50 protein-coding genes (2 of these 50 running past the window's edge) are annotated in these 55,181 nt (G+C 66.0%); 26 read left to right on the forward strand and 24 right to left on the reverse strand.

What is annotated here, in order from left to right:
• Positions 1–271 carry the 5' portion of a DUF5684 domain-containing protein gene (locus HNP98_RS02915; protein WP_246274930.1) on the reverse strand. The gene continues 146 nt to the left of window position 1, outside the view, so only the first 271 of its 417 coding nucleotides appear in the window; its start codon is at positions 269–271; its stop codon lies off the left edge, out of view.
• A 100-nt stretch (positions 272–371) separates the two neighbouring features.
• Here HNP98_RS02915 and HNP98_RS02920 point away from each other — a divergent pair, with 100 nt between their 5' ends.
• From HNP98_RS02920 to HNP98_RS02940, 5 genes are all read left to right on the forward strand, one after another.
• Entirely contained in the window at positions 372–1,289 is a 918-nt protein-coding gene (locus HNP98_RS02920; protein ID WP_173808550.1) for a bifunctional 5,10-methylenetetrahydrofolate dehydrogenase/5,10-methenyltetrahydrofolate cyclohydrolase, read from the forward strand.
• Positions 1,290–1,524: 235 nt separating this feature from the next.
• Positions 1,525–2,106: a 7-carboxy-7-deazaguanine synthase QueE gene (locus HNP98_RS02925; RefSeq protein WP_217425638.1), complete on the forward strand. Its 582-nt coding sequence runs from the start codon at positions 1,525–1,527 to the stop codon at positions 2,104–2,106.
• A 79-nt stretch (positions 2,107–2,185) separates the two neighbouring features.
• Positions 2,186–4,111 (forward strand): OmpA family protein, encoded by a 1,926-nt coding sequence (locus HNP98_RS02930; protein ID WP_173808552.1) that lies wholly within the window; start codon positions 2,186–2,188, stop codon positions 4,109–4,111.
• Between the two features lie 323 nt (positions 4,112–4,434).
• The gene (locus HNP98_RS02935) at positions 4,435–4,812 is read left to right on the forward strand and encodes a hypothetical protein (protein ID WP_173808553.1); all 378 of its coding nucleotides are present in this window, start codon (positions 4,435–4,437) and stop codon (positions 4,810–4,812) included.
• Positions 4,813–4,882: 70 nt separating this feature from the next.
• Entirely contained in the window at positions 4,883–5,074 is a 192-nt protein-coding gene (locus tag HNP98_RS02940; RefSeq protein WP_173808554.1) for a DUF4177 domain-containing protein, read from the forward strand.
• Between the two features lie 164 nt (positions 5,075–5,238).
• On the opposite strand, the gene HNP98_RS02945 is transcribed toward HNP98_RS02940, so the two are convergent.
• The 5 genes from HNP98_RS02945 to HNP98_RS02965 all read right to left on the reverse strand — a co-directional run bounded on the left by HNP98_RS02945 (position 5,239) and on the right by HNP98_RS02965 (position 11,118).
• Positions 5,239–6,531, reverse strand: coding sequence for a citrate synthase (locus HNP98_RS02945; protein WP_173808555.1), 1,293 nt, complete (start codon positions 6,529–6,531; stop codon positions 5,239–5,241).
• Positions 6,532–6,719: 188 nt separating this feature from the next.
• Positions 6,720–8,123, reverse strand: coding sequence for a tRNA uridine-5-carboxymethylaminomethyl(34) synthesis GTPase MnmE (mnmE, locus tag HNP98_RS02950; RefSeq protein WP_173808556.1), 1,404 nt, complete (start codon positions 8,121–8,123; stop codon positions 6,720–6,722).
• Positions 8,120–8,776, reverse strand: a complete 657-nt coding sequence (locus HNP98_RS02955) for a metal-dependent transcriptional regulator (RefSeq protein ID WP_173808557.1) — start codon at positions 8,774–8,776, stop codon at positions 8,120–8,122. The genes mnmE and HNP98_RS02955 overlap by 4 nt, the downstream gene beginning before the upstream one ends.
• 85 nt (positions 8,777–8,861) lie before the next feature.
• Entirely contained in the window at positions 8,862–9,872 is a 1,011-nt protein-coding gene (locus tag HNP98_RS02960) for a 3-oxoacyl-ACP synthase III family protein (protein WP_217425626.1), read from the reverse strand.
• An 82-nt stretch (positions 9,873–9,954) separates the two neighbouring features.
• The gene (locus HNP98_RS02965) at positions 9,955–11,118 is read right to left on the reverse strand and encodes a glycosyltransferase (protein ID WP_173808558.1); all 1,164 of its coding nucleotides are present in this window, start codon (positions 11,116–11,118) and stop codon (positions 9,955–9,957) included.
• 91 nt (positions 11,119–11,209) lie between these two features.
• On the opposite strand from HNP98_RS02965, the gene HNP98_RS02970 reads away from it, so the two are divergent.
• A complete protein-coding gene (locus HNP98_RS02970) occupies positions 11,210–12,046 on the forward strand; it encodes a 2,3,4,5-tetrahydropyridine-2,6-dicarboxylate N-succinyltransferase (protein WP_173808559.1) in 837 nt (278 codons plus the stop codon).
• Between the two features lie 9 nt (positions 12,047–12,055).
• Positions 12,056–12,487, forward strand: a complete 432-nt coding sequence (locus HNP98_RS02975; protein ID WP_173808560.1) for a hypothetical protein — start codon at positions 12,056–12,058, stop codon at positions 12,485–12,487.
• 53 nt (positions 12,488–12,540) lie between these two features.
• Here HNP98_RS02975 and msrA read toward each other — a convergent pair whose 3' ends face one another.
• Positions 12,541–13,083 carry a peptide-methionine (S)-S-oxide reductase MsrA gene (gene msrA, locus HNP98_RS02980; RefSeq protein ID WP_317171029.1) on the reverse strand — a complete coding sequence of 181 codons (543 nt, stop codon included), beginning with the start codon at positions 13,081–13,083 and terminating at the stop codon, positions 12,541–12,543.
• Positions 13,084–13,196: 113 nt separating this feature from the next.
• Positions 13,197–14,084, reverse strand: coding sequence for a 3-hydroxyacyl-CoA dehydrogenase family protein (locus HNP98_RS02985; protein ID WP_173808561.1), 888 nt, complete (start codon positions 14,082–14,084; stop codon positions 13,197–13,199).
• A gap of 159 nt (positions 14,085–14,243) precedes the next feature.
• Between HNP98_RS02985 and HNP98_RS02990 the strand changes: the two genes are divergently transcribed.
• Complete coding sequence (locus HNP98_RS02990; protein ID WP_173808562.1) at positions 14,244–14,414, forward strand: lmo0937 family membrane protein; 171 nt, start codon at positions 14,244–14,246, stop codon at positions 14,412–14,414.
• An 83-nt stretch (positions 14,415–14,497) separates the two neighbouring features.
• Here HNP98_RS02990 and HNP98_RS02995 read toward each other — a convergent pair whose 3' ends face one another.
• Together HNP98_RS02995 and HNP98_RS03000 are read right to left on the reverse strand one after the other, a co-directional pair.
• The gene (locus HNP98_RS02995; protein ID WP_173808563.1) at positions 14,498–15,337 is read right to left on the reverse strand and encodes a hypothetical protein; all 840 of its coding nucleotides are present in this window, start codon (positions 15,335–15,337) and stop codon (positions 14,498–14,500) included.
• A gap of 96 nt (positions 15,338–15,433) precedes the next feature.
• Entirely contained in the window at positions 15,434–17,056 is a 1,623-nt protein-coding gene (locus HNP98_RS03000; protein WP_173808564.1) for an ABC-F family ATP-binding cassette domain-containing protein, read from the reverse strand.
• Between the two features lie 269 nt (positions 17,057–17,325).
• On the opposite strand from HNP98_RS03000, the gene HNP98_RS03005 reads away from it, so the two are divergent.
• Together HNP98_RS03005 and HNP98_RS03010 are read left to right on the forward strand one after the other, a co-directional pair.
• Positions 17,326–17,754, forward strand: a complete 429-nt coding sequence (locus tag HNP98_RS03005) for a cell division FtsX domain-containing protein (RefSeq protein ID WP_173808565.1) — start codon at positions 17,326–17,328, stop codon at positions 17,752–17,754.
• Positions 17,755–18,003: 249 nt separating this feature from the next.
• Positions 18,004–18,408, forward strand: a complete 405-nt coding sequence (locus HNP98_RS03010) for a hypothetical protein (protein WP_173808566.1) — start codon at positions 18,004–18,006, stop codon at positions 18,406–18,408.
• A 136-nt stretch (positions 18,409–18,544) separates the two neighbouring features.
• Here HNP98_RS03010 and HNP98_RS03015 read toward each other — a convergent pair whose 3' ends face one another.
• Positions 18,545–18,967 carry a hypothetical protein gene (locus HNP98_RS03015; RefSeq protein ID WP_173808567.1) on the reverse strand — a complete coding sequence of 141 codons (423 nt, stop codon included), beginning with the start codon at positions 18,965–18,967 and terminating at the stop codon, positions 18,545–18,547.
• Positions 18,968–19,138: 171 nt separating this feature from the next.
• Here HNP98_RS03015 and HNP98_RS03020 point away from each other — a divergent pair, with 171 nt between their 5' ends.
• Complete coding sequence (locus tag HNP98_RS03020; protein WP_173808568.1) at positions 19,139–19,954, forward strand: M48 family metallopeptidase; 816 nt, start codon at positions 19,139–19,141, stop codon at positions 19,952–19,954.
• Positions 19,955–20,163: 209 nt separating this feature from the next.
• Here HNP98_RS03020 and HNP98_RS03025 read toward each other — a convergent pair whose 3' ends face one another.
• The 4 genes from HNP98_RS03025 to hppD all read right to left on the reverse strand — a co-directional run bounded on the left by HNP98_RS03025 (position 20,164) and on the right by hppD (position 24,713).
• Positions 20,164–20,796, reverse strand: coding sequence for an LON peptidase substrate-binding domain-containing protein (locus HNP98_RS03025; RefSeq protein WP_173808569.1), 633 nt, complete (start codon positions 20,794–20,796; stop codon positions 20,164–20,166).
• Between the two features lie 96 nt (positions 20,797–20,892).
• Positions 20,893–22,122 (reverse strand): Glu/Leu/Phe/Val dehydrogenase dimerization domain-containing protein, encoded by a 1,230-nt coding sequence (locus tag HNP98_RS03030; protein ID WP_173808570.1) that lies wholly within the window; start codon positions 22,120–22,122, stop codon positions 20,893–20,895.
• A 116-nt stretch (positions 22,123–22,238) separates the two neighbouring features.
• The gene (locus HNP98_RS03035) at positions 22,239–23,405 is read right to left on the reverse strand and encodes a homogentisate 1,2-dioxygenase (protein ID WP_173808571.1); all 1,167 of its coding nucleotides are present in this window, start codon (positions 23,403–23,405) and stop codon (positions 22,239–22,241) included.
• A gap of 177 nt (positions 23,406–23,582) precedes the next feature.
• Positions 23,583–24,713, reverse strand: coding sequence for a 4-hydroxyphenylpyruvate dioxygenase (gene hppD, locus HNP98_RS03040; RefSeq protein WP_173808572.1), 1,131 nt, complete (start codon positions 24,711–24,713; stop codon positions 23,583–23,585).
• A 322-nt stretch (positions 24,714–25,035) separates the two neighbouring features.
• Here hppD and HNP98_RS03045 point away from each other — a divergent pair, with 322 nt between their 5' ends.
• Positions 25,036–25,929 carry a LysR substrate-binding domain-containing protein gene (locus HNP98_RS03045; RefSeq protein ID WP_173808573.1) on the forward strand — a complete coding sequence of 298 codons (894 nt, stop codon included), beginning with the start codon at positions 25,036–25,038 and terminating at the stop codon, positions 25,927–25,929.
• A gap of 178 nt (positions 25,930–26,107) precedes the next feature.
• Here HNP98_RS03045 and HNP98_RS03050 read toward each other — a convergent pair whose 3' ends face one another.
• Entirely contained in the window at positions 26,108–28,672 is a 2,565-nt protein-coding gene (locus HNP98_RS03050) for a M1 family metallopeptidase (protein WP_173808574.1), read from the reverse strand.
• A 274-nt stretch (positions 28,673–28,946) separates the two neighbouring features.
• Here HNP98_RS03050 and mtgA point away from each other — a divergent pair, with 274 nt between their 5' ends.
• The 3 genes from mtgA to HNP98_RS03065 all read left to right on the forward strand — a co-directional run bounded on the left by mtgA (position 28,947) and on the right by HNP98_RS03065 (position 31,528).
• Positions 28,947–29,717 carry a monofunctional biosynthetic peptidoglycan transglycosylase gene (gene mtgA, locus HNP98_RS03055; RefSeq protein WP_173808575.1) on the forward strand — a complete coding sequence of 257 codons (771 nt, stop codon included), beginning with the start codon at positions 28,947–28,949 and terminating at the stop codon, positions 29,715–29,717.
• Between the two features lie 101 nt (positions 29,718–29,818).
• Entirely contained in the window at positions 29,819–30,262 is a 444-nt protein-coding gene (locus HNP98_RS03060; RefSeq protein ID WP_173808576.1) for a hypothetical protein, read from the forward strand.
• Positions 30,263–30,403: 141 nt separating this feature from the next.
• Complete coding sequence (locus tag HNP98_RS03065) at positions 30,404–31,528, forward strand: flavin monoamine oxidase family protein (RefSeq protein WP_317171031.1); 1,125 nt, start codon at positions 30,404–30,406, stop codon at positions 31,526–31,528.
• A 375-nt stretch (positions 31,529–31,903) separates the two neighbouring features.
• On the opposite strand, the gene HNP98_RS03070 is transcribed toward HNP98_RS03065, so the two are convergent.
• Positions 31,904–32,353 carry an RlpA-like double-psi beta-barrel domain-containing protein gene (locus tag HNP98_RS03070; RefSeq protein ID WP_173808578.1) on the reverse strand — a complete coding sequence of 150 codons (450 nt, stop codon included), beginning with the start codon at positions 32,351–32,353 and terminating at the stop codon, positions 31,904–31,906.
• A gap of 425 nt (positions 32,354–32,778) precedes the next feature.
• On the opposite strand from HNP98_RS03070, the gene rlmF reads away from it, so the two are divergent.
• Positions 32,779–33,741, forward strand: a complete 963-nt coding sequence (gene rlmF / locus HNP98_RS03075; protein ID WP_173808579.1) for a 23S rRNA (adenine(1618)-N(6))-methyltransferase RlmF — start codon at positions 32,779–32,781, stop codon at positions 33,739–33,741.
• Between the two features lie 265 nt (positions 33,742–34,006).
• Here rlmF and lepB read toward each other — a convergent pair whose 3' ends face one another.
• On the reverse strand, positions 34,007–35,176 hold the full coding sequence (gene lepB / locus HNP98_RS03080) for a signal peptidase I (RefSeq protein ID WP_173808580.1): 1,170 nt from the start codon (positions 35,174–35,176) through the stop codon (positions 34,007–34,009).
• Positions 35,177–35,322: 146 nt separating this feature from the next.
• Here lepB and HNP98_RS03085 point away from each other — a divergent pair, with 146 nt between their 5' ends.
• Complete coding sequence (locus HNP98_RS03085; protein WP_173808581.1) at positions 35,323–38,070, forward strand: hypothetical protein; 2,748 nt, start codon at positions 35,323–35,325, stop codon at positions 38,068–38,070.
• Between the two features lie 120 nt (positions 38,071–38,190).
• Positions 38,191–38,742, forward strand: coding sequence for an AAA family ATPase (locus HNP98_RS03090; RefSeq protein WP_173808582.1), 552 nt, complete (start codon positions 38,191–38,193; stop codon positions 38,740–38,742).
• A 79-nt stretch (positions 38,743–38,821) separates the two neighbouring features.
• Here the strand turns inward: HNP98_RS03090 and corA are convergent, their stop codons facing one another.
• Positions 38,822–40,003 (reverse strand): magnesium/cobalt transporter CorA, encoded by a 1,182-nt coding sequence (gene corA, locus HNP98_RS03095; RefSeq protein WP_173808583.1) that lies wholly within the window; start codon positions 40,001–40,003, stop codon positions 38,822–38,824.
• 117 nt (positions 40,004–40,120) lie between these two features.
• Here corA and HNP98_RS03100 point away from each other — a divergent pair, with 117 nt between their 5' ends.
• The 5 genes from HNP98_RS03100 to HNP98_RS03120 all read left to right on the forward strand — a co-directional run bounded on the left by HNP98_RS03100 (position 40,121) and on the right by HNP98_RS03120 (position 46,485).
• On the forward strand, positions 40,121–41,122 hold the full coding sequence (locus tag HNP98_RS03100; RefSeq protein WP_173808584.1) for a hypothetical protein: 1,002 nt from the start codon (positions 40,121–40,123) through the stop codon (positions 41,120–41,122).
• A gap of 245 nt (positions 41,123–41,367) precedes the next feature.
• Positions 41,368–42,696, forward strand: a complete 1,329-nt coding sequence (locus HNP98_RS03105; protein WP_173808585.1) for an MATE family efflux transporter — start codon at positions 41,368–41,370, stop codon at positions 42,694–42,696.
• 84 nt (positions 42,697–42,780) lie between these two features.
• Positions 42,781–43,680, forward strand: a complete 900-nt coding sequence (locus HNP98_RS22170; RefSeq protein WP_173808586.1) for a glycosyltransferase — start codon at positions 42,781–42,783, stop codon at positions 43,678–43,680.
• A 36-nt stretch (positions 43,681–43,716) separates the two neighbouring features.
• Positions 43,717–45,366 (forward strand): hypothetical protein, encoded by a 1,650-nt coding sequence (locus HNP98_RS03115; protein WP_173808587.1) that lies wholly within the window; start codon positions 43,717–43,719, stop codon positions 45,364–45,366.
• A 138-nt stretch (positions 45,367–45,504) separates the two neighbouring features.
• Entirely contained in the window at positions 45,505–46,485 is a 981-nt protein-coding gene (locus tag HNP98_RS03120) for an acyl-ACP desaturase (RefSeq protein WP_173808588.1), read from the forward strand.
• Between the two features lie 197 nt (positions 46,486–46,682).
• Here the strand turns inward: HNP98_RS03120 and HNP98_RS03125 are convergent, their stop codons facing one another.
• Positions 46,683–46,961 (reverse strand): DUF427 domain-containing protein, encoded by a 279-nt coding sequence (locus tag HNP98_RS03125; RefSeq protein ID WP_173808589.1) that lies wholly within the window; start codon positions 46,959–46,961, stop codon positions 46,683–46,685.
• Between the two features lie 197 nt (positions 46,962–47,158).
• Here HNP98_RS03125 and HNP98_RS03130 point away from each other — a divergent pair, with 197 nt between their 5' ends.
• The gene (locus tag HNP98_RS03130) at positions 47,159–48,265 is read left to right on the forward strand and encodes a vWA domain-containing protein (protein ID WP_173808590.1); all 1,107 of its coding nucleotides are present in this window, start codon (positions 47,159–47,161) and stop codon (positions 48,263–48,265) included.
• Positions 48,266–48,334: 69 nt separating this feature from the next.
• Here the strand turns inward: HNP98_RS03130 and HNP98_RS03135 are convergent, their stop codons facing one another.
• Together HNP98_RS03135 and HNP98_RS03140 are read right to left on the reverse strand one after the other, a co-directional pair.
• Positions 48,335–50,023 (reverse strand): S8 family peptidase, encoded by a 1,689-nt coding sequence (locus HNP98_RS03135; protein WP_173808591.1) that lies wholly within the window; start codon positions 50,021–50,023, stop codon positions 48,335–48,337.
• A 242-nt stretch (positions 50,024–50,265) separates the two neighbouring features.
• Positions 50,266–51,243, reverse strand: a complete 978-nt coding sequence (locus HNP98_RS03140) for a c-type cytochrome (protein ID WP_173808592.1) — start codon at positions 51,241–51,243, stop codon at positions 50,266–50,268.
• Positions 51,244–51,581: 338 nt separating this feature from the next.
• Between HNP98_RS03140 and HNP98_RS03145 the strand changes: the two genes are divergently transcribed.
• Positions 51,582–53,105: a sigma 54-interacting transcriptional regulator gene (locus HNP98_RS03145; RefSeq protein ID WP_173808593.1), complete on the forward strand. Its 1,524-nt coding sequence runs from the start codon at positions 51,582–51,584 to the stop codon at positions 53,103–53,105.
• A gap of 205 nt (positions 53,106–53,310) precedes the next feature.
• Here HNP98_RS03145 and HNP98_RS03150 read toward each other — a convergent pair whose 3' ends face one another.
• On the reverse strand, positions 53,311–53,775 hold the full coding sequence (locus HNP98_RS03150; protein WP_173808594.1) for a peptidylprolyl isomerase: 465 nt from the start codon (positions 53,773–53,775) through the stop codon (positions 53,311–53,313).
• Positions 53,776–53,935: 160 nt separating this feature from the next.
• Here HNP98_RS03150 and HNP98_RS03155 point away from each other — a divergent pair, with 160 nt between their 5' ends.
• The gene (locus HNP98_RS03155) at positions 53,936–54,571 is read left to right on the forward strand and encodes a fasciclin domain-containing protein (RefSeq protein ID WP_173808595.1); all 636 of its coding nucleotides are present in this window, start codon (positions 53,936–53,938) and stop codon (positions 54,569–54,571) included.
• A gap of 318 nt (positions 54,572–54,889) precedes the next feature.
• Here HNP98_RS03155 and HNP98_RS03160 read toward each other — a convergent pair whose 3' ends face one another.
• Positions 54,890–55,181 carry the final stretch of an NAD(P)-dependent oxidoreductase gene (locus HNP98_RS03160; RefSeq protein WP_173808596.1) on the reverse strand. 596 nt of this gene lie beyond the right edge of the window, so only the last 292 of its 888 coding nucleotides appear in the window; its start codon lies beyond the right edge, outside the window; it ends in the stop codon at positions 54,890–54,892.

Raw genomic sequence — 55,181 nt, forward strand, 5'->3', positions numbered from 1 at the left:
AGGATTTGGCCAGACTCACGTAGAGCGTGATGATGAAGTACAGGTTGACGAACGGAATGAACAGAAACAGCAGCTTTACCGTCTCCCGGCCCACTATTTCGTGCAATATCACGAGGTTGTAAATGGGAATCAGGCAGGCCCAGCCGGGCTTGCCCGCTTTCTCATACGTCTTCCACATGCCGTAAACCACGGCCCCGATGAAAGCCAAGTACAGCAGGCCGAAAACCAACCCGAACAGCGCCCCGAAGAAGCTGCCGAAAAGTACAAGCAATTGACTGTGCATAATAAAAGGTGGTTTAGGGTTGGGGTTACACTTTCGTGCGCCAATATATACCTTTTTATAAATTGATACCCCCGTTCCCGTTTCCAACATGACCCCGACTGCCCCCGCGCCCACTGCTCCCCACCTCATCGACGGCAAGCAAACCGCCGAGGACATCAAAGTTGAGATTGCCGCGGCCGTGGCCCAACTCACCGCCACCGGCCAGCGGGCCCCGCACCTCGCCGCCATCCTGGTGGGGCACGACGGCGGCTCCGAAACCTACGTGCGCAACAAAGTGCTGGCCTGCGAGCGGGTTGGCTACGACAGCACCCTGTTGCGCTTCGAAGACGACATTACCGAGGCCGACCTGCTGGCCCAGGTGGCGGCCCTGAACGAGGACCCGGCCATCGACGGCTTTATCGTGCAGCTGCCGCTGCCCAAGCACATCGACGCCGAAAAGGTCATCGAAGCCGTCCGGCCCGACAAGGACGTGGACGGCTTCCACCCCATGAACCTGGGCCGCATGGTGGCCGGGCTGCCCGCGCTGCTGCCCGCCACGCCCTCCGGCATCGTGGAGCTAATGGCCCGCCAGGGCATCAAAACCAGCGGCCAGCACTGCGTAGTCATCGGGCGTAGCAACATTGTGGGAACGCCAGTTAGTATCTTGTTAGCCAAGAATTTGGATACGGCCAACTGCACCGTTACTTTATGCCATTCGCGCACCAAAAACCTGCGCGAAATCTGCCGGCAGGCCGACATCATCGTGGCCGCCATCGGCCGGCCCGAGTTCGTGACGGGCGACATGGTGAAGCCCGGCGCGGTGGTGATTGACGTGGGCACGACCCGCGTGACCGACGCCAACAAGAAGTCCGGTTTTACCCTGAAAGGCGACGTGAATTTCGCCGAGGTGGCCCCGTTGGCTTCGCGCATCACGCCCGTGCCCGGCGGCGTGGGGCCCATGACCATCGCCATGCTGCTGCTGAACACGCTGCGGGCCGCCACCGGGGCCGTTTATCCTAAAAAGTAGCAATGAGTGAATGGGTGAGTTAGTGAATGGGTGAATGAATGATACAGGGGAAAATCATTCACCCATTCATTCACCAACTCACTGCTCGTAAATTTGGGTGACCGGAACCCCCGGCCGCGCCCCGGGCGTTGACGCAAGTCGCGCCCCTTTTTGTTTGCTTATGTCTGCCGTTACCGATTTGCTCGCCGTCTTGCCCATCATCTCCCAGCCCACCGCCGGGGCCGTGCTGCCCGTGATGGAGCAGTTTTACACCATTCAGGGCGAAGGGTTTAACACCGGGCGGGCGGCCTACTTCATCCGCCTGGGCGGTTGCGACGTGGGCTGCGTGTGGTGCGACGTGAAAGAATCGTGGGACGCCGACGCCCACCCCCGGCAGGCCGTGGCCGACCTGGTGGCCGCCGTGCTGGCGCACCCCGGCCGCAACGTGGTCGTGACGGGCGGCGAGCCGCTGATGCACGACTGCGGGCCCCTGACGGCCGCCCTGCGCGCCGCCGGCTGCCAAACCTGGATCGAAACTTCCGGGGCCCATCCGCTGTCGGGTACTTGGGACTGGGTGTGCGTGTCGCCGAAGAAGTTCAAGGCCCCCCGGCCCGAGGTGCTGGCCGCTGCCCACGAGCTAAAGGTGGTGGTGTTCAACGCGTCGGACTTCGCCTGGGCCGAGGCGCACGCGGCCCAGGTGCCGCCCACCGCCCGCCTGTACCTGCAACCCGAGTGGAGCCGGGCCGCCGGCGTCACGCCGGCCATCATCGAGTACGTCAAAGCAAATCCGCGCTGGCAAGTATCGTTGCAGACGCATAAATACCTCGACATTCCGTAGTTTGCGGGCTATGCTGAAAATGGTCGCTTTCTGGGGTGGGTGTCGGCGCTATGCGCGGACCGGAGGGTTGGCTTTTTTGATGGTCCTGGGCGGGGCGGTAGGGGTACAGGCTCAGGGCGTTGCGCCGCCGGTCATCAGCAACAACAAGGCCCGGGGCCTCTACGAAAAGGCCCAGGAGCAAACCAAAAACCGCGAATTCGGCAAGGCCTTGGAAACGCTGGGCGTGTTAACCCAAAAGTTTCCGTCGCTCGGCGAAGGCTGGCTCCTGAAAGGTTCGCTGCTCAAAGCCGAGGGCGACACGCGGGGGGCCCTGGCTGCCTACCGCGAGGGCCTGGCCAAGGTGCCGCCCGAGGCCGCCCGGGCCCCCCAGTACCTGCTGCTCGGCGACCTGGGCCTGCAATACGGCGACTACGCCACGGCCGCCGTGGCCTACCGCCAGCTGCTGAAAGTAGGCACCAAAGTGGCCCGCGCCCGCACCGTGGCCGAGCGCGGCCTGCGCACCTGCGAGTTTGCCGAGGAGGCCCTGAAGCACCCCGTGGGCGCGGCCCCCGCGCCCCTGGCCGCGCCCCTCAATGCGTTCAAGTTTCAGTACTTCCCGACCCTAACGGCCGACAACCGGTTCCTGCTGTTCACGGGGCGGCCCATGGCGGCCAGCGGCGAAGACCTGTTCGTGAGCCGGCGGGCGGCCGACGGCACGTTCAGCCCGCCCATGGGCATCGCGCCCGCCATTAATTCGAGCTACAACGAAGGGGCCGGCACGATTTCGGGCGACGGCAAAACGCTGGTGTTTGCCTCCTGCGACCGGCCCAAGAGCATCGGCAACTGCGACTTGTACATATCGCGGCGCACCGGCAACACCTGGAGCCCGCCCCTGAACCTGGGCGTGGCCGTGAACTCGCCGGAGTGGGACTCGCAGCCTTCGCTGTCGGCCGACGGCCGCACGCTCTACTTCACCTCGACCCGCAGGGGCGGCCAGGGCCAGGAAGACATCTACGTGACCACCTTGCAGGCCGACGGGGCCTGGGCCCCCGCCCAAAACCTGGGCACCCCCGTGAACACGCCCGGCAAGGACATGGCCCCGTTCATCCACGCCAGCGGCACTACGCTGTACTACGTCACCGACGGACTCGTGGGCATGGGTGGGCTCGACGTGTTTCGGAGCGAAAAAACTGCCCCTGGGGCCTGGGGCGTGCCCCGCAACCTGGGCTACCCGCTCAACACATTCGAGGACGAAGCTTCGCTCTTTATTTCCTCCGACAACCAGCGCGGCTTTTATTCGCGCACCCAGCTGACCGACGAGCGGCCGGCCACGCCCGGTGGGCCCCCGCGCGAGCGGGGCGTGCAGCTCTACGGCTTCGACGTGCCGGCCGAGGCCAAGGCGCGGGAAACGAGCACCTACGCCCAAGGCCGGGTGTTCGACGCCGCCACGAAAAAGCCGCTGGGGGCCGAGGTGAAAATCTACGACGTAGACACCGATGCCCTCACGCAGTTCGTGGTGTCGGACCCCGAGACCGGCGAGTACACCGCCGTGCTCAACGACGGCCACCGCTACGCCATGTACGCCGCCGCCGACAAGTACCTGCTCAAAAGCCTGAGCTTCGACTACGCCGGCAAGCAGCAGTTCAACCCGTCCGCGCTCGACATTTACCTCGACCCCGTGCGGGCGGGCCGCAGCGTGGTGCTCAACAACCTGTTCTTCGACACCAGCAAGTACGAGCTGGAGCCCCGCTCGCGCACCGAGTTGAACCGCCTCATCGAGTTCATGCGCCAGTACCAGGACGTGCAAATCGAAGTGTCGGGCCACACCGACAACGTGGGCACCGACGCGGCCAACCTGCAGCTGTCCGAGCGCCGGGCCCAGGCGGTGGTCGCCTACCTCACGGCGCACGGCGTGCCAGCCGCGCGCCTGCGGGCCAAAGGCTACGGGGCCACCCGCCCGCTGGGGGCCAACGACAACGACGCCAACCGCCGCCTGAACCGCCGCATCGAGCTGCGCATCCTGTAGCCGCCCCGCTCGTGTACTTTCACTTCAAGCAAGGCTTGAGGTAAGTAAAAATAGTTTGGCATTCCGGGAAGAATCGTTTGGCTAAGCCGGCCGGAGCGACGCGGTGCGAGCGTAAACGCCAAGTTTTCCGATTAAAAATAAAAATGTGATAATCAGCAGATTATTGTGAATGTGCGGAATGGGCGGGTGAGAAAATGGCCCAAAACGGCGCTTCTTGGCCGGACGAAAAACAGGATTACGTTTGGAGAAGCCAAGCCGCTGGCCCACTGGGTTGGGCGGTGGCGCTAGCCAGAATTTTCTCCACCACCTTTTTCTCTCGCCCCATGTACAACTTCTTCGCTACGTTCTGCTTGGTTGCCGGCCTCGGTGCCCAACCGGTCGCCCCGGCCGCCGGCCCCGACGACCCCACCGCGTACGCCCCCGCCACCGTGGCGCGGGCCAACGGCCTCACCCGGGCCCTGGCCGGCCGCGTGCCCCTCGACGAAGCCCAGTACATCAAGGTGCGGGCCCTGCACCTGCGCATGCTGGCCGAGCGCCAGGCCCTGGAAATCAGCCTAAGCGGGGCCGCCCCCGCCACCCGCGACCAGGCCCTGGCTGCGGCCCAGCAGCGCTACGAGGCCGCGCTGGCCGGCCTGCTGCGCCCCGCCCAGGTGGTGGCCTACCAAAACCTGCGCAACAGCTTTACTGCGCACCGCCTGTAGCGCGCGCCCGGGGCCCCGCTGGCCCCGGGGATTGCCGGCCGCGCCGTTAAAAACCGCCGTTCTTTGAGCCATGCGAAAATTTGAATACCGCCTGCTGGACGTCAACGGTGGCTTCTTCGGCGGCCTCGATTACCAAGGCCTGAACGACCACCTCAACGCCCTGGGCCGCGAGGGTTGGGAGGTAGTGGCAGTGGTCGAAACGGATTTCACCCGCAGCCAGGCCCGCGGCCTGCTCGTCACGCTCAAACGCGAAATTGCTTGAACCGCTCCGGGCGTTGAATATTTGGCCGGCGAAACGGTGCAGGGACATCCGGATGCGCCTTTACGCCGCGCCACGGTTGGCCCAGGCCGCGGCCGAGGGGCAAAAAAAAGCCAGCCCTACCGAAGCGGACTGGCAATTTCTGAGCAGGCGCGGAGCCCTGAAACCTAGGCCCGCTCGCCAATGGCGGCGTAGTCGCGCTCCAGCTCGCCCACGTAAATCTGGCGGGGACGGCCAATAGGCTCCTTGTTTTCGCGCATCTCCTTCCACTGGGCAATCCAGCCGGGGAGGCGGCCCACGGCGAACATCACCGTGAACATCTCGGTGGGGATGCCCAGGGCCTTGTAGATGATGCCCGAGTAGAAGTCCACGTTCGGGTAGAGCTTGCGCTCGATGAAGTAGGGGTCGGTGAGGGCGGCTTGCTCCAGCTCCTGCGCAATTTTCAGCAGCGGGCTGTCCTGCATGCCCAGGGCTTGCAGCACCTCGTCGGCAGCCTTTTTGATGATTTTGGCACGCGGGTCGAAGTTTTTGTACACCCGGTGGCCGAAGCCCATCAGGCGGAACGAGTCGTTCTTGTCCTTGGCCTTGTTGATGAACTTGCTGGTGTCGCCGCCGTCTTTCTCGATGGCTTCCAGCATCTCAATTACCTCCTGGTTGGCCCCGCCGTGCAAGGGGCCCCACAGCGCGTTGATGCCCGCCGACACCGAGCCGTAGAGGCTGGCGTTGGCCGAGCCCACGAGGCGCACCGTGCTGGTCGAGCAGTTCTGCTCGTGGTCGGCGTGCAGGATGAGCAGCTTGTTCAACGCACTCACCACCAACGGGTTGATTTCGTACTTCTCCGTGGGGAAGCTGAACATCATGTACAGGAAGTTGGAGGTGTAGTCGAGGTCGTTGCGGGGGTAGTTGAGCGGGTGGCCCACCGAGTTCTTGTAGGTCCAGGCGGCGATGGTGGAGATTTTGGCCAGCAGGCGCACGATGTTCAGGTCGAACTCCTCGGCGGTCTGGTTGGGGTTGAGGCTCTCGGGGTAGAAGCCGGTGAGGGCGCAGGTGAGGCTGCTCAGGATGGCCATCGGGTGCGTGCTGCTCGGGAAGCCGTCGAAAATCTTGCGCATGTCCTCGTGCACCAGCGTGTGCTTGGTGATGCGGCCGCCAAAGTCGGCCAGCTGGGCCGCCGTGGGCAGGGCCCCGTAAATCAGCAGGTACGCCACTTCGATAAACGACGACTTTTCGGCCAGCTGCTCAATCGGGTAGCCGCGGTAGCGCAATATGCCCTCCTCGCCGTCGAGGAACGTGATGGCGCTTTTGGTGGCCCCGGTGTTCTTGTAGCCCGAGTCGAGGGTGACGTAGCCGGTCTGGTCGCGCAGCTTGCCGATGTCAAAAGCTTTTTCGTGCTCGGTGCCCTCGATGACGGGGAGGCTAATGGATTTACCGTCGAGGATGAGTTCAGCAGATTCTGCCATGTGCGATAAGGAAAATATAAGGGTGGGTACCGGGGGCGAAGCTACGGCCTGGGCGGCAAGCCTTGTACTTCCCGCGCCGGCTTTATGATACAATTCGTACAAAAATAGTCACGGCCGGTTCGCGCTGGCCGGTCCCATTGGGGTGCCTAACCATACGGCCACGGGGCCCCAAACGGGGCCGACCTTCCTTATTTGCCGATGCAGAACTGGGTGAAGATGCTGGTCAGCAAATCGTCCGACGAAATCTCGCCCGTGATTTCGCCCAGGGCCCCCAGCGCGTGGCGCAGGTCGGCGGCCAGCAGCTCCGTGCCCTGGCCCGCGTCGAGGCCCGCTTGCACGGCCGCCAGGTGCCCGGCGGCCACGGCCAGGGCCCGGGCGTGGCGCACGTTCGTCACAATAGTAGCCCCGGCGTGGCCGGCCAGGCCCGCGCCGCGCACGCGGGCCAGCAGGGCAGCTTGCAGCGCCTCCAGGCCCTGGCCCCGCGCGGCGGCCAGCCGCACGGCAGCGGTGCCGTCCACTACCAAATCTTCAAAGCGGGCCAACTGCTCAGCGCCGGCCAGGTCCAGCTTGTTGCCCACGGCCAGCACCGGCAGGGCGGGGTGCGCGGCCGTCAGGGCCCCAATCTCGGCCTGTACCTGGGCGGGCGTCAGCTCCGTCAGGTCGAAAAGGTAGAGGAGCAGGGCGGCCTGGCCGATGCGCTGGCGGGTGCGCTGCACGCCGATGGCCTCCACCTCGTCGGCGGGGTCGTCGCGCAGGCCGGCCGTGTCCACGAAGCGGAAGCGCAGGCCGTCGAGGCTCACCTCGTCCTCGATGAAGTCGCGCGTGGTGCCCGGAACGGCCGACACAATGGCCCGTTCCTCGCGCAGCAGCGCGTTGAGCAGCGTGGACTTGCCCGCGTTGGGCCGCCCGGCGATGACGACGGTGATGCCGTTCTTAATCACGTTGCCCAGCTCGAACGAGCGCAGCAGCGCCGCCACCCGCCCGGCCACCTCGGCCAGCAGGGCCCGCAGGCCGGTGCGGTCGGCAAATTCCACGTCCTCCTCGCCAAAGTCCAGCTCCAGCTCCAGCAGCGAGGCGAACGTGACGAGCCGGCCGCGCAGCGCCCGCAGCTCCTGCGAGAAGCCGCCGCGCAGCTGGTTCAGGGCCACCCGGTGGCTCAGGGCCGAGTCGGCGGCGATGAGGTCGGCCACGGCCTCGGCCTGGGCCAGGTCCAGGGCCCCGTTGAGGAAGGCGCGCTTGGTGAACTCGCCGGCCTCGGCCAGGCGGGCCCCGCGGCGCAGCAGCAGCGCCAGCAGCTGCCGCACCACGTAATCAGAGCCGTGGGTGCTGATTTCCACCGCGTCCTCCCGCGTGAACGAGCGCGGGGCCCGGTACAGCGCCACCACCACTTCGTCGATGACCGCGCCGCCTTCCGGGTCGCGGATGGTGCCGTAGTGCAGCGTGTGGCCGGGCTGCGCCGCCAGGTTTCGCTTGGAAAACACGCCTGCCACCAGCCCCACCGCGTCGGGCCCCGAGAGGCGGACCACGGCCAGGGCCCCCGCGCCGGGCGGCGTGGACAGCGCCACGATGGTATCAGAAAAAAGCTGGGTCACGCCGTCACAAACAGATTGCGGCTCACTTCGGCCGAGACCAGGGCGGTGCGCTCCCGGTTCACGCGCAGCTCCAGCGAGTGGTCGAAGGCTACTTTGTCGAGCACCTCCACCAGGGCCCCCAGCTGCAGGCCCACCTTGTCGAGGTATTGCAGGAAGGGCCCCGACGTGTTTTTGACCGCCGTGAGGGTGCCGCGCTCGCCGGCGTCCAGGTCGGCCAGCAGGCGGTGGGCGGGGCGGCGCATGGCCCCGTCCTCGGCCGGAATGGGGTCGCCGTGGGGGTCGAGGGCGGGGTGGCCCAGGAAGGCGTCGAGCCGCCGCATCAGCAGCGGCGACTGCACGTGCTCCAGCTCCTCGGCCACTTCGTGCACCTCGTCCCAGTTGAAGCCCAGCTGCTGCACCAAAAACACTTCCCACAGCCGGTGCCGCCGGATGGTGAGCAGCGCCAGCCGCCGCCCTTCGTCGGTGAGCTGCACGCCGCGGTACTTCTCGTAGTCGAGCAAGCCCTTGTCGGACAAGCGGCGCAGCATGTCCGTCACCGAAGCCGGGCGCGTGGCCAGGGCCCCCGCAATGCGGTTGGTGCTCACGCCCGCCGCCGGCTCCGCCTCCGAAAGCTTGCAAATGGCCTTGAGGTAGTTTTCTTCGGTGATGGTCATTTTTTAGCTTTTAGCTGATGGCTGTTAGCTGCTAGCTTTTGAGAAAGTAAAAAAAGCCAATAGCTAACAGCCATCAGCTAAAAAATCACCACTTAATCAGCGCCGAGGCCCAGGTAAAGCCCGAACCGAAGGCGGCCAGGCACAGCAGGTCGCCGCGCTGGATTTTGCCCTGCTCCACGGCCTCGCTCAGGGCCAGCGGGATGCTGGCGGCGGTGGTGTTGCCGTAGCGCTGGATGTTGCTGAACACCTTGTCGTCGGGCAGGCCCATTTTCTGCTGCACATACTGCGTGATGCGCAGGTTGGCCTGGTGCGGAATGAATAAATCGAGGTCGGTGGGCTGGTAGCCGTTCGCGTCCAGGGCCTCTTTGATGACCTGCGGGAAGCGCACCACGGCGTGCTTGAACACGTTCTGGCCGTTCATGTAGGGGTAGAGGTCGGCGGCGTTATCCAGCACGTGCGCCACGCGGCCTTCGTAGTTCGAGCTGGGCTCTTTCACGATCAATTCTTCGGCAAACTCGCCCTGCGAATGCAGGTGCGTGCTGAGGATGCCGGCCCCGTCGCGGGTGCTGGGCCGCAGCACCACGGCCCCCGCGCCGTCGCCGAAGATGACGGCCACGCCCCGGCCGTTGGGCGTTTTGTCGAGGCCCGAAGAGTGGATTTCCGAGCCCACCACCAGCACCGTGTCGTACATGCCGGTGCGCACAAACTGGTCGGCCACCGACAGCGCGTAAATGAAGCCCGAGCACTGGTTGCGCACGTCGAGGGCCGCGCAGTTGTTGGTGATGCCCAGCTCGCGCTGGAGCAACACGCCCGAGCCGGGGAAGAAATAATCGGGCGAGAGCGTGGCAAACACGATGAGCTGCACGTCGGCGGGCTGGAGGCCGGCCATGGCCAGGGCCCGGCGGGCGGCGCGGGCCCCCATGTTGGCCGTGGTGTCGGTGCCTTGCTCGAACCAGCGCCGCTCCTGGATGCCGGTGCGCTCCTGAATCCAGGCGTCGGAGGTGTTGAGCAGGGGCTCCAGCTCGGCGTTTTTCACCACCCGGCTGGGCACGTAGTGGCCGACGCCGGCAATTTCGGAATGACGCAAAGTAGCCATGCAGCAAGGGGAAGAGGGTGGGACAGAGGGGAAAAGAACGGGGAGCGGCCCGGTAAAAAGGGCCGCAAAGTTGGCAGCTTATTCAGGATAAATGCAGCAGGGCCAATAATTTTTTGCCCTCCGCGGCCCACCGCGCCCCGGCCGGGGGCCCCTGCGGGTAAAAAACGGGCCCCGTGGCCAGGCCCGCCAGCACGGCCGCCGCCGCCCCGGCCGGGTCAGCAAAATCGACGACCAGGCCCGCGCCGTGGGCCCGCACCGACGCCGCCCACCGCGGGTTGGGCGGCACCAGCAGCGGCAGGCCGAGGGCCAGGTACTCGAACAGCTTGGTGGGCTGGCATCGTTCCGAGCTGGGGTGGGGGCGGTAGGCCAGCAGGCCCAGGTGCGCCCGCCCGATGGCCGCCACCACGGCCGCGTGGGGCACGGGCCGGGCCCCGCCGGCCAGCGTCAGCCGGGCCGGGTGCGCCGCGGCCCGTTCCGTCAGCCATTGCAACAAGGCCGGCTGCTGGCAGAAGCCCACCACGGTTAGGTGGGCCCCGCCCGGCCGGGCCGCGTGCAGGGCCTCGGCCAGGGCCACCGCCTCGCGCACGCCGCTCAGTTCCGATAAGGTGCCCGAGAACAGCAATTGCAGCGGCTCGCCGGGGCCGGGCAGCGGGCGGGCAGCGGCGGGCGGCGTTTCGCCGGGGGCGGGCTGGTACTTGTTTTCGAGCACCACCACGGGGCCCGTGGCCCGCGCCAGAAACGGCAGCTCGGCGGCGTAGCTGGCCTCGGCCAGCACCAGGCCGGCGGCGCGGCGGGCGGCCCAGGCCTCCACGCGCCGCAGGGCCCCGGCCAGCGCCCGGCCCACCCAGGGCCCGTAGATGCGCTGGGTGCGGACGTTGAGGGCAAAATTCTCCTGGATGTCGTAGATAAAGCGCCGGCCGGCTCCCCGCCACTGCCACAGCAGCGTAAGGGGCAGCAGCTCCGGGGCGTGCACGATGACCAGTTCGGGCCGCAGGTGCCGCAGCAGCTGCCAGTAGCGCCCCTGGGCCCCCAAGCGGCTCAGCCCCAGCCGCGAACCCTGGAAAATGGCGTGGGAATGCAGCCGGCCCCCTGCCTCGGCCCCACCGGTCCCGGGGCCCCGGCCGGCCACGTGCACCTGCACGCCGGGGTGCTCCAGCAGCGTTTCGGCGAACTTGCCCCGCATCCGCGGCTCGTCCACGGGCTTGAGCACGGAGGCGAGCAGGACGACGAGGCGCGGATCGGCCACAGGGAATAGCAGTAGGAGCCCGCCGGGCGGCGGTGGCGGCCAAAGATGCTAGTTTTGCCCCGGATTCATTTTTCCCGCTTTCCCGTTTTTTATGTCCTTTGATTCCGCCGCCGCGCAAACCACGATAGAAGCCGCCTGGGCCGACCGCGCCCTGCTGCCCCACGCCGCCACGAAAGCCGCCATCGAGGCCGTCATCGAAGAGCTGGACAAGGGCCGCCTGCGCGTGGCCACGCCCCCGGCCGCCGACGGCGGCGAGTGGACCATCAACGAGTGGGTGAAGAAGGCCGTCATCCTCTACTTCCCCCTGCGCCAGATGAGCACCCAGGAAGTGGGCCCCTTCGAGTACCACGACAAAATGCGGCTCAAAACCGACTACGCCGGCCAGCAGGTGCGCGTGGTGCCGCCCGCCGTGGCCCGCTACGGCGCGTTTCTGGCCCCCGGCGTCATCCTCATGCCCAGCTACACCAACATCGGGGCCTACGTGGGCGAGGGCACGATGGTGGACACCTGGGCCACCGTGGGCAGCTGCGCCCAGGTGGGCAAGGGCGTGCACCTGAGCGGCGGCGTGGGCCTCGGTGGCGTGCTGGAGCCCGTGCAGGCGGCCCCCGTCATCATCGAAGACGGGGCCTTCATCGGCTCGCGCAGCATCCTGGTCGAAGGCTGCCGCATCGGCAAGGAAGCCGTGATTGGCGCGGGCGTCACCATCACCGGCAGCACCAAAATCATCGACGTGACCGGCCCCGAGCCCAAAGAATACAAAGGCTACGTGCCCCCGCGCTCGGTCGTCATCCCCGGCTCCATCCCCAAGCAGTTCCCCGCCGGCGAATACCAGGTACCCTGTGCCTTAATCATCGGCCAGCGCAAGCCCAGCACGGACTTGAAAACGAGTCTGAACGATGCGCTACGGGACTTTGGGGTGAGCGTATAGATTAAGTACATGAAATTCAAAATAAGCTACCGAACCATCATTTGGAATGTGGTACTTATTGATTTATTAGTTGCCTTTGTGGCGCTAGTTTCTCATTTGGGTCACCATCCAATGTCGAACGGCGAAGAGCCTTACATTATGCTGATTATAGATGCGTTATTTTTCGTTTACTTAATAATTAGTCCGCCGCCTAAGTACATTCAGATAGATAAAAACCCCCAGGTATTGAGTTATTGCTTGTTATTTCGGTATCAGGCTGAAAATATAAATTATATCCGATTACGAAGCGAGTGGAAAATGCGCTATGGAGCACGAGGAAGCTCTTGGATGGAACTTGTTTGTTACGCTGATGAACAAATTATTTTCACTCTTACTTCCGGTATGACAGGTTGGACGAAGGCAGAATTGGATAAGATGCACCTTTACTTATCAAAGAAATAACAACAAAAAAGCCCGCTAACCAGCGGGCTTTTTTATTTGAAACGCAACGATAATTACGCCACGCCTTCCTTCAGCTTCTCCCCAAACAGCGCCTTCACCTTGTCCACTTTGGGCTTGGCTACGAACTGGCAGTAGGGCTCGTGGCCGTGCAGGTTGAAGTAGTTCTGGTGGTAGTTTTCGGCGGGGTAAAACTCCGGGGCGGCGGTGATTTCCGTTACGATGGGGTTCGGGAAGGCGTGGCCGTCGTTGAGCTTCTGCTTGTATTCCTCGGCGAGCTGCTTTTGCTCGTCGCTGAAGTAGTACACGGCCGAGCGGTACTGGGTGCCCACGTCGTTGCCCTGGCGGTTAAGGGTGGTCGGGTCGTGGGTTTTCCAGAAGATTTCGAGCAGCTCTTTGTAGCTGATGACGGCCGGGTCGAAGGCGATGTCAATCACCTCGTTGTGGCCGGTCAGGCCGCTGCACACTTCTTTGTAGGTGGGGTTTTTGTTGCGGCCCCCGGCATAGCCGGACACCACTTTTTCCACGCCCTTTAGGTTTTGGAAAACGGCCTCGACGCACCAAAAGCAGCCGGCCCCAAATAATGCATGTTCAGTCACGGGATTGCGAATTAAGTCAATGAAAAAACGGCCCCCGGCGAGTGCCGGAAGCCGCTGGTATAACGCGCAAAGCCGGGCCGTGGTTCGGCCGGGGCCTAGGGCCGGCGGAGCCGCTACTTGGCGAAGTACGGGGCCACCACCAGCTCCTTCGAGCCCGCGGTGTATTTATAGAAGCCTTCGCCCGATTTCGCGCCCAGGCGGCCGGCCATCACCATGTTCACCAGCAGGGGGCAGGGGGCGTACTTGGGGTTGCCCAGGCCCTCGTGCAGCACCCGCAGGATGGCCAGGCACACGTCGAGGCCGATGAAATCGGCCAGTTGCAGGGGGCCCATCGGGTGGGCCATGCCCAGCTTCATCACCGTGTCGATTTCCGCCACGCCGGCCACGCCCTCGAACAGGCTGATAATCGCCTCGTTAACCATCGGCATGAGGATGCGGTTGGCCACGAAGCCCGGGTAGTCGTTCACCGCGGTGGGCGTTTTGCCGAGCTGGCGGGCCAGGTCCATTACCCGGGCCGTGGTTTCGTCGGAGGTGGCGTAGCCGCGAATCACTTCCACGAGCTGCATCACGGGCACGGGGTTCATGAAGTGCATGCCAATCACCTGGGCCGGGCGCTGGGTGGCGGCCGCGATTCGGGTGATGGAGATGGACGACGTGTTGCTGGCCAGCAGGGCCCCGGCGGGCGCGTGCCGGTCCAGCTCGCGGAAAATCTGGAGCTTGAGGTCCACGTTTTCGGTGGCGGCTTCCACCACCAGCTCCGCGTCGGCCACGCCCTCGGCGATGGTGGTGCAGGGCCGGATGCGGCCCAGGGTGGCGGTTTTGTCGGCCTCGGCCAGGGTGCCCTTGGCCACCTGGCGGTCGAGGTTCCGGGCGATGGTGGCCAGGGCCCGGTCCAGGGCCGGGGCTTGCACGTCCACGAGGGCCACGGCAAAGCCGTGCTGCGCAAACACGTGGGCGATGCCGTTGCCCATGGTGCCGGAACCGATTACGGCGACGTTCATACTATAAAAAAAAGAGTGGTGGGAATGGGAATCCGCAAAGCTACGGGCGGCCCAACCGGCCGCTTCGAAAAATGTTTGGAATTATCCATATCTTTTTTAAAACCCTCGCCGTACAAAGCCCACAACACACTCTCACCTTTCCAAACAACTCTTTTCATCATGGGCAATCTCTTGTACATCATCGCCGTCATCTGCATCATCATCTGGGCCCTCGGCTTTTTTGGGGTAATGGGCACCGGCATTCAAAGCAACGGCCTCATCCACATTCTGCTGGTAATTGCCATCATCGCCGTCCTGTTCCGCGTCATCAGCGGCCGCAACGCGGTATAACTAAGGCGGAATCGTTTAAGTTGAATGCACAAAAAAGCCCCCCTGCTACGGCAGGAGGGCTTTTTTGTGCGTGGCCCGGGGCCCTACTTCCCGATGTTGAACAGGAAGTTGAACCGGATGACCGGGTTGGGGTAAATGCTGTTGTAGTCGTCCTGGAAGTTGTAGAGCAGCAGGATGTCGGCCGCCGCGCGGGGGCTGAAGTTCTGGCGGTAGCCGACGCCGGCCAGCGGCGTTTGCACCGTGCGCGACACCGTGCGGCCGGTCAGGTAGCCGTTGTTGTCCACCTCCAGCAGCTGGGCGCGGGTGCTCTCGTACTCGGCGTGGATGAAGAACTGGTCGATGACCCGGAATTGCCCGAACACCTTCACCCCGATGTTGTTGGCCCCGATGTGCGTGGTGGGGCCGTAGCCGTTGCCCCCGAAGCCGTAGTTGTTGTAGGCGTAGCTGAGGCCGGGGCCCACCGAGAGGCGGTCGGTGACGCGGTAGCCCAGCGCGGGCGAAATGCTGCCGCTAAACTGGCTGTAGCCGGCGTACGAGCTGTAGCCCAGGCCGAAGCCGCTGTAGATGAAGAACTTGGTGTTGGCCTGGGCGTGTTCCCGAGCTTGGCGGCGGGCCACCTCGCGGCCGGGCAGCTCCAGGCCCGAGGGGCTGGTGGAACTGGGCTCGTTGCTAACGGGGGGCTGGTACTGGCCCGGCGGTTGGTACTGGCCGGGCGCGGGCGCGGGGGCCGGAGTGGTAGCGGGGGCCGGCGCGGTGTACACCGGAATCTCGGGAGCGGTAGCCGGCTGGGTCGGCACGGGCGCCGGCGCCGGGGCGGGCGCGGGAATTACCACCGGGGGCGCCCCCAGCACGGGCTTGTCCTGGGCCTGGGCCCGGCCCACCGAAATCCCCAGCGCCAGCAGCGCGAACAACGAATACTTCATGAAGAAAAAATGAGGGGTAAAGCGCAGAAAAACTTGCTTATCAAGCCGGTAAACGCCTGTTTGACGGGTTTCGTGCCCGGTCGTTTAACGCAAAAGCTACGCCAGCTGGTACATTTTCTGGCGCTGGGTTTTCAGCGTGTCGTCGGCCAGGTATTCCTCGTAGTTCATGCGCCGGTCGAGGATGCCGTCGGGCGTCAGCTCGATGATGCGGTTGGCTACCGTGTCGATGAACTGCAGGTCGTGCGAGGCGAAGAGCATGGCCCCCGGGTAGTCGCGCAGGGCGTTGTTCAGGGCCTGGATGCTCTCCAGGTCCAGGTGGTTCGTGGGGTCGTCGAGCACCAGCACGTTGCCGCTTTCCAGCATCATCTTGCTCAGCATGCAGCGCACTTTCTCGCCCCCGCTCAGCACATTCGATTTCTTCTGCGATTCTTCGCCCGAAAACAGCATCCGGCCCAGCCAGCCGCGCACGAAGCTCTCGTCCTTTTCCACCGAATACTGCCGCAGCCAGTCCACCAGGTTCATTTCGCCCGACTGGAAAAAACCATTGTTTTCCTTGGGAAAGTAGCTGGGCGTGATGGTGGTGCCCCATTTGTACTCGCCAGTGGCCGCCTTGGCCTCGCCGAACAAAATATCAAACAGGAGGGAGGCGGCCCGGTCGTCGCGGCCCACGATGGCCACCTTGTCGCCCTTGTCGAGCGAGAAGCTCACGTTTTTAAACACATGCTTGCCGTCCACCTTGGCGCTCACATTCTCCACGCTCAGCAGCTGGTTGCCCGGCTCCCGCTCGCTCTTAAAGGCGATGTACGGGTAGCGGCGCGAGCTGGGCTTAATCTCCTCCAGCGTCAGCTTTTGCAGCAGCTTCTGGCGGCTCGTGGCCTGCTTGCTCTTGCTGGCGTTGGCCGAGAAGCGGCGCACGAACTCTTCCAGCTCCTTGCGCTTGTCCTCGGTTTTCTTGTTCACGTCCTGGCGCTGGCGCAGGGCCAGCTGGCTGCTCTCGTACCAGAAGGTGTAGTTGCCGGGGTACATCGTGATTTTGGAGAAGTCCAGGTCGGCCATGTAGTTGCACACGGCGTCGAGGAAGTGGCGGTCGTGGCTCACCACAATCACCGTGTTCTGGAAGCCGTCGAGGAAGTTTTCCAGCCACAGCACGCTCTCCGCGTCCAGGTTGTTGGTGGGCTCGTCGAGCAGCAGCACGTCGGGGTTGCCGAACAGGGCCTGGGCCAGCAGCACGCGCACTTTCTCGGAGGCCCCGAGGTCCGACATCAGGCTGTAGTGCTTGTCTTCGGTGATGCCCAGGCCGCTGAGCAGCTCGGCGGCTTCGTAGTCGGCGTTCCAGCCTTCCAGGTCGGCAAACTCGCCTTCGAGCACGGCGGCCCGCTCGCCGTCGGCGTCCGAAAAGTCGGCCTTGGCGTAGAGCGCGTCCTTCTCGCTCATCACCGCGTACAGGCGCTGGTGGCCCTGAATCACGGTGGGCAGCACCTGCTGGTCGTCGTAGGCAAACTGGTTTTGCTTGAGCACCGCTAGGCGCTGGCCGGCCGGCATTTCCACCGCACCGGTGTTGGGCTCCAGCTCGCCGGAGAGGATTTTAAGGAACGTGGACTTGCCTGCCCCGTTGGCCCCGATGAGGCCGTAGCAGTTGCCGGGCAGGAATTTAACGGTGACGTCTTCGAACAGCACGCGCTTGCCGTAGCGCAGGCTCACGTTGGAGGTGGAAATCATGTAACGAACGCAAAAAAATGAAGAAACAAGGCAAGGGGCCGCCGCGCCGGGCCCCAAATTTACGCACGGCGGGCCCGGCCCGAAAACCGCGCCTGCTGGCCCGTTCCCCAACCGCCGGGCCCCGCGAATGGTGCCCGGCCTTTTTTCCGGGGCCTGGAACCGAACATCCGGCCGGCAAAGGCAGTATAAACGGTCACTGTTCTCTCACCCTACCCGCTTCCTTGCTTATGGCCACGGCCCCACCCATTACCCAAAAAAGTACTTTTAGCATGGGCATATTCACCGGGGTCGTGCTCGTTGGGTACACCGCCGTGGCGGCACTGCTCGGTTTTTTTTACCGCATCGAAGCGGGCAGCATCGACCTGCTAATGCTGGTGGGCGGCACCACGTTGGCCATTGCCCGCCGCTTTAAGGACAACAAGGGCCAGTTAGGCTATTTCGAGGGCTTCAGTACGGGCATCGTCACGGCGCTGGTGGCCTCAGTAGTGCTGGGCCTGGGCTTCGTGGTGCTTTCCGTTGTTTTGCCGCAGGCAATGAACTTGACGCGGGTGCGCGACCTTTTCGGCTTCGACTTGTCGGTGGTGCTGGCTTTTCTGGCCATTATCCTGATGGGCTCCATGACGGGCGTTATCACCTCGCTCATCGCCATGCAGTACTTCAAGAAAGACGCGCCGGACCCCATGAAGAACGAGGATTAACGCCGCCCTGGCGTTGCATTTTTCAGTGATTTAGAGCCAGTTCTGTACGGAACTGGTTTTTTTTTGTATTATTGAATATATTTGTAAAAATCTATTAAAAAATGGAACGTATAAGGGCCATTCAGTAGTTTGCGGCGAGTAAGCTGTACCCAAGCTGGCTTATTGAGTATTGTATTTTTTAGAAAGACTATTTTTTATTAATCCGCTGCAATTTTCGCTTTTTGCGCTTCTTTTTCAACCAACGTCTTTATGAAAGCCAAGTTTTTCGCCCTCATCGTTTTGTTCGCCCTGGCCTACGTCCCTGCCCACGCGCAGTTTAAGGACCGCACCACCATCGAGCGCCCCGTGCAAAACGGCCCGGTGTTCAGCGCGGAAGCCGCTGACCTTACCCGCCAAATGTCGAACCGCCTGCACCTCAACGAGGGGCAGTACGTGAAGCTGTACGCCATCAACCGCACCCGCGTGGCCCAGCTGGGCGAAATCAACACGTACTTCAAAGCCGACGATACCGGCCGCACCGCCCGCCTCGCCGAACTGGACGCCCAGTACGAGCAGGAGTGCAGCCGCATCCTGTCGGCTTCGCAGCTCAGCCAGCTCCACCAGGAGCAGGGCGCACCCAACCTGCCCGCCGACACGGGGAACGGCCGCGGCTAAAAAAGCCCGTGATTCATTTATTTCAAAAAGGCCCACCAACTACTTGGTGGGCCTTTTTTGGGTTAGCCATTCGTCCGGCAGCAGGCGTTGAGCGTGCGGGCGCGCACCCCGCCAACACCGCGTCGCCATTGGGCCGTTACTGCCCGGCCCCGGGGGCCGCCGGGTCGGCCAGGATGTCGGTGACGGTGCCCAGCGGGCCGAAATGCAGGCGCAGGCACGGGGCCGCCGAGCGGCGGTGGCCGGGCTGGCACTGGGGGCCCGGCACGAGGTAGTAGATGTACACTTTCTCGGTGCCTTCGCGCAATTCTTCCTCGTCGGGGTGGCCGAGCAGGGCGGTGATGTCGTCGGCGCGGGTAAGGTAGAGCCGGTCGCGGGCCTTGAGCAGGGCGGGGAGCAGCGCGGCGCGGCGGCCCTGGCAGCCGTAGGCGTCGGCCCGCCAGGCCGCGGGCACAAAGCCCGGCAGGGGCGGAATGGCGTGGCCGCAGCTTCCCAGGGACAGCAGCGCCGCCGCGGCCACGGGGCCCGGCCGGCGCAGCGCCCGGCAAAAATTCAGAGACAAGGGCAAGAAAGGCATGGCGAAGCAAGGGTGAACACGGCCGCAAAGGTGGCCCCGGCCCGCCGAAATTCGCCCCGCGCCCCCCGGGGCCATAACCCCGGTGCTACCGGTGCGTTAGAGGAGCTTTGGCGGCGGAGTTCGTCGCTGGTTGTTCACCCTTCATTTCCCTTGGCCATGCGCCTCAATTTACGCTTCATTATCGGCCTCATTGTGGCCGCCGTCACCCTGATTAGCTATTACTTTAACACGTCTACCAACGAGGTAACCGGCGAAAAACAACACGTGGGCAGCATGACGCCCGACCAGGAAATAGCCCTGGGTGTGCAAGCGGCCCCCAGCATGGAGCAGCAATACGGCGGCGAAAGCACCAACGCGCAGGCCACCCAAGCAGTGCAGCAGGTGGGCCAAAATATCATCAGCCACACCAAGGCCGGCCAAACGCCCTACAAGTTTCAGTTTCACTTGCTGGCCGACGACCAGACCATTAACGCCTTTGCGCTGCCCGGCGGGCAGGTGTTCATCACCCAGGGCCTGCTGAAAAACCTGACCTCGGAAGGCCAGCTGGCCGGCGTGCTGGCCCACGAAATCGGGCACGTGGTGGCCCGCCACTCGGCCCAGCAGGTGGCCAAGTCCAACCTCACGCAAGGCCTGGCCGGGGCCGCCACCATCGCCAGCTACGACCCCAACAACCCCGGCCGCTCGGTGGCCAGCGCGGCCGTGGCCGCCGCCATCGTGAAGGTGGTGAGCCTGAACTTCAGCCGCGCCGACGAACTACAGGCCGACGAGCTGGCCACGGAGTTCACGCCCAAAGCCGGCTACGACCCCCGCGCTATGGTTAAGGTGATGGAAATGCTCGACAGCAAGGGCGGCAGCGGCGGCCAGCCCGAGTTCCTCAGCACCCACCCCAACCCCGGCAACCGCATCGGCCACTTGCAGCAGGAAATTGCCCAGGAATTCCCGCAGGGGGTGCCGGCAGGACTGAAACAGTAGTCTGAACCGCAGATTACGTGGATTTAACGGATAAGAACGGATTTCTGATGCCTTCAATTAGGCGGTAAGTGGGTAGTCCAAGACCTCAATTTCCACCAGTACGGCAATAAAACCAAATTAAAAAGGCCACTCGATGAGTGGCCTTTTTGGTTGCAAGTAAGCGGCTTTAGAAATCCGTTCTTATCCGTTAAATCCACTTAATCTGCGGTCTAGAAATTAGGCGGAATCAGCTCCTTGAAGTGGCCGTTCAGGCGCACGCGCTCCTTTAGGCGCTCGGTTTCGAGTACTACGGGCAGGGTGCGGTCGAGGTGCTCGCGCACCAGGTGCTGGCGCTCGGTTTCGCTGGTGGTGGCCAGGAGCTGGTATTCCTGCTCGGTGCTGAAGCCCACGTGGTGGGCGATGTCGAAGATGCGGTAGTCGGGGGCCAGCTCAAGGAGCAGCTTTTTCAGGCCCAGGGCCTCGTAGAGCTGGCGCACCTGGGCAGTGATGATTTGGCGCAGCAGCGGGTCGGATTCCTCGTCCTGCACGATTTCCTCGATTTGGCCGGCGGCGTAGAGCTTGCCCGGGGCCTGCCGCTCAAACTTGCGCAGCCGGAACACGCCCACGGCGCGGCTGCGGATGTCCAGCTCGCCGTTGGCGTACGATTTCTCCACATTTACCAAGCGCATCTCGGTGCCCAGCTCGCTGAGCTGGTTGTCGAGGAACGGCGGGATGCCGAAGGAAATGTCGTTTTCCAGGCAGTCGCGCACCAGCTGGCGGTAGCGGGGCTCGAAGATGTGCAGGTTGAGCTTTTCGCCCGGGAAGACGACGAGGTTGAGGGGGAAGAGTGGAATGAAGCGCATAAAACGAAAGTAAGCCAGGGCGGCGGGGGCGGTGCCCAATGATACGCCAGCCCGGCGACAACGCCGCACCGCCGCGCTTTGTTCGGCCCCGGGGCCCTATACCAGCTGCCGCAGCGCCATCTCGAACGAGCGTTGGGCCAGGCCGGTGGGCGCGGCGCTCTGCCGGTGGGTGCGGGCCAGGGCCGCTTCGATGACGCGCGACACGTCCTGGAAAATAGCCTGGTCGGTAATTTCGGCCCCGGTTTCCATCAGGTAGGCAAACACGCGGGCCATGCCGCAGTTGGCGATGAAGTCGGGGATGACGGCGCAGTGCGCGTCGGCCCACTCGCCGGTGGGCCCGAAAAAGATGGCCGGGTCGGCAAACGGCACGTTGGCCCCGCACGAAATTACTTCCAGGCCGCTGGCCACCAGGGCCCCTACCTGCGCCTGCGTGACGAGCCGCGAGGCGGCGGCGGGCACAAAAATCTCGGCCCCGGCTGCCCAGATTTGCCGGTTCACTTCCTCAAACGAGAGCATATCGGGCGCGTGCAGCGCGTTGCCGTCGCGGCCCAGAAACAGGGCCCTGACCTCTTCCAGCGGCAGCCCGGCGGGCCGCAGCAGGCCCCCGGCCCGGTCGATAATGCCCACGATGCGGGCCCCCTGGCTGGCCAGGTAGTAAGCCGCCGCCGCGCCCACGTTGCCCCAACCCTGGATGATGACGCGCTTGCCGGCCACCGCCGCGCCGGGCCACAGGGCGTAGTAGTGGCGCACGGCCTCGGCCACGCCGTAGCCGGTGATGAGGTCGGCCACGGTGTACTTGCGGGCCAGGCTGGGCGAGTAGGCCGCGTCCTCCAGCACCTTTACGACGCCCTGGCGGAGCTGGCCGAGCTTCTGAATTTTCTGGGGCTCGGTGGCGCGGTAGTGGCCGTTCACCACGCCCTCCTGCGGGTGCCAGAGGCCGTAGTCTTCGGTGAGGGGGATGACTTCGTGGATTTCGTCCACGTTCAGGTCGCCGCCGGTGCCGTAGTAAGCTTTTAGTAAGGGAATTACGGCCTTGTACCAGCGCTCCAGCACGCCGCGCTTGCGGGGGTCCTGGGGGTCGAAGTTGATGCCCGACTTGGCCCCGCCGATGGCGGGCCCCGACACGGTGAATTTCACTTCCATCGTCTTGGCCAGGCTCTCCACTTCGCGCTGGTCCAGGCCCTTGCGCATGCGGGTGCCGCCGCCGGCCGCCCCGCCCCGGAGCGAGTTAATCACCACCCAGCCCTCGGCTTCGGTTTCGGGGTCCTGCCATTCAAAAACGATTTCGGGGCGCTTCTGCTCGAATTGAGCGAGTAATTCTTTCATGAGTGACTTTAAATTCGTCATGCTGAGCGCAGCCGAAGCATCTCTCCCGCGTAGCTAATTATGATTATTGCCGCGGGAGAGATGCTTCGGCTGCGCTCAGCATGACCGTTTTTCAATTAAATAAGCGGTTCCAGCCACGATTTGTAGTAGGCGCCGTCGTCCAGGGCCATGGCGGCTTCGGTCAGCATCAGGGGCCGGAAGGTGTCAATCATCACGGCCCACTCGTCGGTGCCGGTTTTGCCGATGCTGCGCTCGTAGGCCCCCGGCGCGGGGCCGTGCGGAATGCCGCCGGGGTGCAGCGTGAGGTGGCCCGGCGCGATGTTGTTGCGCGACATAAAGTCGCCGTCCACGTAGTAAATTAGCTCGTCGGAGTCGATGTTGGAGTGGTGGTAGGGCGCGGGAATGGCCTGCGGGTGGTAATCGAACAGCCGCGGCACGAACGAGCAGACCACGAACGCCTTCGTCTCAAACTGCTGGTGCACGGGCGGCGGCTGGTGCACCTTGCCGGTAATGGGCTGGAAATCACGGATATTAATTCCGTAGGGGTAATTATACCCGTCCCAGCCCACCACATCAAACGGGTGCGACGGGTACAGCAGCTCGTGTAGCACGCCCTGCTTCTTGATCTTAATGATAAAGTCGCCCAGCTCGTCGTGCGTTTCCAGCTCGGTGGGCAGCTTGTAATCGCGCTCCGAATAGGGCGCGTGCTCCAGCAGCTGGCCGAAGTGGTTGCGGTAGCGCTTGGGTGTATAAATGGGGTGGAACGACTCGGTAATTAATAGCCGGTTGTCCTCCGAATCAAATGCAATTTGATAAATAATTCCGCGCGGAATTAATAGATAGTCGCCGGGCTCGAAACGGATGTTGCCCAGCTGTGTGCGCAGCGTGCCGGGGCCCCGGTGAATAAATAGCAGCTCGTCGGCGTCGGCGTTTTTATAGAAATATTCCGTCAGCGAGTGGCGCGGCGCGGCCAGCGAAATGTGCACGTCGCCGTTCACCAGCACCGGCGTCCGGGCCCCTAAATAATCGTCCTGCGGCGCTACCTGGAACCCCTTGATCAAGCGCGCTTTAATGTTCTTTTCCACCGCAATTTTCGGAGTTAAATCCGTCTCGCCCAGCACTTCTTTCACCATCGTGGGCCGGCGCAGGTGATACATCAGCGACGATGTGCCCTCGAAGCCGATGGTGCCGAATAGCTGCTCGTAGTACAGCCCGCCCCCAGGCTTCTCAAATACCGTGTGGCGCGTGTGCGGCAGTTGGCCAAGCTTGTGGTAAATGGGCATCTGGGTGGGTGGGAAAAGATTATTGTTCAACGGGGCGCCTCACACCCCGGCCCCCTCTCCGTGGGAGAGGGGGAGCCGAACGATTTGCGAATGAAATCAGTCAAAAACTTCCTTACACCCCCCCCTCTCCCACGGAGAGGGGCCGGGGGGTTAGGCGCCCCGTTGGACGATTAGTGCCTATAAATTGCCCCGGCGGTCCTGCTCGCGCTCCAGGCTCTCGAACAGGGCCTTGAAGTTGCCGGCGCCGAAGCTTTTGGCGCCTTTGCGCTGGATGATTTCGAAGAACACCGTGGGGCGGTCTTCCACCGGCTTTGTGAAGATTTGCAATAAATAGCCTTCCTCGTCGCGGTCGGCCATGATGCGCAGGTGGCGCAGGGCCTCCACGTCCTCGTCGATTTGGCCGACGTGGGCGCGCAGGTTGTCGTAGTAGCTGTCGGGGGTGTTCAGGAACTCCACGCCGCGGCTTTTCAATTCGCGCACCGTGCCGATGATGTCGTCGGTGGCCACGGCGATGTGTTGCACGCCCTCGCCCTCGTAGAAATTCAGGTATTCCTCAATCTGCGACTTCTTTTTGCCCTCGGCGGGCTCGTTGATGGGGAACTTCACGTAGCCGTTGCCGGTGCTCATCACCTTGCTCATCAGGGCCGAGTATTCGGTCGTAATCTGCTTGTCGTCAAAGCTTAGGATGTTGGCGAAACCCATCACGTCCTCGTACCACTTCACGGTTTCGTTCATGCGGTTCCAGCCCACGTTGCCCACGCAGTGGTCCACGTGCAGCAGGCCGGCGGGGGCGGGGTTGAAGCCCGATTCCTGGGCCACGTAGCCCGGCATGAAGGCGCCGCGGTAGTTGCGGCGCTCCACGAAAAGGTGCACCGTTTCGCCGTAGGTGTAGATGCCGGCCGTGCGCACTTCGCCGTGGGCGTCGGTGAGGGTGCGGGGCTCCTGGTAGCTGCGGGCGCCGCGGCTCATGGTTTTCTCGTAGCTGGCGTAGGCATCGTCCACCCACAGGGCCAGGATTTTAACGCCGTCGCCGTGCTGGCGCACGTGCTCCGAAATTTCGTGGCCCGAGTGCATGGCCGTGGTCAGCACCAGCCGGATTTTGCCCTGCTGCACCACGTAGCTGGCGCGGTCGCGCACGCCCGTTTCGGGCCCCGCGTAGGCCACCGTCTGGAACCCAAAGGCCGCCTTGTAGTAGTAGGCCGCCTGCTTGGCGTTGCCCACGTAAAATTCGAGGTGGTCGGTGCCGAGCAGGGGCAGGAAATCGGCGGCGGCGCGCTGCTGAAGGGCTTGGGCTACTTGGGGTTCCATGGGGCGGGGGTGGGATAAAAAGGGCGGGATGGAGGCGGATCTACAGGTGATGTTCTGGCTTATTGGTATTAATTAGGCCGTCATGCTGAGCGAAACGAAGTGGAGCCGAAGCATCGCTATTGCTTCACTAATCAGAATTACTGACGCGGTAGATATGCTTCGGCTGCGCGGACGCCAGATGAGCATGACGGCCTTTTTGCAGGCACAATTCAACCGCCTTGAATAGACCAGCCGACTCGCAATACTAACGCCCGTTAGGGCCCCAAGTCCAATATCAGTTCCTTATGACGCCAATAAGAAATTCTTATCGAGCTTTGCGGACATGGAACTTCGCCAGCTGCGCTATTTCGCCGAGGTGGCCACTGCCCTGCACTACGGCCGGGCGGCCGAGCGGCTGTGCGTGTCGCAGCCGGCCCTGAGCCAGCAGATTCAGTTGCTGGAGCGCGAGCTGGGCGTCGAGCTGTTCGACCACCAGCAGCGCACCCGCCAGCGCAAAGTCGTGCTCACCGCGGCCGGCACCGCGTTTCTGGCCGATGCCCAGCGCCTGCTGCGCCTCAGCCGCGAGGCCATCGAAACGGTGCGCCGCGTGGGGGCCCCCCACAAAACCGTGGAGCTGGGCTACTACCAGCTGCTGCGCCCCGACCGCCTGGTGGGCATCGTGCAGCGCTTCGCCCAACACTTCCCCGACGTGCAGTTTCACCTCCACGAGCTGCCCACCTTCCGGGCCGTGCAGGAGGCGCTGCTGGCCGAAACCATCGACCTGGGCCTCACGCTGTTGCCGCTGCTGCACGACGAGCTGGCGGCCCGGCCCTTCGGCCAGGGCGGACTGGCCGTGGCCCTGCCCGCCGCCCACCCGCTGGCGGGGCTGGCCGAGGTGCCGCTGGGGGCCCTGGCGCACGAGAAATGGGTGGAAATCAGCCGCCCGTTGCACCCGGTGTACGACGAGATTGAGCACCTCTGCCAGCAGGCGGGCTTCAGCCGGCGCGGGGCCATCGTGCAGGAAGTGTCGTCGCTGGAGCTGCTCAGCAACCTCGTCAGCCTGGGCATTGGCATCGCCTTTGTGCCCTCGTTCTTCGATTTGGAGCGGGTGCCGGGCGTGGTGGCCCGGCCGCTGCGCGTGCCCGCCGGCGCGGCCGAAGTGGTGCTCACGCAGTGCGTGGCCTACCTGGCGGCCCGCCCGGGGCCCCTGCTGCAAGCCTTGGTGGCCCTGGTGTAGCCTGGACGCTGCGAGTCCGGGCGTTGGCCGGTAGCACGGTTGTAGCGCGGACTTTGTAGTCCGCGGCTCTGAACGGTCGATGCCCAATTACCGGCAGGACGAAGCGAGAGCCGCGGACTACAAAGTCCGCGCTGCACGCGCCGAGTCCGTTCAACTGAGCGGACTCGCAGCGTCCAGGCTACAGCTTGGCGGCGCGGTAAAGGTTATCGGCTGACTGCTCAATCTTCGCCCGCAGCGGCGCGGGATAGTTGGGTCTTTCCTGCAAAAAGCTGCGTACTGTGGCCGCCGCCGTGGGCGTGCGGTACCAGCGCAGCGTGGCCGCCAGCCAGGTTTGGGGGAAGAAAATATCGCCCGTGCGCTGCAATTCTTCTACTAAGGCCAGGCTTTGGGGCAAGTATTTTTCGGAAGCCGCCACCCGCAGCGGGTGGTGCAGGTAGGCGAGGGCGGCGGCCACCCAGGCTTCTTTTTCGCGGTTTTTAGCGTCGGATAAGCTGGCGAAAAAGGCGTCGCGCACCGCTACGTCGTCCGAGAGCGAGGGCAGCAGGTATTGCAGGCGCTGGCGGCGGTCGGGGTTTTGAATGCGGGCCAGCTGGGTTTGCAAAATCTGCGCGTAATCGGGGTAGGCGCGCACGGCCAGGGCGGCGGCCAGGTCGGTGTAGTCGTCTTCGGTGAGGACGACGCCGGCGGGCGGCTGCTTGGTTTGCCAGATTTCGTGGAGGCGGTCCTGGGCCCCGCGGCTGAGGGCCAGGCCGGCGTAGGCCTTGAGCAGCAGCTTCTTGAGGTTTGGGGGCCCCACTTGCTGCACGGCGGCCCACAGTTCGGGCTCCAGCGACGCGGCCAGGGCAGGGCGTTCGGCGGGCGGGGTGAAGCGCCAGAACAAGCTGGATACTTGGTCGAGCAGCAGGGCCAGGTTCAGCTCCTCGGGCTCGTGGGCCAGCAGGGGGCGCAGCAGGGCCAGCACCTGCGCCGGGGCCTCGGCCTGGCCCGCTAGTAGATTCTCGTTCAGGTTAATATAGGCCGCGGCGCGCATCAGTGGGCTGGCCAGGGCCCCCAGGTACGGGAGGCCCTGCGCGTCGATGGGGAAGCGCCCGTAGCCCAGGCCCGACGAGTTCAGCAGCACGTACTGCGGGGCAGGGCGGCCTTCAGCGGCGCGCAGGCGCAGGTGGGCCCCGGCCATGTCGGCGGGCAGCTCGTCCACGTGGTCGGCGTACACGAGGGCCACGGCGAAGGCCTGGGGCCAGGTGCGGGCGCTGCCATCCTCGCCTTTCTGGCTGAGGGTGAGGGACTTGATTTTGCCCCGGGCCGTGCGTAACTCGTAATCGAACACCGGCCGGCCGGGCTCGTTCACCCACACCCGGTTCCAGGCCTGGAGGTCGGCGGGGGTGCGGGCGTCGAGGATGGCGATGAGGTCGGGCCAGGTAGCGTTGCCGTAGGCGTAGCGCTTCAGGTACGCGCGCAGGCCGTCGCGGAAGGCGTCGGGGCCCATCAGCAGCTCCAGCTGGCGCATCATGATGGGCGCTTTGTGGTAGATGATGTTGCCGTAGAGTGAGCCCGCGGCTTGCAGGTTGTCAAGGGGTTGGCGGATGGGGTTGGCCCCGGCGGTGCGGTCTACGGCGTAGGCGGCGGGGTAGTGGTCGGTGACGAACTTGAGGTCGAAGTCGCCGTCGGGCTGGGTGACGGTGCTGATTTTGTCGGCCATGAAGTTGGCGAACACCTCCTTGGTCCACACGTCGTCGAACCAGCGCATGGTCACGAGGTCGCCGAACCACATGTGGGCCGTTTCGTGGGCCAGCAGGTTGGCGCGGCCGTTGAGCTGCTCGCGGGTGGCCCCGCCGTCCAGAAACAGCGACGCCGCCTTGTAGTCAATCGTGCCCGGGTGCTCCATGCCGCCGTACTGGAAATCGGGGATGCCCACAAAATCGAACTTCTGGAACGGGTACGGCCGCTGCGTGTAGTCCTGCAAAAACTTCAGGGCCCTCGCCTGAATGTCAAAGATGGGCCCCAGGCTACGGCCGAGCTTGGCGGTGTCGGTTTCGCGGTAATAAAAGTGCATTGGCCGCCCGTCGGCCTGCCGTTCGAGGTGCCGAAACCTGCCCGCCGCGAAGGCAAACAGGTAGGTGCTGAGGGTATCGGACGGCGCAAAGCGGTACGTTTTGGTGCCGCCCGGGGCCCGGGCCGAATCGGCCAGGGGCCCGTTGGCCACGGCTTGCCAGGCGGCGGGCACCGTGAGGGTGAGGGCAAACGTGGCTTTCACATCGGGCTGGTCGAAGCACGGAAACACGGTGCGGGCGCGGTCGGGCACGAGCAGCGTGTAGGCAAATTCGGGGTTGCGGTTCAGCGAGCGGCTGCCGGCCGTGAAGTCCAGTGCCACCGCGTTGGGCCCCCGGCGCAGGTAGCGCGGCGCAATGAGCACGTGCTCGCGCCGCTGCACCGGCGCCACCGTTTGGCCGTTTACTGCTAAATGGTGCACTGCCCCAGCGGGGGCTTTAAAGTCGAGCAACAGTGAATCGGTAGGCGCCTTGCGCAGCTCGAAGCGCACGGTTTCGATGCCCACCACGGGCTGCGTAGGGGCCCCGGGCAGCACAAGGTCCAAGGTGTAAGCCACGCGGCGCAGGGCCTGGGCCCGCTGCGCCGCCAGCGCCGCCGACACGCCGGTTTGCACGGGTACGGCCGGCGCGGCGCGGCGCTGGGCCAGGGCCCCCAGGGGCAATAGAAGGAAAGCGCAGGAGCGGAAGAGCGTCATGAGGCAAAGCTCGCGGCAAAATGCGCATCCAGCCAAGCGGCTGGTTCTACAGGATGGACTCGACCCAGGCGGCCGGCTTTTTCGCCGGCTGCCCGGTAATCATCAGGCCAGCCAGGATGCAGAAGCCCGGGGCCCCAGATGCTCCCGGCCCGGTAATCGTTGCACCGGTTGGCAGCCGCTGCCCGGGGCCCCAAACGCCTTTGTCCCGCCGCAACGATTAGCGGGCAGCCGGCGAAAAGCCGGCAGCCCGCGCCCTGGACGTACTTTTGCCCGCATGCCGCCCGTTTCCTCCGCCCGCCAGAAATCCGTGTATTACCTCCGCCAGGCCACCCGGCTGGCTTTGCAAGTGGGGGCGGCGCTGTTTCTGGCGTCGGTGGCGTGGGTGCTGGTGTACCGCTGGGTGGCCCCGCCGGCTACCTGGCTCATGCTCGACCGCCGGGCCCACGCACCGGTGGGCCTGGGCTACTACGGCATCCAGGGGGAGGGCGCGCGCCACATCCGCTACCGCTTCCGCACCCTCGACGAGGTAGCGCCCACGGTGCCCCTGGCCCTGGTAGCGGCGGAGGACCAGCGCTTTCTCATCCACCACGGCTTCGACGTGGACGCCCTGGTGCACGCCGCCAAGCGCAACTGGAACGGCGACGGCAAGCACATCGTGGGCGGCAGCACCATCTCGCAGCAGGTGGCCAAAAACGTGTTCCTCTGGCAGGGCCGCAGCTATGTGCGCAAGGCCGCCGAGGCCTACTTCACGGTGCTCATCGAAACGCTGTGGAGCAAGCGCCGCATCATGGAAATGTACCTGAGCGTGGCCGAAATGGGCGACTGCACCTTCGGCGTGGAAGCCGCCAGCGAGCGGTACTTCCACAAATCGGCCGACCGCCTCACGGCCCCCGAAGCCGCCCTGCTGGCCGGCGTGCTGCCCAACCCGCTCCGCTTCCGCGCCTCCGACCCCGGCCCCGTGGCCCGCGCCAAGCAACTAAGGGTGCTGCGCAACATGCACCGCCTGGGCGGCACCGCCTACGTAGCGGAGATTACCGGGGAGTGAGGGGAAGTAAACAGGTCCAGAATTAATTTATTTTAGCTGAGCACGTAGAAAATAAAAGGCGGGTAAAGTATAATTAATGGTAATTCAATTAGAAAATCTAAATGGCAGCGCTTGGAATTGTAATGGTTTATTTCATTTATGCGGTGCTGTGCTTATCAGCATTGTACGGAATAAAACGCTGGTTTAAAGTAAAATACCCTTCGGAAAAGCTACTTGCGCTTATGCAAATAAGTGTTAGTGCAGGACTGTTATTACTCTTGATAGGTTTGCGTTTTTACAACCATAAAAAGGAAGAAAACAGATTTATCGGCACTTATGCTCTAACTGCTTATCCTCAGTGTCCTAACTGCATACTGCATTTAAAACCTAATAATCAATACGAAGTTCATCAAGGTGATTTGATAAGAGAGCGGGGACCTTGGTATTACGAAAGTGGTGGCGACTATTGGATTACACATGTCGGTAATGCTGGGCAGCTAGGAAGTGGGAATTTTGAATACGACTCCAAAGCCAATGAAAATGGGTCCCAGAAACACGCAGAATAATTAGGCCAATCATACGCCTCGTCGCCCACCAGACCCGCCCCCAAATACCCCGCGCAACCAGCCCTGGGGCCCCGCCGCTAATCAAAAGTCGCCCAATCGTGGTTGCCCGGAAGCATGTCATTAACTCCGATAGATTCCCCATTGGCCTCCACCTCTAATCCGGCAGCACAAGCGCCAATTATCATTATTGGCGCCGGCCTAGCTGGCCTCACGGCGGCCCGGGCCCTTACGGCGGCTGGGCAGTCGGTGCGGGTGCTCGAAGCCCGTGACCGGGTGGGCGGCCGCACCCTGGCCGTACCGGCGCTGCCCGGGGCCCCCGCCGACGAGCACCTCGACCTGGGCGCCACCTGGGGCTGGGCGCACCACCCGTACCTGATGCGGCTGCTGGCCGAGCTGGGCACCCGGCCCTTCGTGCAGCCCAGCGCCGGGGCCACGGCCTACGAAACCGCCCAGGGCGTGCACCGCGTGCCCAACCCGTCGGGCTCGGCGGGGTACTTGCGCGTGGCGGGCGGGGCGGCGGCGCTCTGCCGCACCCTGGCCCGGCAGCTGCCGGCGGGCTGCCTGCACCTGGGGGCCCGGGTGGCGCAGCTGCGCCAGCTGCCCGGCCCGGACGGGGTGGAGGTGACGGTGGAGCAGGCCGGCCGCACGGAGCAGCACCGGGCCCCGGCCGTGGTGCTGCCGCCGCGCCTGGTGGCCCACAGCATCCGGTTTGTGCCCGCGCTGCCCGCGCCGCTGCGCCAGGCCATGCAGGCCGTGCCCACCTGGATGAGCCACGCCATGAAAAGTGTGGTGGTGTACGCCGCGCCGTTCTGGCGGGCGCAGGGCTGGTCGGGGTATGCGGTGAGCCAGGTGGGGCCCCTGGTCGAAATCCACGACGCCTCGCCGGCCACGGGCCCGCTAGGCGCGCTGTTCGGGTTTTTCGCCGCCGAAGACCCGTTGCGGGCCGCCCCGGTGGCCGAGCGGCAAGCCGTGGTACTGGCCCAGCTGGCCCGCGTGTTCGGCCCCGGGGCCCTCACCCCGCTGGCCTACCACGAGCTGGACTGGACCCGGGAGCCCCTGACCAGCGTGCCCGGCGACGCGCCCGCCCCGCCCGCAGTGCCGCTCCGGGGCCCCGCGCTGCTGCGCCAGCCGCACTGGGCCGGGGCCCTGCACTGGGCCGGCGCCGAAACCTCGCTCAGCGAGTGGGGCCGGCTCGACGGGGCCGTGGAATCGGGCCAGTGGGCCGCGGCGCAGGTGCTGCGGCAGCTGGCCGGGGCCCTCGTTTAGCTTGGTTTCCTGGCCTTTAGAACGATGTAGAGACGCATCTTTGCGTCTCAGGGTTGAACGGAGCCATTGGGCAGTACCCGGGCAAGTTGTTCAAGCCTGAGACGCAAGGACGCGTCTCTACCCCGTGCTATATTATCCAAACGGCCTTTTTAGGGCCCCTAAGCTGCTGAAGCCACAACTGCCGCCACGGAAACCAAGTGCTGCTGCCAGTCATTGCCAGAGGGTGGTCCCAAAGCGGTACCGGCCACGCTTTCGTCGGCTAGTAATGGACAGCTCACCCCAGAGTATTGGCGGTCAGGGCAATATTGACTGGACTCCGGGCCGCCCGGCACGCGGCCATCACGTGGCCACCGGGTGGCCTTGGCTACGGCCCGGCTACAGCGAAACCAGCCGGATTTTTACCCCCGGCTGAAACACGTCGAACCGCTCGCGGGGGCAGGCGAGCACGTCCAGGCAGTGGTGGTGGCGGCGGTTCATGGTGTCGTGCACCGTGTACACGCCGTCGAGGGTGGGCGAAATGCCCGCCACCCGCACCGTGTCGCCGTATTCAAAGGGGCCGCCCCAGCGCGTCAACAAGTCGTGCGAGAGGGCCAGCCAGCGGATGCGGCTGCTGTAGCCCGCCGGAATATTGGAGTTGTCGGCCGTCACGAACGGCTCGTCGTCGGTCTGGCCCGCCACAGCCGAGTAGGCCGTGGCCGTCACCGTGTACACGGGCCCGCGGGCCGCCAGCGCCTGCAACCCCGCCGGGCGGGGCCGGCGCTCCGGCTGAACGGCTGCGTGCGGCACCAAAACCGGTGCGGCCGTGGGGCCCGGGCGGGGCGGCAAGGTCCGGAAAAAATGCGCGCCAAGCCCCGTTACGGTCAATAAGCTACATCCTAATAGTTTAATACTGTTCACTCAATTACTAGTTGGTCAGCCATCTTTTGAGCCCGATGGAGTAGGCTAACCCCGACAATTAGGCCGAGGTAAAGCGCTTAACAATGAGTGGGATACAATGTGTTCAATAAAATAAGTAATAATTATAATTGAAAAAGCAATAAATGCTAATCAGTCGTTTAAGCCGCTTTTTTAACTGGCCCGGAGCCCTGATTTTTTTGCGCCGGGCCCTTCCGGCCCAGGGGGCCGGTTGGCTGCCGGCGCGGCGGGGCCCGGGCAGTGGGCCCGGGCCGGGAAGCGGGCCCACCGCTGCGGCAAGGGCGTTACCTTGCGGCTCGCCCGCGTGGGCAGCCCCGTTCAAACCCTCTTAGCTCATGCCGCCGCCCGAACGCCCCAGCAAGGACGCGCTGCACCCGCGCAACCGGCACCGGGGCCGCTACGATTTCCCACAACTAATAAAAAGTAGTCCGGCGCTGGCCGGCTTCGTGCGGGCCAATCCGTTCGGCGACCAGTCGGTGGATTTTGCCGACCCCGCCGCGGTGAAGGCCCTGAACCAGGCGCTGCTGCGGCATTTTTACGGCGTGGATTACTGGGACCTGCCGGCCGGCTACCTGTGCCCGCCCATTCCCGGCCGGGCCGATTACGTGCACCACGTGGCCGACTTGCTGGCCGCCCGCAACGGCGGCGCGGTGCCCCGGGGCCCCGGCGTGCGGGTGCTCGACGTGGGCGTGGGGGCCAACTGCATCTACCCCCTCATCGGCCACCACGAGTACGGCTGGCGCTTCGTGGGCTCGGACGTGGACGCCGGGGCCCTGCGCGCCGCCCAGCAAATTGTGGCCGCCAACGGGGCCCTGGCCGAGGCCATCGAATGCCGGCGGCAGCCCGACGCCCGCCGCGTGTTCGACGGCATCGTCCGGCCCGGCGAGGTGTTCGACGCCACGCTCTGCAACCCGCCGTTCCACGCCTCGGCGGCCGAAGCGGCGGCCGGCACCCGGCGCAAAACGGCCAACCTGGGCACCGCCCGGGGCCCCCGGCCGGTCCTGAACTTCGGGGGGCAACCCGCCGAGCTGTGGGCCCCGGGCGGCGAGGCCGCCTTCGTGGGCCACTTGGTGCGGGAAAGCCAGCAGCGCCCGGCCGCGTGCTTTTGGTACACCACGCTGATTTCGAAAAAGGAAACCCTGCCCGGCCTGCACCGCGCCCTGCACCGGGCCGGGGCCCTGGCGGTGCAAACCATCGACATGGCCCAGGGCCAGAAAAAAAGCCGCCTCGTGGCCTGGACGTTCCTCACGCCCGCCCAGCAGGCCGCCTGGCGGCAAGCGCGGTGGGACGGCGGTTAATGCGCCGGGGGCGAAGTTGATGCAAGCAGCAGGCTTAACCTCTTAATAAAAAAGTGGCGATAGTCTAAAACGGGGTGGTCCGGCGAATTGCCCGAAGGGCTTCGTCGGGCCACTCTGACCAAAAAACAGCAGCGCCAGGTTATAAATCAAGAGTGGTCCGACGACGGAAAAAGTCGCCGGACCACCCCGTTTTAGACCGCCGCCAAAAAGTGCCTCAGCTGGGCAGAACCGTTCTTTTTGCTGATTGTCAGAACAGGTCTGGCTGCTACACCACCGCCCGGAACAGCCGGTCCCAGCGCACGCGGTGCAGCAGGTCGGCGTTGGGGTCGAGCGAGAGCCAGATGAACAGGGCCTTGCCCACCACGTGGTCTTCGGGCACGAAGCCCCAGAAGCGCGAATCCTCGGAGTTGAGGCGGTTGTCGCCCATCATGAAGTAGTAGTTTTGCCGGATGGTGTAGCGCGTCAGCGGCCGGCCGTTTTGCTGAATCATGCCGTCGCGCCAGCTGATGTTTTCGTTGGGCTCGTACTGCGACACGATTTTGTAATAAATCGCCGCGTTGGCGGGCGTGAGGGCCACCACCTGGCCCTTTTTGGGCACCGGCAGCGGGCCGTAGCTGCCGAGCTGCCAACGGTGCGCCCCGGCGCTCTGGGCCCCGGAAACCCCGAAATCGGCCACGTCGGGGAAGAGCGCCGCCGCGGGCGCAAATTCCGTGAGCGCCGTGGCAAAGGGCTGCCGGCGCAAATCGGCGGCCACCGCGGCCGGGCAGCTGATGTAGTAGCCCAGCCGGCCGGTGGCGGGGTCGGTTTCGGCCGCGGGCACGCCGCCGGGCCGTTGGTAGTCGACCACGCCGCGGGCGTGCAGGGCCCGGCGCACGTCGTCGTTGGGCGCGGGCACGGCCAGGAAGTAGGTGGTTTGGGTGCGGGCCGGGGCCGCCAGCGGGCTGGGCCGGCCGTTGATGAACACCCGGCCGCGGCGCAGCTCCAGGGTGTCGCCGGCCACGGCCACGCAGCGCTTGATGTAGTTGGTGCGCAGGTCGGCCGGGTACTGCGGCTCGTGCGGCAGGTGGAACACCACCACGTCGTTGCGCCGGATGCGGCTGAAACCGGGAAAGCGGTAGGTGGGCAGCTGCACCAAGTCGGAGTACGACTTCAGCCCGAACAGCGGGTCCTTCTGGTGGGTAAGGGGGATTTGCAACGGCGTTTGCGGGGTAATGGGCCCGTAGTGCAGCTTGCTCACGGCGATGTACTCGCCCACCAGCACCGTGGGCTCCATGCTTTCGGAGGGGATGACGTAGGCCTCCACGGCCGACCAGCGAAAGAGCGAGGCCACCACCACCGCAAAGAGCAGCGAATCGGCCCACTGGCGGGCGGTGCTTTTGGGCGGGCGGGGCGCGGGGGCGGCGCGGCGGAACCGTTGGAAACGAGGGAAAAGCATGGCGTGGGGGGTGGCGTGAAAGATTTTGGCGAAGAACTAAAATAGCGCTATAATATTGTTGAACGCGCCGCCGCCAGCGCCCCGGGGCCGGGTAGGGGCCCGGGGCCGTACTTTCGCCTCCCACTTTCCGCTCCCCGCCCCCCTAAATGTCCCGCAAGCTTTGGGCGCTGCTCGTGGCCCTCGCGCTGCTGCTGGCGCTGGCCACCTACGTGTACTACCGCCGCACCGTGGCCGCCGAGCCGGTGGACGCCTACGCCCTGGTGCCCGACGACGCCGTGCTCGTGCTCACCACCCGCGACCACCCCGCCCTGGTGCGCCACTTGCAGGAAATCCAGCTCTGGGACAACCTCACGGCCGTGCGCTACGTGCAGCTGGCCGCCGGCCACCTGGCCGTGGCCGACAGCCTGGCCGGCGGCCACGGCCGCACCGGCAGCCTGCTGGACTTGCTGGGCCGCAAGCAGGTCGTGACTTCCGTGCACGTAACGGGCCCGGGCGCGTTCGACGTGCTCTACCAGGTGCCGCTGGCCTCGGTGCGCGAATACCGGCAGGCGCGGGGCCTGCTCGAAACCCTGGGCCGCGACCGGCGCTACCGCCTGCGCCAGCGCCTGCTCGACGGCCAGGCGCTGAGCGTGCTGACCGAGGTGCGCACCGAAAGCAGCCTGACGGTGTTCAACTACCGCAACCATTGGGTGTTGAGCACCAACGCCGCCCTGGTGGAAGCCGTGGTGCAACGCCTGCGCCACCCCCGGGCCCCCACCGTGCTGGCCCGCTTCGCCGACACCGACGTGCTGCGCGTGCCGGGCACCGACGCCGCGCTGTGGCTCAACTTCCGGCGCTTGCCGCAGCTGCTCGACGTGCTGTTCCGGCCCGAAACCCACGCCCGCTTCGACCCCCTGGCCACCCTGGCCGCCGACGGCCTGCTGGGCCTGAAGCTGGCCGGCCCCGTGGCCGAGCTGGCCGGCTTCGCCACCCCCGAAACCGCCCGGGGGGCCCTGCAAGCCCAGGTGCGCGGCCAGCCCGCCGAGCCCTTTGGGCTGGCGGGCGTGCTGCCCACGCGCACGGCGCTGGTGCTGCGGCTGGCCGTGCGCCCGCGGGCCCCGGCGGGCCCGGCCGCGGCCGACTCGGCGGGCCTGCGCACGGCCCTCGACAGCCTGGCGGCCAGCTTCGGCCCCGAAATGGCGGTGGCTTACCTGGCGGCCGCCGCGCCGGGGGCCGCGTCGGGGCGGCTGGCCTACCTGCGCTGCCCGGCCCCGGCCCGCACCGCCCGCTGGCTGGGCGAGGTGCGCCGCCGCACGGGCCAGTCGGCCGCCTTCACGCGGGTGGGGGGCTACGAAATGCACCCGCTGGGCGTGGCCATCGGCCAGCTGGTGAAGCCGCTTTTAGCCCCCGCCGCGCCCGGCGAGGCCGAGCCCGCCCCCGTGGGGGCCCTGGTGGACGGCTACCTGGTGCTGGCCGACGCCGCCACCCTGGGCGGGGCCCTGGCCGACGTGGCCGCCGGCCGCACCTGGGCCCGCTCGCCGGCCTACGCCGCCTTTTTGGCCCGCACGCTGCCCCGCGCCCGCCTGGGCCTCTACCTCGACACCCGCAACGCCTGGAACGGCCTGCTCGGGGCCCTCACCGAAGACCGCCGCGCCGGGCTGCTGCGCAACGAGGCCCTGTTCCAGCGCTTCCCGCAGCTGGCCTGGCAGCTGGTGCCCGCCCCCGACGAGGCCGCCCCCGGGGCCCGGTACTACGGCCGCCTGCTGCTGCACCGGCCCGGCGAAGGCGAGGGCGCGGCCGCCCTGGCCGGGGCGGCCGCGGGCCGGGGCCTGGCCTTCGGGGCCCCGCTGGTGGGCACGCCGCTGCTGCTGGCCGTGCCGGGCGCGCGCGCGCCGGCGGCCCTGGTGCAGGACTCGGCCGGGGTGGCCTACTTCGTAAGCCCCGACAACGGCGTGGTGTGGGCCGACTCGCTGGGGGCCCCGCTGGCGGGGGCCGCGCCGCTGCCCGCCGGCCCGGGCGCGCCCGGGGGCCTGGCGCTGGCCGCCGGCCCGCGCCTGCACCGCCTGGCCCTGGCCGACGGCCGCGAGGCCCCGCCCTTTCCCCTCAACCTGCCCGACACCGTGCGGGCCACCGCCCTGCAGGCCAGCGCCCCGGCGGCCGGGGCCCCGCGCCTGCTGGCCACCGCCGGGCCCCGGGCCCTGTTTCTGCTCGACGCCCAGGGCCGGCAGTACCCGGGCTGGGCCCCCAAGCGGCTCGATTTTCCGCTGGCCGGGGCCGCCGCGCTGCTGAGCGTGGGCGGGCGCGACGTGGTGGTGTGCCCGCTGCAAAACGGCTACGTCTACGCCTACGACCAGCGCGGGGGCCTGCTGCCGGGCTTTCCGCTGAGCGTGGGGGCCCGGCTGGCGGGCGGGCTGGCCGGGCCGGCGGGCAGCACGCTGGGCCGCACCCGCCTCACGGTCGTCAACCAGCACGGCGAGCTGGTCACCTTCACGCTGGTGGGCGACGTGGTGGCCCGCCGCCGGGTGGCCACCTGGAGCCGCACGGCCACTTTCCGGCTGGTGCCGGCGGCGGGCGGCGGCCGCACCTACGGCCTCACCCGCGAAGACGGCGGCCGCTACGATTTCTACCTGCCCCCCCGCGCCGCCCCGGTGGTGTCGCGGGCGTTTGTGACGTCGGGGCCCAAGCCGACGCAGTTTTTCGACTTCGGGGCCGGCGGGCAGCTGGTGGCCGTGGGCGAGCCGGGCCCCGGGCTGGCCTACGTGTTCGACGCCCGGGGGCAACTGCTGGGCGGGCAGCCCCTGGCCAGCACCGGCACCGGCGTGGGCCTGGCCTACAGCGCCCCCACCGGCACCTACCAGCTGGTGCACCTGGTGGGCCGCGAGCTGCGCCGCACCGAGCTGCGCCCCCCGCCGTAGCCGGGGGTGGAGCCGCCCGTCCGGCCCAGCCCGGAGCCGGCGGGGAAAAACGGTCCGTTGGACGAATTGCGCCGCTGGCACCCCCGGCCGCCGGTAATTTTCGTATCAGCAACCCGATATATGAATCCATCTGTTTCTTCCGCTCACCCCCCCGACGACGCCCCGGCGCGGATCGTGCTCATGGGGGCCGAAAGCACCGGCAAAACCACCCTCTGCCGCGCCCTGGCCGCCGCCTACAGCACCGTGTGGGTGCCCGAGTACGGCCGCCAGCTCACCGAAGAGAAAAACGGCGACATCAGCTACTCCGACCACCTGCGCATTGCCCAGCGCCACGTGGAACTCGAAGACGAGGTGATGGCCGAGGCCCGGCGGTTCCTCTTCGTCGACACCAGCGCCATCACCACGGCGCTCTACTCGTACTTCTACTACCAGGCCTGCGACCCGCGCCTGCTGGAAATGGTGCGGGCCTGCCGCGCCCGCTACGCCCACACCATCGTGTGCCAGCCGTCCATCCCGTTCGAGGCCGACGGCTGGCGCGGGCCCGAGGCCCTGCGCACCGTGCAGCAGGGCGCCACCCTCATGCAGCTCGATTTGCTCGGCATCCCCTACACCTGCGTCGAGGGCACGGTGGCCGAGCGCGTGCGCCAGGTGAAGGCCGTGCTGGGCAAGTGAGGAGGGGAATTAAAAATGGGGATGGAACAGTACACATGCTGCTCCATCCCCATTTTTAATTCATTATTTTTAATTAAAGTCAATCGTCGCTCGAGAGCCAGCCTTTGCGCCAGAAATAATAGAGCTGGCCGGCCACGATGAGCACCAGTATGACGAGTAGGATGGGGTAGCCCAGGGGCTTGTACAGCTCGGGCATGTTGAGGGGCAGCAGGTGGCCGTGGCCGTCGTCGTGCTGGAAGTTCATGCCGTAGAGGCCCACGATGAAGCTCAGCGGGATGAAGATGGAGCTGATGATGGTCAGCACCTTCATCACCTCGTTCATGCGGTTGCTCTGGTCGGAGAGGAACAGGTCGGCCAGGCTGCTGATGTTGTCGCGGTAGCTCTCGGCCAGGTCCAGGGCCTGGATGGCGTGGTCGTAGCAGTCGCGGTAGTACACCTTCACGGCCTCGGGCACGGCCTCGTCGGGCAGGCGCAGGATTTCCGCGATTTTGTCGCGCTCCGGGTACACCAGCCGCCGCAGGCGCACCACGTCCTTCTTCACCCGCAGGATGCGGCCCAGCAGGCGCCGCTCGCGCCGGGCCCCGAAAATGCCGTCTTCCAGCTCCTCGATGTAGTCGCCCACGGCGGCCATCGTGGGGTAGTAGTGGTCGAGCACCACGTCGGTGAGGGCGTAGGCCAGGTAAGCGCTGGGGCGCTGGCGCAGCTGGCTGTTGGCCACGCGCAGCCGGTTGCGCAGCACGTCGAGGCAGTCCTCGTAGTCGTCCTGAAACGTGAGTACGTAGTTGGGCCCCGTGAAGATGGAGAGCTGGTCGTCGTCGATTTCCAGGTCGGCGGTGAACTCGGCCATGCGCGAAACCAGGAACAGGCGGTTGTCGTCGAACACCTCCACCTTGGCCCGCTGGTCGTCGTTGAGCACGTCTTCCATCTGCAGCGGGTGCAGGTTAAAGTTTTCCATCAGCCGCTCGATGAGGGGCAGGTCGCCGTAGCCGCGCACATCGAGCCAGTACCGGCGCTCGGGCTGGGCCCGCACGGCGGCCAGCAGCTCGTCGTAGCGGCCCGTGTACTCGGCCTCGTCGCAGCCCTGGGCGTCGTAGAGCATCAGAAACAGGCGGGGCGGCGGCGCGTCGGGGCGCACGGTGAGGGTGCCGGGCTTTTGGCCCACCCGTTGGGTGCGGGCCTGGCGTTCGGCGGCGCGTTCGGCGGCGGGGGCGTCGGTGCGTTCGGCGGCGGGGGCGGCGGGGGGCGGGGCGGAAGGGGCCATGCGAAACGGAAGAGGGAAATGCGCCCGCAAAATACGCCCGCCGGGCAGCCGGGTTGGGCCGGGGCGCGGCGGGCCCGTACTTTGCCGGGCCCATCGCCGCCTGCCGTGTCCGCTTCCATGCCGTTTTCCGTTGCTGCTGCCGCTGCCGGGCCCGCCGGCGCGGGGCTGGCCGTGTGGGCCCCCGCGCCCGCGCCGGGGCCCGCCGCCCCGCGCCACCCGCTGGCCTTCGAGCCGCTGCTGTTCCTGCGGCCCGCGCACCAGGCCCTGCAACCCCCGGCGGGCCCCGTGCTCAGCTTTTACTTGGAAGACGCCGCCCGGGGCCGCACCGTGGGCCAGCTGTTTGTGGTGCTGGACGCCGCCACCGGCCGGGCCCGCAGCCCGGGGCAGGCCCCGTTCGGGGCAGTGCAGCTGGCGGCCGGCCTGGGCGCGGCGGCTGTGCACCCGCTGCTCGAAGCGGCCGAAGCGGCCTTGCGGGGCCTCGGCCAGCGGCGGCTGGCGCTGCGCGGCCACCCGTTTTGCTACGGCCCCGCCGGGGCCGCCGCCCAGGCCGAGGCCCTGGCGCAGCGCGGCTACCGGGTGGCCCTGGCCGAGCAGAACTACCACCTCGACCTGGCCCGCGCCTACGCCGCCGGCCTGCACCCCTCGGAGCGCCGCCGCCTGCACAAGTGCGCCCGCCACGGCCTGGTGGTGGAGCAGGAGCACCGCTGGTTTCTGCCCCGGGCCCACGCCTTCCTCAGCGCGTGCCGGCAGGAGCGGGGGCAGGCCCCGCCGCTGCCCCTGGCGCGGCTGGAGGCCCTGTTCGAGGCGTTCCCCGACGACCACTTCCTGTTTTCGGTGCGGGGCCCCGGCGGCGAGTGGGCGGCCCTCGCGGTGGCCGTGCGCGTGAGCGAGCGGGTGCTCTACAACTTCTACCCCGCCAGCCCCCTCAGCCAGAACGCGCTGAGCCCCGTGGTGCTCCTCAACGAGGGCCTGCACGCCTTCGGGCGGGCCAGCGGGATGGCGGTGCTCGACCTGGGCACGTCCACGCTGCCCACGGGCCCCAACGCTTCGCTGCTGCGCTTCAAGCGCCACCTCGGGGGCACGGCCGGCCTGCGCCTGAGCTGGGAAAAGGACCTGTGAAGTAAGGCGGCGGGGCAGGGGCTTGCCTCGCCTGGTGCGGAGCGAGCGGCGTGCCCTGGCCGGAGCGCTGCGTGACTGCTGACGGGAAAAGGTTTTCCTGTGGGGGGCGGTGGCTTTCCTGCCACGCGTTTGGTCGAGTGCCGGGGGCTGTTCGGAGGGCATCGATAAACGGTTGGGTGCTGCGGCCGGTTGGGAAGCCCCGGCCGTATCGTTCTTTACGGGCCCGCGTTTTCATGCCCCCGGATTTGCCCCTTCGCCCTGCTCCGCTGCTGCGCCGCGCCGCCGCTCCCTGGCGGGGCTTCGTGCGCGGCTCCCTGACCACCGCCGTGGGCCTGGCCGCGCGGGCCGCGGGGGCGGTGGTGGTGGGCAAGCTGGTGGCCACTTACGCCCCGGTGGGGGGGCTCACGGCGTTTTCGCAGGTGCAGAGCATCATGGCCCTGCTCACCACCCTGGCCGTGGACGGCACCCACGTGGGCCTGGTGAAGTACCTCGCTCCGCTGCGCCCCGGCAGCCCCCGCTACCGGGCCTGGCTGGGCGCGGCTGCTGCCCTGAACGCGGGGGCCCTGCTGCTGGGCGCGGCCGGGCTGGCGCTGTGGCCGGGGCTGGCCGCGGGCCAGGGGCAGCGGGCCGTGCTGGTGGGCGGCGTGGCCCTGGGCACGGCGCAGGCCCTGCTGGGCACGGCGCTGCTGGCCGCCGGCGAGCTGCGCGCGTTCGTGGCACTGGCGGTGGCGGTGGCCGCCCTGGGCACCGGGGCCGTGGCGGCGGGCCTGGGGCCGGGGCGCAGCTGGCCGCTGCCCACGGTGCTGCTGGCCTACGTGGTGGGCCAGGGCCTGGCCGTGGTGCCGGCCCTGGCGCTGGCCGCCCGCGCCGGGGTGCTCCGGGGCCTGGGCCGGCGGTGGGTGGCCCGGCCCAGCCGGGCGGCCCTGCGCGGCCTGGCCCGGTTCGGGCTGATGGCCGTGGGCAACATCTTCTTCGGCCGGGCCGTGGACATGGCCGTGCGGGCCCTGCTGCTGGCCCGCTTCGGCCCGGCCCGGGCCGACGTGTGGCAGGCCGCCGCCAAGCTCTCCGACAACTACTCGATGGTGGTGGCCGCCGTGCTCAGCAGCGTGTTTTACCCGCGGCTGGCGGCGCTGGCGGGGCAGCCGGCCGCGGCCCGCCGCTACCTGCGCGGCGTGCTGGCCCTGCTGGCCCCGGGGCTGGCGCTCGGGCTGGGGGCCCTGTTCGTGGCCCGCGACCAGCTGCTGCCGCTGCTGTTTGCCCCGCGCCTGCTGGCCGCCCGCGCCCTGCTGGCCCCCCAGATGCTGGGCGACTGGGCCAAGTTCCTGAGCTGGGTGTTCATCTTTCAGCTCACGGCCCGGGCCCGCGCGGGGCGCTACGTGGCCGTGCAGGCCGTTTCGGCGGGGCTCTACGCCGCGCTGCTGGCCGGGCTGCTGCCGGCGCTGGGCCTGGCCGGGGCCGTGTGGGCCCACGCCCTGCGCTACGGGCTGCTGCTGCTGGGGTGCGTGTTTTTCCAGCTGCGGGCCGGGCGCGCGCGGGAGGCGCAAGGGGTGGGCAACGACGGGCAAATAGCATGAAGGCCTATTTTTGAAAGCATTTCCCGCCCCCTCACTCCCCCCGCCATCTCTCCCGCCGCCCGCCCTGCTTCCCAACCCCCGGCCGTGACGGTGGTGGCCCTGTGCCACAACCACGCGCCGTTCCTGCGCGAGGCGCTGGACTCGGTGGCGGCCCAAACCTACCCGCACCTGGAGGTGTGGCTCGTGGACGACGCCAGCACCGACGGCAGCCCGGCCATCCTGCGCGCGTACGCCGCCGCGCACCCGGCCTGGCACCTGCTGCTGCTGCCCGACAACGTGGGCAACTGCCGGGCCTTCAACCAGGCGTTTCGGCAGAGCCGCGGGGAGTTCGTGCTCGATTTTGCCACCGACGACGTGCTGCTGCCCGACCGCCTGGCCCGGCAGGTGGCCCAGTTCCAGGCCCTCGACGCGAGCTACGGCGTGGTGTATTCCAACGCCGAGCTGATCGACGAGCAGGGCCGCGCATTGGGCCTTCATCATTACCCCGGGGCCCCCGTCCGCCTGCGCCCGGCCAGCGGCTGGGTGTTGGCCGACGTGCTAGCCCGCTACTTCATCAGCACGCCCACCATGCTCATGCGCCGCGCCTGCCTGCTCGGCCTGGGCGGCTACGACGAAGCCCTGGCCTACGAGGACTTTGATTTCTGGGTGCGGGCCAGCCGCGACTGGCAGTTCGACTACCTCGACGCCGTGACGACCCGCAAGCGCCTGCACCCCCGCGCCATGTCGGCCCGCGCCTACCGCCCCCGCGACCCGTACCTGGCCTCCACCATCGCCGTGTGCGCCAAGGCCCTGGCCCTGTGCCGCACCGCGCCCGAGCGGGCCGCCCTGGCCGTGCGCCTGCGCTGGGAGCTGCGCCAGGCCGTGCGCCGCGCCCGCCACCCCGAGGCCCGGGCTCTGTTCGCCCTGCTCCGGCAGGTGGCCGCCCCCGCGCCGGCCGACCGCCTCCTGGCCGCCTGGAGCCGCCTGCGCGGCGGCCGCGCGTAGCTTTGGCCGCCCCATTCTAATCCGTCCCCCCGCCCCGTGTTTGCCCGTCGTTCCGTTCGCGTAGTACCACTGCCGCTGGGCCTGGCGCTGGCCGTGGCGGCCGGCCTGGGCAGCTACTACGAAACCAACGACGAAGGGGCCCTGGCCTGGCTGTTCGGCGGCGTGGCGGCGGCGGGGCCGGTGCCGGCGGTGGCCCTCTATTTCCACGGCTACGGCCACGCGCTGGCCGCCGCCTACGCGGCCGCCCCGGCCGGGCCCTGGCTGGGCCTGCTGCTGGCGGCGCTGCTGGCGCTGGCCACGGTGGGGGCGTTTGACGTGCTGGACGCGCTGCTCGGGCCCTGGCTGCGGCCGGGGCCCCGGGCGGGGGCGCTGGCGGTTTTTTTTGGCGCGGGCTGGCTCGAGCACTGGCTGTGGTTCAGCCACGTGCGGGTGGCGGCGCTGCTGGCGGGGGCCGCCCTGCTGTGGGCGGCGCGGCGGCCGGGGCGGCGCGGGCCGCTGCTGCTGGGGCTGGCCGCGCTGCTGGCCGCGTGGCTGCTGCGGCCGGGCGTGGCGGCGCTGGGCGCGGCGGCGGCGGTGCCCGGTGTGCTGCTGCTGGCCGGCGGCTGGCGGCGGGCCGCGCCGCTGCTGCTGGGGGCCGGGCTGTTGCTGGCCGGGGCCACGGCCCTCGAAACCCTGGGCCAGTCGGCCGCCGGGGCCCGCACCCGCGCCTATGATACGCTGCTGGCCCAGGTGCTCGACTACGAGCAGCTGCAACCCGCGCCGCGCACCGCCGCCGACCGCCTCGGCGTGGCCGCCACGCGCCTCTGGCTGCTCGGCGACTCCACCGCCACCAACCCCGCCCTCTACCGCCGCGCCTACCGCTTCGAGGCGGCTACCTTTTTTGGGCGCACCGTGCCGGCCAAGCTGGCCGAGCGCCTGCCGCTGCTGGCCCGCGACTACTTCCCGCTGCTGCTGGCCCTGGCCGCGAGCTGGGCGCTGGCGCGGCGGCGCGGCCCCGCCCGCGGCCGGGGCTTCTGGGGGGTGCAAGCGGCCTTTGCCGGGGCCCTGCTGCTGCTGGCCGGGGCCCTGAAGCTGCCGCCCCGCCTGGCCCTGCCGCTGCTCGATTTCTGGCTGCTGAACAACCTGATATTTTTGCTGGCCAGCCCGTCGGAGCCGCCTGTTTTGGGGCTGCCAGGTGGGGGGCTCCCGGGGCCGCGCTACGCGTTGGGCGTGGTCGTGGCGCTGGTGCTGGCGGCCTACGCGGCCAAAACCGCGCACCGCTGCCTGGTGCTGGGGTTGGAGCGGGCCCGCCACGAGCGCACCCTGGCCGAGCTGGCCCGGCGCACCGCCGGCCGCCCCCGCGTGCTGGCCGGCACCACCGAGTTGCTCAAAAGCCTCTCGCCCTTCCGCAGCTACGCGCTGGGCCCCGGGGCCGTGCTGGGCCTGAGCGGCTGGCCCGCGCACGACGCCTCGCAGCCGGCGCTGCGGCGGGCCCTCACCGGGGCCCCGGGCCAGGCCGAGGCCCTGCGCCGCCTGGCCCGGCGGCCACCCCCCGGCGCGGCGTGGGTGCTGGCCGCGCCCGAAGCGGCGTGGCTGAACGCGGCGGCGCGGCGGGGGCCGCCCGGCCAGCGGTGGGCCCTGCGCCCCGGGCCCGCGCTGGCCACCGATTCGAGCCTGCGCTTCTACCGGCCCGGCCCGTCGTTTTGAGGTCCTGGCTCATCCGAGAGGGAGCTTGGGCTCGTATAAGCCATAATATTGTACCCCGCTGAATAGCCCAGCAGTGGACCTTTGCAGTCCCGAAAACAGTTACTTCATTATTATCACACGTTTTCGCTTCCACCCCCCATGCTTAGCACCACGATGATTTCGCGCGGCGAGGTCTTGCAACACCTCGAAGGCTACCTCAAGGAAAACATCTACACCTTTCTCAAAAAAGTGGAGGACAGCTGGCAACCCGCTGATTACCTGCCCGATTCGCGCCGTGACACGTTTTTCGACGAAGTGCGCGACTTGCGCGAGAAGGCCGGCAACCTGAGCTACGACCTGCTGGCCGTGCTCATCGGCGACACCATCACCGAGGAGGCCTTGCCTAACTACGAGGCGTGGTTCCACGAGCTGGACGACTTGAACCGCGACAACAACAACGGCTGGGCCCAGTGGATTCGGGGCTGGACGGCCGAGGAAAACCGCCACGGCGACCTGCTCAACCGCTACCTCTACCTCAGCGGCCGCGTGAACATGCGCGAATTTGAGATGAGCACCCAGTACCTCATCAACGATGGTTTCGACCTGGGCACGGCCCACGACCCGTACCGCGCCTTCGTGTACACGAGCTACCAGGAAATGGCCACCAACATCTCGCACCGCCGCGTGGGCCAGCTCGCCCGCACCGCCGGCGACGACGGCCTCTCCAAAATCTGCGGCATGATTGCCGGCGACGAAAACCGCCACGCCCGCGCCTACAAAACCTTCGTGGAGAAGATCTTTGAGGTGGACCCCTCGGAGATGATGCTGGCCTTCGAAGACATGATGCGCAAGAAAATCGTGATGCCCGCCCACTACATGCGCGAGTTGGGCATCGACATGGGCAAAACCTACGGCCATTTCACCGACGCCGCCCAGCGCTTGGGCGTGTACACCAGCGCCGACTACACCGACATCCTCGACACGCTGCTCAGCGACTGGAAAATCGGCAGCATCGGCGGCCTCACCGGCCCCGCCGAGAAGGCCCGCGACTACGTGATGGCCCTGCCCGCCCGCCTGCGCCGCGTGAGCGACCGCATGGCAGTGCCCAAGCTGGAATACAAGTTCAAGTGGATTTCGTAGCGCCGCGCTGCCGGCCTCAGTTATCATCAGAAAAGCCGTTTCCTGGGTAGGAAACGGCTTTTTTCGTTTAAAATTACCCGGTTTGTTCCTGCCAAGCAGCAAAACGACGGTCATGCCGAGCGCAACCGAGGCATGACCGTCGTTTTGCTGCTTGGCAGGAACAAACCGGGTACCTGCCAAATGCCCTGTTTACTCTACTAGCTGACCTTCACGCCTTTCCAGAAGGCGACGTAGCCCTTGATGTTTTGGGCGGCGTCTTTGGGCGTGGGGTAGTACCAAGCGGCGTCCTTGTTTTGCTCGCCGTTCACGCGCAGCGAGTAGTAGCTGGCCTGGCCCTTCCAGGGGCAGGAAGTGTGGGCGATGCTGTCCTCAAAAAATTCTTTTTTGAGGGAATCGGCGGGGAAGTAGTGATTGTTTTCGACCACTACGGTGGCGTCGCTCTCGGCCACGACGGTGTTGTTCCAAACGGCTTTCATATCATTTAACAGTTAACAGTTGTCATTTAACACCCAAACGGCGCGGGCGTTTCCTTGGTACGCAGAGGCTGTTGGAATGGGTAGCAGCCGGGCTGCGCTGGCATTGAACATCCACGCCCGCTCAGGTGTTTGCCAACCGCCACCTGAGCGCCTACGCCCTCCGGGCGTTAAATGATAACTGCTAACTGTTAAATGATATGGCTACTGGCTTCCGCTTCCGCGATTTTGTACCCGAAGACCAGCCCGAAAAGGGCTTTGAATCGTTGTTTAAGCTGTTCATGCAGCTCGTCACCATCACCAGCGGCGACGTGGGCGAGGCCTTGTCCTGGCTCAACGAGCTGGACAAGCAGTACGGCCTCACCGACGACGGCTACGGCATGGGCAACTTCATCGACGACCTGAAAAAGAAAGGCTACATCGACGAGGACGAGCAGAAAAAAGGCGAGTTTAAAATCACCGCCAAGTCGGAGCAGAAAATCCGCAAGTCGGCCCTGGAGGAGATTTTTGGCAAGCTCAAAAAGAGCAGTACCGGCAACCACCGCACGCCCCACACCGGGCAGGGCGACGAGCAGAGCACCGACCTGCGCGAGTTCCGTTTCGGCGACTCGCTGGAATCGATTCAGATGACCGAGTCCATCCGCAACGCCCAGCTCAACCACGGCATGGACGACGACAACTTCATGCTGACCGAGGGCGACCTGGAAGTGCGCGAAAACGAGCACAAGAGCCAGACCAGCACGGTGCTGATGATTGACATCTCGCACTCGATGATTCTTTACGGAGAGGACCGCATCACGCCCGCCAAAAAAGTGGCCATGGCCCTGGCCGAGCTGGTGAAGCAGAAGTACCCCAAGGATTTCCTCGACGTGATTGTGTTCGGCAACGACGCCTGGCAGATTGAGGTGAAGGACCTGCCCTACCTGCAAGTGGGGCCCTACCACACCAACACCGTGGCCGGCCTGGAGCTGGCGATGGACCTGCTGCGCAAGCGCAAAACGCCCAACAAGCAGATTTTCATGATCACCGACGGCAAGCCCACGTGCTTGAAAGAGGGCAACGGCTACTACAAGAACAGCTTCGGCCTCGACCGCAAGGTGGTGAACAAGACGCTGAACATCGCCGCCGCCGCCCGCCGCGTGAAAATCCCCATCACCACGTTCATGATTACCTCCGACCCTTACCTCAAGCAGTTCGTGGAGGAGTTCACGGAGGTGAACCAGGGCAAGGCCTACTACAGCGGCCTGAAGGGCCTGGGCCACCTGGTGTTTGAAGATTACAAAAAGAACCGCCGCAAGACGCTCTAGATTAGGACGATGGAATGTCTAAAACGCCGGACTTAGGCAACGCCTAGGTCCGGCGTTTTGCTTGTACTGCTAGTGCAGTGCCCGTTTTTTCAGCTGTTCATGGCGCGGCGCAGTCATTGCCTTGGTCGCTGTTGCCGCTGGTTCCAGGCTGGCCAGTCGCACGGCTTCGTAAAGGTTCACCACGCCGCCGGCCCGCGAGAGGGTAGCGAAATCCACTAGCTGCCTGGTACCGGGCCGTAGCACCTGCGTGTGAACGGGCGTGGCCGAAGCCATAATTAGGCGCTTGAGGTCGGCCGGAGTAAGCTGGGGGAAATAGGTTTTGAGCACGGCCGCGATGCCGGCCACTACCGGCGTGGCCATGCTGGTGCCGCTCATGGGGCGGTAGCCATTGCCGGGGTAGGTGGATACGATGCCGAGGCCTGGCGCGAACACGTCTACCGATTGGCGGCCGTAGTTGGAAAACGACGCGGGCAGGTGCTCATCGTTGCTCTGGGCACTGGCCCCCACGGTCAGCAGGTTCGGAATTAATTGGCCGTTGAGGTAGCGGCCGGTGGGGTATTGCAGCGTACTGTCGGTGTTGAGTTGGTCGTTGCCGGCCGCGTGAACCAGTAGCACACCGTGGGCATCGGCGTAGCGCATGGCCTCGTCCACGGTGGCTTTTTCGGGCGAAAAGTATTTGCTGAAGCTCATGCTGATGATTTTCGCGCCGTTGTCCACGGCGTAGCGGATGGCGTTGGCTACGTCTTTGTCGCGCTCGTCGCCGTTGGGCACGGCCCGCACGCTCAGGATGCGCACGTGGCCGGCCACACCCTGCACGCCGAGGTTGTTGCCGCGGTCGGCGGCGATGATGCCCGCGCAGTGGGTGCCGTGGTCAATGCCCTGCACGCCCAGGCCGCCGGCCACGTTGCCATTGCCGTAGTGCCGCTCGGTGAGGTCGGCCGGGTGGTCGCCCACCAGCGGTTGCGGGTCGTAGGTGAGGTTATAGCCGTAGGCGAGGCGGTCTTGCAGCGACCCCAGATACCGGCGCAGGCCACTGAGCAGCGAGTCGGTATTGGGTAGCTGGCGCACGCCCGGCCGCCGCAGTTCCTGGTAGTACCCGGCGGCCTGCCGCACCAGGGCCGTGTCGGCGGTGGGCGGGTGGTGCAGCAGGGCCGAGTCGAGCACGGCCACGCCCAGCGCCTTTTTGAGGGCGGCCGTGCTGGCTTCCGCCTGGGTCAGTACCGCACCAAATTGCGCGTAGGTTTCCGCGTGCTCGGCCCGTTTGGTGGTATAGCTCCGTTTGGCCCGCTCATACAGCCGAAACTCGGCCCGTTGCGCCGGGGGCACGGTGGCCAGCGTTTTGCCCTCGTAGCGGGGCCGCAGCCGGGCGTAGAGGCGGGTTTCTTCGGCCTGGTTGAAAAACACGTTGCGCCCGTCGGCACCGCCCAGGTAGTTCCAGCCGTACAGGTCGTCGGCGTAGCCGTTGTGGTCGTCGTCGCGGCCGTTGCCGGGCACCTCGCCAGGATTGTGCCAGAGCACGGCGCGCAAATCGGCGTGCGTGGTGTCGGTGCCGCCGTCGACAACGGCCACGATTACCGGCCGGGCAGTTGGGCGCAGGCCCTGCGCCCGCAGCCATTCATAGGCCCGGTTCGTGCTGATGCCCATCACCTTGTCGGCAGCCGGGTCGAGGTGGTGCCATTGCGTTAGGGAAGTCTGGGCCTGCCCCGCCAGCGCTAACAGGCTGCAAGCAACCAGTAATAAGGGAGAAGTGGAGTGCATAGGTAAGCGGAGCGTGGGCGAATGGATGGGCACCACCTGCTTCCGACAGAAGCAGTTCGTGGAAGAATCTATGGAAGTAAACCAAAGCAAAGCCTGCTACCGCGGCCTAAAAGGCCTGGGCTACTGGTGTTCGAAGGCTACAAGCCCAACCGGCGCAAGACGCCGCAATGGGGCTATGGGCATCGAAAGGCCCCCGCGTGCCGCACACGAAAAACTTTTCCCGAGGCCCGGAACCATAGGCCCTAACGCGCGGCCACTGGCTGGCCGTCCTTGGGAATGGCATTTTTAATTTTGGGCACCGACTGTAAATAGGCATAAATGCCCTGCACTTCCTCGTCGGTCATGGCCGAAAACACGGGCATGGGAGAACGGGTGGGGCCGTGGGGGCTCTGCCCGAAGCGCAGGGTGGCGGCCAGCTGCGCGGGCGTCCAGTCGCCGATGCCCGTGTCCTGGTCGCCGGTGATGTTGGCCGAGTGAATAAGCCGGCCCTGGCGGTCGTGGAACGCGGTGCCGCCCCCGAGGTAGCCCGCCGACTGCTCGGGGTGCAGTTCCTGGTTGGTCTCGTGCGATTGGGAGTGGCACTGAAAGCACACGTAGCGGCCCGTTACCAGGTACTGCCCGTAGGCCAGGGCGGGGGTGGGGGCCGGCGTGGGCCGCGGACCGGGCCGCAGCGGCGAAGGCTTCATCACGGTGTGCGTCAGTATTTTCAATAAAAAAGAGGGCGCTTGCGCGGGCGTGGGGGTGGCATCGGCTTGCACTGAAGGGTCGGCCGAATGCAAAAAGGCCAGCACGGCTTGCAAGTCAGCGTCCGAGAGGTGCACGAAGTGGGGCATGATGACGCGGTAGCGGCCATCGCGCCCGATGCCTGTGCGCAAGACGGCGGCCAGCTCGTTGTCGGTCCAGGCCGCAATGCCGTGGGCGGTGTCCTGGGTAATGTTGGGCGAATAGAGGTGCCCCAGGCCAGGAAACACGTCCGTCAGCGGTGCGCCGCTGAGGCGGTTGGTCTTGGGGTTGCGGTGGCAAGCCGCGCAGTTGGCCCGTACCATGCTGCCGCCCAGCGCCAGTTGGGCCGGGGTGCCGGTGGGCATCGCGGGTGGGGCAGCCACGGCCGGCACATCGTAGTGCGGAATGCCGCGCACGGCCACAAACAACCCGAAGCCCACCACGGCTACCACCGCCAAGCCCAGCAGCAAGCCCAGCGTTCGTAAGATACGTTTCATAAGCCAGCGTCGGAAAAAGTTGGATGGTGGTCTAGAACGGGGTGGTCCGGCAACTTTTCTGTCGTCGGGCCACTCTGACAATAACCCGGAGCCGATGTTTATGGGTAAGAGTGGCCCGACGACAGAAAAGTCGCCGGACCACCCCGTTTTAGACCACCGTCAAAAGCTGATAATAATTTATTTATTGCAATTAACGCATATTAACTTGAATCGTTGGTATTTTTTCCTCTTTTGTTTCTGCTTCCACACTTTCGGGGCCCCGCCGGTCGAGCCGTGAACCTCCGCCCCGCTTTCCCGGTTAAAGCCCCCGGGAAGCCCCTTTCCCTTAAGCCGCCCTTATGCAACACGAAACCATCCGCACCCTGGGCCAGCTCCGCGCCAGTGGTTACAAGCCCCGCACCGTCAAGCAAGAGTTGCGCGAGAACCTGATTCGGAAGCTGCGCGTCAAAGAAGAAGTATTCCCCGGCATTTTTGGCTACGACGAAACGGTGATTCCCGAGTTGCAGCGGGCCATCCTGGCCGGGCACCACATCAACCTGCTGGGCCTGCGCGGCCAGGCCAAAACCCGCATTGCGCGGCTGCTGATTAACTTATTGGACGAGTGGATGCCCGTCGTGGCCGGCTCCGAGCTAAACGACGACCCGCTGCAGCCGCTGTCGGTGTTTGCCAAAAACCTGATTGCCGAGCACGGCGACGCCACCCCCGTGGCTTGGATGCACCGCAACGACCGCTACACCGAGAAGCTGGCGACGCCCGACGTGAGCGTGGCCGACCTCATCGGCGACGCCGACCCCATCAAAGCCGCCACGCTGAAGCTGCCGTATTCCGACGAGCGGGTGATTCACTTCGGCCTGATTCCCAGGGCCCACCGCGGCATTTTCGTCATCAACGAGCTGCCCGACTTGCAGGCCCGCATCCAGGTGTCGTTGTTCAACATCTTGCAGGAAGGCGACATCCAGATTCGCGGCTTCAAGGTGCGCTTGCCGCTCGATATCCAGTTCGTGTTTACGGCCAACCCAGAGGACTACACCAACCGGGGCTCCATCGTGACGCCGCTCAAGGACCGGATTGACGCCCAGATCATTACCCACTACCCGAAGTCCATCGAAATCGGCAAGCGCATCACCAAGCAGGAAGCCCGCATCAAGGAGGACCAGAAAGGGATGGTGACGACCAACGAAATCACCCACGACCTGGTGGAGCAGGTGGCCATCGAGGCCCGCGGCTCCGAGTTCGTGGACGCCAAGAGCGGCGTGTCGGCCCGCCTCACCATCTCGGCCTACGAGCAGGTGGTGGCCGGGGCCGAGCGCCGGGCCCTGATCAACGGCGAAAAGCACACCTACGTGCGCGTGGGCGACTTCATCTCGGCCGTGCCCGCCATCACCGGCAAGGTGGAGCTGGTGTACGAAGGCGAGCAGGAGGGGGCCGGCATCGTGGCCGAGAAGCTCATGGGCAAGGCCATCCGCACCCTGTTCCTGAACTACTTCCCCGACCCCGACAAGTCCAAGAAGCTCAAAAACCGCGTGTCGCCCTACAAAACGGTGCAGGAGTGGTTCGGCAGCGGCAACACCCTGGACCTGCTCTACGACACGCCCACGCCGGCCTACCGCGCCGCCCTCGACCAGGTGCCCGGCCTGCGCGACATCGTGACGGAGCTGCACCCCAAGGAAACCGCCGACATGACGTATTTCCTGATGGAATTCCTGCTGCACGGCCTGGCCGAGCACAGCCTGATTTCGCGCAACCGCCTCACCGCCGGGGCCCAGTTCAAGGACCTGCTGGCCTCGATGTTCACCATGCCCACCTTTGGGGACGATGAGGACGAGGACGAGGAGGAAGAGAAGCCGCGCCGCCGGCGGTAGGGGCTTCGCACAGATAGAGAAGCCCCGCGCACTGTAGAGTGCGCGGGGCTTTTGGTTTGAATGGGGGCGGGGCTTCGTCGACCTGGGGGCACCTCACCCCGTTCACGCCTGAGACGCAAGGATGCGTCTCTACACGCGGGGGGGGACGCAAAAAAGCCGTTCCAGTACGTTGGAACGGCTTTTTTGGGAGGGGTGGCGGCAGTGTTTACGCGGCGTCGTCCGTCACCACAATCTTGGTAATCTCGTCGTTGCCTTTGATTTGGTCAATCACGTCGAGGCCCTCCACCACTTTGCCGAACACGGTGTGCACGCGGTCGAGGTGGGCGGTGTTCTGGCGGTCGTGCACGATGAAGAACTGCGAGCCGCCGGTGTTTTTGCCGGCGTGGGCCATGCTCAGCACGCCGCGCTCGTGGTGCTGGTGGCCGCCGCCGGTTTCGCAGTCGATTTTGTAGCCGGGGCCCCCGGTGCCGGGCTGGCCCGTGGCCCCGGGCTTGGTGTTGGGGTCGCCGCCCTGAATCATGAAGTTCGGGATGACGCGGTGGAACTTGGTGCCGTCGTAAAAGCCCTTTTTGGCCAGGTCGGTGAAGTTCTTGACGGTGTTGGGCGCGTCCTGCTCGTAAAACTCGACCTTCATGACCCCTTTAGGGGTGTGAATCTCAGCGGTTTTCATCAAAAAGAAAATAAAAAGGTAAAAAATAGCCCCCGAATGGGCCCTGCGAAGGTAAGCCGGTGCAAATTGCGCCGCCGTACAAAACAATCCGAACCGTAGATTGATTCGTAGGGTGCTAACACCATAAACCCACCAATTTCTTCTTTCACGTTTTCTTTTTATGAAAAAGCACCTCTTCTCCGTTGCCAGCGCCTTCGCCCTGACCCTTGGCCTGGCCAGCTGCGGCAACGACAAGCCCGCCGAAACCACCACCACGGACACCAAAACCACGACGGCTGACTCGACGGCCGCCATGGCCAGCGATTCGTCGCGCATGGCCAAGCCCGGCGGGGTGATGGTGGACGGCGTGGCCATGACGGCCGACAAAGACATCGTGGACAACGCCGCCGCGGCCAAGAGCGTGAGCACGCTCGTGTCGCTGGTGAAAGCCGCCGGCCTCGTGGAAACCCTGAAAGGCACGGGCCCCTTCACCGTGTTCGGCCCCACCAATGCCGCCTTCGACAAGCTGCCCAAGGCCGCCGTGGCCGAGCTGACGGCCCCCGCCAACGTGGCCAAGCTGAAAGCCGTGCTCACCTACCACGTCATCGCCGGCCGCCTGCTGGCCGCCGACCTGAAGGACGGCCAGGAGCTGACCACCGTGAACGGCGAGAAGCTGAAAGTGATGGTGAAAGACGGCAAAGTAATGGTGGGCAACGGCAAAGACGCCCCCGCCACCGTGCAGATTGCCGACGTGATTTCGAAAAACGGCGTAACCCACGTCATCGACGGCGTGCTGCTGCCCCTGCCCAAGAAGTAGGCTCAACTGATTTTTAAGGTTAAAAAGGGCCCCCGGCGCAATGCCAGGGGCCCTTTTTGGCGTAGAGACGCATCCTTGCGTCTGAGGTTTGAACGGGCCCGTTGCCCGGAGCCAGCCTACGGCCCCAGCGGTACCGGTGGGCGACGTAGGGGCGGGGCTTGCCCCCGCCCGTCGTTGCCCGGTTGAAGCTGGATTCGTGCGGCGACGGGCGGGGGCAAGCCCCGCCCCTACGGACCCCGAAACCGCGCCGGGGCTGCTGTCCAGCGGCCCCGTTCGAACCCCAGACGCAAGGATGCGTCTCTACGCCGTTCCAGAGGCCTACGCTTCGAGGCCGGCGTCTTCCGACACGCGGCGGGCGAAGGCGGTCCAGTCCACGTCGTTTTCGTGGCGGGCCACGGTGGTGCTCATGCGGTTGTGCACGAGCTGGGCCAGGGGCATGGGCGCGGCCAGCTGCTGGGCGTGGTCGAGCACGAGGCGAAAATCTTTGCGGATGACGGGCGGCGGGGCCCCCACGGGCAGGTAGTGCCTGCTGGCAATCATGCGCCCGTAGTTGTGGTACACCGGGCAGTTGAAGAGGGTGCCCACCAGGAAATCGTGCAGCGGCTGGCGG

Origin of the sequence: Hymenobacter caeli, assembly GCF_013294115.1 — a bacterium.
GTDB lineage: Bacteria > Bacteroidota > Bacteroidia > Cytophagales > Hymenobacteraceae > Hymenobacter > Hymenobacter caeli.

What these genes read in the sequence shown, in the direction of transcription:
- HNP98_RS02920 (WP_173808550.1), top strand. Translation starts at nt 372, where the DNA reads ATGACCCCGACTGCCCCCGCGCCCACTGCTCCCCACCTCATCGACGGC.
- HNP98_RS02925 (WP_217425638.1), top strand. Translation starts at nt 1,525, where the DNA reads ATGGAGCAGTTTTACACCATTCAGGGCGAAGGGTTTAACACCGGGCGG.
- HNP98_RS02930 (WP_173808552.1), top strand. Translation starts at nt 2,186, where the DNA reads ATGGTCCTGGGCGGGGCGGTAGGGGTACAGGCTCAGGGCGTTGCGCCG.
- HNP98_RS02935 (WP_173808553.1), top strand. Translation starts at nt 4,435, where the DNA reads ATGTACAACTTCTTCGCTACGTTCTGCTTGGTTGCCGGCCTCGGTGCC.
- HNP98_RS02940 (WP_173808554.1), top strand. Translation starts at nt 4,883, where the DNA reads ATGCGAAAATTTGAATACCGCCTGCTGGACGTCAACGGTGGCTTCTTC.
- HNP98_RS02945 (WP_173808555.1), bottom strand. Translation starts at nt 6,531, where the DNA reads ATGGCAGAATCTGCTGAACTCATCCTCGACGGTAAATCCATTAGCCTC.
- HNP98_RS02955 (WP_173808557.1), bottom strand. Translation starts at nt 8,776, where the DNA reads ATGACCATCACCGAAGAAAACTACCTCAAGGCCATTTGCAAGCTTTCG.
- HNP98_RS02960 (WP_217425626.1), bottom strand. Translation starts at nt 9,872, where the DNA reads ATGGCTACTTTGCGTCATTCCGAAATTGCCGGCGTCGGCCACTACGTG.
- HNP98_RS02970 (WP_173808559.1), top strand. Translation starts at nt 11,210, where the DNA reads ATGTCCTTTGATTCCGCCGCCGCGCAAACCACGATAGAAGCCGCCTGG.
- HNP98_RS02975 (WP_173808560.1), top strand. Translation starts at nt 12,056, where the DNA reads ATGAAATTCAAAATAAGCTACCGAACCATCATTTGGAATGTGGTACTT.
- HNP98_RS02985 (WP_173808561.1), bottom strand. Translation starts at nt 14,084, where the DNA reads ATGAACGTCGCCGTAATCGGTTCCGGCACCATGGGCAACGGCATCGCC.
- HNP98_RS02990 (WP_173808562.1), top strand. Translation starts at nt 14,244, where the DNA reads ATGGGCAATCTCTTGTACATCATCGCCGTCATCTGCATCATCATCTGG.
- HNP98_RS02995 (WP_173808563.1), bottom strand. Translation starts at nt 15,337, where the DNA reads ATGAAGTATTCGTTGTTCGCGCTGCTGGCGCTGGGGATTTCGGTGGGC.
- HNP98_RS03000 (WP_173808564.1), bottom strand. Translation starts at nt 17,056, where the DNA reads ATGATTTCCACCTCCAACGTGAGCCTGCGCTACGGCAAGCGCGTGCTG.
- HNP98_RS03005 (WP_173808565.1), top strand. Translation starts at nt 17,326, where the DNA reads ATGGGCATATTCACCGGGGTCGTGCTCGTTGGGTACACCGCCGTGGCG.
- HNP98_RS03010 (WP_173808566.1), top strand. Translation starts at nt 18,004, where the DNA reads ATGAAAGCCAAGTTTTTCGCCCTCATCGTTTTGTTCGCCCTGGCCTAC.
- HNP98_RS03020 (WP_173808568.1), top strand. Translation starts at nt 19,139, where the DNA reads ATGCGCCTCAATTTACGCTTCATTATCGGCCTCATTGTGGCCGCCGTC.
- HNP98_RS03025 (WP_173808569.1), bottom strand. Translation starts at nt 20,796, where the DNA reads ATGCGCTTCATTCCACTCTTCCCCCTCAACCTCGTCGTCTTCCCGGGC.
- HNP98_RS03030 (WP_173808570.1), bottom strand. Translation starts at nt 22,122, where the DNA reads ATGAAAGAATTACTCGCTCAATTCGAGCAGAAGCGCCCCGAAATCGTT.
- HNP98_RS03035 (WP_173808571.1), bottom strand. Translation starts at nt 23,405, where the DNA reads ATGCCCATTTACCACAAGCTTGGCCAACTGCCGCACACGCGCCACACG.
- hppD (WP_173808572.1), bottom strand. Translation starts at nt 24,713, where the DNA reads ATGGAACCCCAAGTAGCCCAAGCCCTTCAGCAGCGCGCCGCCGCCGAT.
- HNP98_RS03045 (WP_173808573.1), top strand. Translation starts at nt 25,036, where the DNA reads ATGGAACTTCGCCAGCTGCGCTATTTCGCCGAGGTGGCCACTGCCCTG.
- HNP98_RS03050 (WP_173808574.1), bottom strand. Translation starts at nt 28,672, where the DNA reads ATGACGCTCTTCCGCTCCTGCGCTTTCCTTCTATTGCCCCTGGGGGCC.
- mtgA (WP_173808575.1), top strand. Translation starts at nt 28,947, where the DNA reads ATGCCGCCCGTTTCCTCCGCCCGCCAGAAATCCGTGTATTACCTCCGC.
- HNP98_RS03060 (WP_173808576.1), top strand. Translation starts at nt 29,819, where the DNA reads ATGGCAGCGCTTGGAATTGTAATGGTTTATTTCATTTATGCGGTGCTG.
- rlmF (WP_173808579.1), top strand. Translation starts at nt 32,779, where the DNA reads ATGCCGCCGCCCGAACGCCCCAGCAAGGACGCGCTGCACCCGCGCAAC.
- lepB (WP_173808580.1), bottom strand. Translation starts at nt 35,176, where the DNA reads ATGCTTTTCCCTCGTTTCCAACGGTTCCGCCGCGCCGCCCCCGCGCCC.
- HNP98_RS03085 (WP_173808581.1), top strand. Translation starts at nt 35,323, where the DNA reads ATGTCCCGCAAGCTTTGGGCGCTGCTCGTGGCCCTCGCGCTGCTGCTG.
- HNP98_RS03090 (WP_173808582.1), top strand. Translation starts at nt 38,191, where the DNA reads ATGAATCCATCTGTTTCTTCCGCTCACCCCCCCGACGACGCCCCGGCG.
- corA (WP_173808583.1), bottom strand. Translation starts at nt 40,003, where the DNA reads ATGGCCCCTTCCGCCCCGCCCCCCGCCGCCCCCGCCGCCGAACGCACC.
- HNP98_RS03100 (WP_173808584.1), top strand. Translation starts at nt 40,121, where the DNA reads ATGCCGTTTTCCGTTGCTGCTGCCGCTGCCGGGCCCGCCGGCGCGGGG.
- HNP98_RS03120 (WP_173808588.1), top strand. Translation starts at nt 45,505, where the DNA reads ATGCTTAGCACCACGATGATTTCGCGCGGCGAGGTCTTGCAACACCTC.
- HNP98_RS03125 (WP_173808589.1), bottom strand. Translation starts at nt 46,961, where the DNA reads ATGAAAGCCGTTTGGAACAACACCGTCGTGGCCGAGAGCGACGCCACC.
- HNP98_RS03130 (WP_173808590.1), top strand. Translation starts at nt 47,159, where the DNA reads ATGGCTACTGGCTTCCGCTTCCGCGATTTTGTACCCGAAGACCAGCCC.
- HNP98_RS03135 (WP_173808591.1), bottom strand. Translation starts at nt 50,023, where the DNA reads ATGCACTCCACTTCTCCCTTATTACTGGTTGCTTGCAGCCTGTTAGCG.
- HNP98_RS03140 (WP_173808592.1), bottom strand. Translation starts at nt 51,243, where the DNA reads ATGAAACGTATCTTACGAACGCTGGGCTTGCTGCTGGGCTTGGCGGTG.
- HNP98_RS03145 (WP_173808593.1), top strand. Translation starts at nt 51,582, where the DNA reads ATGCAACACGAAACCATCCGCACCCTGGGCCAGCTCCGCGCCAGTGGT.
- HNP98_RS03150 (WP_173808594.1), bottom strand. Translation starts at nt 53,775, where the DNA reads ATGAAAACCGCTGAGATTCACACCCCTAAAGGGGTCATGAAGGTCGAG.
- HNP98_RS03155 (WP_173808595.1), top strand. Translation starts at nt 53,936, where the DNA reads ATGAAAAAGCACCTCTTCTCCGTTGCCAGCGCCTTCGCCCTGACCCTT.